Origin of the sequence: [Scytonema hofmanni] UTEX 2349 (assembly GCF_000582685.1) — a bacterium.
In the GTDB taxonomy this organism is placed as follows: domain Bacteria; phylum Cyanobacteriota; class Cyanobacteriia; order Cyanobacteriales; family Nostocaceae; genus Hassallia; species Hassallia hofmanni.
In genome coordinates this window covers 1,066,790-1,111,155 of sequence record NZ_KK073768.1, presented here as the reverse complement: position 1 = coordinate 1,111,155, position 44,366 = coordinate 1,066,790, and the positions used below count along the sequence as shown (strand labels likewise).

Sequence of the window (44,366 nt, the reverse complement as noted above, 5' to 3'; positions counted from 1 at the left end):
GTTCATTCACGAAAAGTCCAACGTGAGTGTAAGGTTTTTGCTGCCCCCGAACAACTTCAAAAAAATGGTCTGGACTCAAAACTTTTGTGGTTGTCGAGCGTCAGGGTGAGCGCAATGGTCAGCCATCCTACGAGCGTCAATTCTATATATGTAGTCAATATCTCGAAGCTCAACAGTTACTTTGTGACATTCAAGGGCATTGGGGCATCGAAAATCGACTGCATTGGGTTCGAGATGTGACCATTCCAAGAAGACTTTCCACCACGTCGTGGTGGCAATGCTCCTGTCAATTGGTCTATTTTACACAACTTTTTCATTACGATCGCCCGCAAACTCGGTTTCCGAACTATTCCTCAAGCACAACGCGCCCTCTCTAATCAACTACACAAAGTTTTTTCTTTCTTTGTATGAAACCACCCTGCCTAACCCCCCTTAAAAAGGGGGGAACCGGAATTAAAGTCCCCCTTAAAAAGGGGGATTTAGGGGGATCTAAAACGTTTTGCTACCAACAAGAGGACTTTTCAAACATCCTCTTATGTCTATTAGTCCACGAAGGTGGACTTCGTTTGTTTAGCCGCGACTTTAGTCGTTGGGTAATAAGTATTGAAATCTGTTCTCTAATCTTCGGCTGTTAAAACTTGCTCAACAGTTAACTTTAATTCTGGAAAGATTTGAGATTGAATTTGCTCGCTACCAAAAAATTCTGCTGGTTCGTATAATTCTTCAATTAATGTGAAAACGGTTAGTTTGTTAGTTAATAAATCGACAATCCAATATTCTGGAATATTTAAAATATTATACTCAACTCGCTTGGCTCGATAATCTACGGTTTTCGTAGACTCGCTCACAACTTCCACCACAAGTAAGGGAGGTGGTTCATTAAGTTCAATTACTGCTTCTCGGTTTCTCAATTCTCGCCACTGCGGTAACGAAAGCACAACTACATCGGGAATTCTCGATGTATCCCATCTGCCAGCGCGGGGAGAACGAACACCAACAACCATTTGTTTAGATGTCCAGTCTAACTTTAATCGGATAATTTCTTCACGAAAGCAAACATTGATAAATTCTGTTACCCCCCCATGTTGCCCACTTCCCAGACTCATGGGAATTAGTTCTCCATCAACCAATTCGTAGCGTGTATCAGTACCATCATCATAAGCTAGATACTCTTCAAAGGTAAGTCGTTTAGTGACTGCTGGAGTTGTAGTCATGGCATTATCACATTTGCCCTTAAACCTAATTTTAATTCGGCTTTACCACCAACACTGAGCAAGGCGACTCTTCCATGACTTGACTGCTAACTGAACCCTGAACAATTCGCTTCATCCCAGTTAACCCACGACTGCCAATAATAATCAAGTCAGCTTGGTAAATATTGGCAAGACGAATAATTTCTTCTGCCGGATCGCCGGTTACTAATTCTAATTCACTCTTGACTGGCAACTGTTCCTGGTAGGATTGCAGTTGTTTTTCGACATGAAAATAAGAAACTGTTGGTGACTCTCCTTGAGGACGATCTGCCGATAGTTCCATTTCCGACTCTGGGGTGGGAAACACATGACAGAGAATTATTTTGCTTTCTTTTAGCAGCACCAATTCCTGTAAAGTCTGAATTTCACGTTCTGCAATTTCTGAACCGTCCAGAGCTACCAAAATAGTATTTAGCACCGCTGTAGTTTCCTCAAGGTAGACATTTTGACATTATTACCTGCTTTACGTGTTGGCGGTTATACCAACACAGTAGCTAAGGACGTGCCTTTGTCGTGGAAGCTACGCCCCGCTTAACAGCATCTTTAAGCTGTACTTCGGAGGTTGCCCTCCGTTGTAACATCTGGCTTGCGACTGTCGTTTAAACTTTTAGTTTGTAGCCACTAGGTAACTTTTGCCAAAAGTTTAAGAAAAAATTAAGAATTTGTAATTATTCGTCTTGTTGAACTCGGCGTCTAACTGAATCAGCATGAGAAGGCAAGCCTTCTGCTGTGGCTAGTAAGTCAATTGCGCCAGCCACTTTTTTCAGGGCGGTTTCGGAGTATTGGATGATACTCGAATGTTTCAAGAAAGTTTCCACACCCAATGCCGAAGCATAATGAGCAGCGCCAGAAGTAGGCAAAGTGTGATTTGGTCCAGCTAAATAGTCTCCCACAGCTTCTGGTGTAAAATGCCCTAAGAAGATTGCCCCTGCATGGCGAATATGTTGAATTAATGCCCAAGGATCTTCGACTTGTAATTCTAAGTGTTCCGGGGCAAACTCATTCGAGAATTGGGCTGCGGCTTCCAGAGATTCGACAACGACGATTAAGCCATAGTGAGCGATCGCTTTTTCTGTGTCTATTCGTCGTGGGTGATCTATTAACTGTCTTTCCACAGCGACTTGCACATTCTTCGCTAAACTTGTATCCGTTGTTAACAATATTGCTGCTGCCATCGGGTCGTGTTCGGCTTGTGCCAACAAATCCGCCGCCACATGTACGGGATTTGCGGTTTCATCGGCAATAATTAGCACTTCACTCGGTCCTGCTAAAGAATCAATGCCCACAGTACCGTATACGAGTTTTTTTGCTAGGGTGACATAAATGTTACCTGGACCTGTAATCACATTTACTTTGGGAATCGTTTCTGTACCGTAGGCTAAAGCGGCGATCGCCTGGGCGCCTCCGACACGATAAATTTCTTGTACCCCAGCTTCTTGGGCAGCTACCAAAACTGCTGGGTTAATCGCTTTTTGCGCTCCCGGTGGCGTTACGATCACCACACGGGGGACATTAGCCACCTTCGCTGGGATAGCATTCATCAGTACCGTACTGGGATAAGCCGCTCGACCACCAGGAACATATAATCCCGCTCGGTCTACAGGAGTGTAGCGCTTACCCAGTACTACATCATCGTCGCCAAAGTGTACCCAGCTTTTCGGTACTCGCTGACGATGAAACGCTTCAATTTGTCGGCATGCGAGCCGAATTGCCTCTAGCAAGTCCTTTGACACCTGTTGGTAAGCTGTATCCAGTTCGGAACCGGAAACGCGCAGTTCTTCAGGCTTAAGGGTTTGGTGGTCAAATTCGGCAGTGTAATGCAATACAGCTTTGTCGCCTTGGCGCTTCACTGCTTGTAACACTTCCCGCACGGTTGCTTCTTTGTGATGCACCTGTTCATTATCGGTGCGATCGCAGATACGTTGCAGTTCTGCTCTGACGTCTGCCTGCTGAGTAATAATTCGCAGCATGGAGTAAGGAGGGTGCCAAAATTAACGAATATTCCCGCCGAGAATCAGTTTTGCCCTTTACCTAATTAGGCGCAAAGCTTAGTCTAATTCTCTTCTCTAGCTTAACCTGGATTTTTTTGATACTCCCAATGCGAAAAGCGCACTTGGGTTGTTAAGAATAGCGACTTATGCTTTCTAACCTCAAACGGTGGAGGTGTTTTGTTTGAACATCCTACCTTTTTTCGAGAATTTAGGTAAGCTTTGAGTATAATTTTTGTCTATTTTCTCTTTTATGAGCTAACATTGTGTAGATACGCGACATATCGTGTCTCTACATTTGGACTACTAAACTTTAACCGTTCATACATCCTTGTCAATAGCCACACATTTTCACTTCTTCGTCGTCCCGCTTGGTAACATGTAGCGAGAAGTCCCTATTTACTGTAGTACCTAATTTTAACTTATTTCTTTAGTTGTCGTCATATCCAAAAAAGGTGATTTAACGTATTTTTTTCTGTTTACCGTAAAAATGAAAATAGAAATGCAAAATTTAGTTATGATATTTTTTGTCCGAGTTATGACATTGGCAAGAAAGATGCTATATTAGTAAGCCTAGTAGTGTGTGTACATAAATAATAGTATTTTTGGGATTGACAGTGGCGAATACAAAGTCTGCTCTGAAACGCGCCAATATCGCAGAACGCAATCGCTTGCGTAACAAAGCTTACAAATCAGCCGTAAAAACGCTGATGAAGAAATACATTTTAGCTGTAGCAACCTATGCAGCTAATCCTAGCTCAGAATTAAAGAAAGAAGTAGATGATCGGATGTCGGAGGCGTACAGCAAAATCGACAAAGCTGTAAAGCGGGGTGTACTTCATCCCAACAACGGAGCGAGGAAAAAGTCAAAATTGGCGAAAAAACTACAAAGCTCTACCGTATCAGCATAACTCTTAACAGTCATGAGTTGACTCGTCATCAGGACTCATGCTTTGAAGAAGGACAAACGACAAACGATGCAGCTGATTGATTCCCATGTTCATCTCAATTTTGACCTTTTTCAACCGGATTTAGCGGCAGTGCGATCGCGATGGCAAGAAGCAGGTGTAGTACGTCTAGTACATTCGTGCGTCGATCCATCAGAGTTTTCCAGCATTCAAGCGATCGCTCACCAGTTCCCCGAAATCAGCTTTGCTGTAGGTTTACATCCTTTAGATGCTGATAAATGGAATAGCCAAACAGAAAAGGAAATATTATCTTTGGCTAGCTCTGATGCCAAAGTGGTAGCAATCGGAGAAATAGGGCTGGATTTTTATAAAGCAGATAACTACGATCAACAACTGATGGTGTTTGAAGCTCAACTAGCGATCGCTTCGTTACTTAACTTACCAGTGATTATCCACTGCCGGAATGCTGCATCAGAACTAAGAGAAATATTGCAAAAATGGAGGAATCTTAAAGGAGACAGTATCCGAGGCGTCATGCACTGCTGGGGTGGAAAACCGCAAGAAGTTCAATGGTTTCTCGACTTGGGCTTTTATATGAGCTTTAGTGGCACCGTCACCTTCAAAAACGCCATAGACATTCAACAATCAGCTGTTTTGGTGAAGTCAGATCGCCTGTTAATTGAGACGGACTGTCCTTTCCTAGCGCCGGTTCCGAAACGAGGCGAAAAGCGCAATGAGCCAGCTTACGTCCGTTATGTAGCAGAAGCTATAGCTCGGTTGCGTGGGGAAACTTTAGAAGCGATCGCTACTCAAACTACTGAGAATGCCTGTAAACTATTTGGGTTGGTACTCTAGACCAAGTGAGCCGGATACATCACAATAAATGAAGCCACAAGACACGGAAACGCCACATGCACGCTTGGCGGCGGCAGATTAATGTTCATTACTCTTCCCCCCCAAAACGCTCCGAAGCGGAAAATACCCAACGCAGTGGCTCACCTAAATCGCCAAAAAATAAAAATAGAGGAGCGCAAAAATATGCTAATATTATTGCCTCCAAAATATCTTTTTTGCGCCATAATGGTTAAGGAAGGAACTAAAAATTAGCGGAAGTGAAGTTTCACGCTTCATCAAAGATTGTACAGACGCGATGTTCCTCGCGTCTCTCCATCCTCCTCTCTCTACATGCGGATGCGAAAAATACATGACCGTCCGGCAAAAACAACTACCTTAAAGCTAAAATTTTGTCCAACAAAGCAGTTTTGTATTTAACCTATAAAAATTGTTAGCCGTTAATTGACTTGTGATTAATACCCAACAAGATAAAGCCATACTGATTAGATCTGATAAAAGCGGAGCGTTGCTTCAGTCTTTAAACATCACCCTGAGTTGAAAAAGGCTGTGCGCGTATAAAACACATAGCAGTGTACAGCGCATTCGTGCGCTAATTGACCCAGTTTAATGGAACTGGAAGTGAGGATGTGCAAATAAAAATCAACAACATATGTTTCATCTGCAATTCCAATCTTGGCGATAGGGGCACGATTTTTGCCGTAATTGACTTTAACCATTGGCGCTAGCCACAGGGGTAGTCAAAATCACTACGGCACTTATACCGTACTGCCTCACCGCATTGCCTCTGTTAAAGCTTTAATTGCCGGCATTTGTAGCTAGTCAAGTCATATAAAAATAAGTTTCCAATACGGACATCGGCGCTTCGATGATAACCTTCTTGTCTGTAAAAACGCAAGCGCGAACGCTGCGGAGTGTAGTGTACGAGCGATAATTCACAATTGATAAAGGTAGAGGCATGACTAAAGAAACATATATGGAACCCGCCTTTTTATTACCCGACTTAATTGAAATCCAGCGTTCAAGCTTTCGCTGGTTTCTAGAAGAAGGGTTAATAGAAGAACTGAACTCCTTTAGCCCAATTACAGACTACACCGGCAAATTAGAACTGCACTTTTTGGGTAACAACTACAGACTGAAGCAGCCTAAATATAGTGTAGAAGAAGCTAAACGGCGGGATAGTAGTTATGCGGTGCAAATGTATGTGCCGACAAGGTTAATTAACAAAGAAACTGGCGAAATTAAGGAGCAAGAGGTCTTCATCGGCGATTTGCCCCTGATGACCGATCGCGGAACTTTCATTATCAACGGCGCCGAACGGGTAATTGTCAATCAAATCGTCCGCTCTCCTGGGGTATACTACAAGTCGGAAATCGACAAAAACGGACGCCGCACTTACTCAGCTAGTTTAATCCCCAATCGGGGGGCGTGGCTGAAGTTTGAAACCGACCGTAATGACTTGGTTTGGGTACGCATTGACAAAACTCGCAAATTGTCGGCGCAGGTGCTGTTGAAGGCGCTCTCGTTGTCGGATAATGAAATATTTGATGCGTTGCGTCACCCGGAATATTTCCAGAAAACTATTGAAAAAGAAGGGCAGTTTTCCGAAGAAGACGCCTTGATGGAGTTGTATCGCAAGCTGCGTCCGGGTGAACCACCCACGGTGTTGGGCGGACAGCAGTTGCTGGATTCGCGCTTTTTTGATGCCAAGCGTTACGACTTGGGTCGGGTGGGACGCTACAAACTTAATAAAAAGTTACGTTTGCAAGTTCCGGATACCACTCGTGTGTTGACGAGTGTGGATATTCTCGCGGCGGTGGATTATTTAATCAATCTGGAATTTGATATTGGTAACACCGACGACATCGACCACTTGGGAAATCGCCGAGTCAGAAGTGTGGGCGAGTTGCTGCAAAACCAAGTGCGGGTGGGTTTAAATCGGTTGGAGCGGATTATTCGCGAACGGATGACGGTGAGTGATGCGGAGGTTTTGACACCAGCATCTTTGGTGAACCCGAAACCGTTGGTGGCGGCAATTAAGGAATTCTTTGGTTCTTCCCAGTTGTCGCAGTTTATGGATCAAACCAATCCTTTGGCGGAACTGACCCACAAACGGCGTTTGTCGGCACTTGGTCCTGGGGGGTTAACTAGGGAGCGTGCTGGTTTTGCGGTGCGAGATATTCACCCATCCCACTACGGACGGATTTGCCCAATTGAGACACCAGAAGGTCCCAATGCCGGTTTGATTGGTTCTTTGGCGACTCATGCGCGGGTGAATCAATATGGATTCTTAGAAACGCCATTTCGTCCGGTAGAAAACGGCAAGGTGCGGTTTGATGTGCAGCCTGTATATATGACGGCTGACGAAGAAGACGATTTGCGGACGGCGACGGGGGACATCCCGGTGGATGAAAATGGTTACATTATTGGTCCTTCGGTGCCGGTGCGTTATCGCCAAGATTGGGCAACGACGACACCTGAGCAAGTTGACTATGTAGCAGTTTCGCCAGTGCAGATTGTGTCGGTTGCCACATCCATGATTCCCTTTTTGGAGCATGACGACGCCAACCGAGCGCTGATGGGGTCGAACATGCAACGGCAAGCGGTGCCGTTGTTGAAACCAGAGCGTCCTTTGGTGGGGACTGGTTTGGAGGCACAAGCGGCTCGTGACTCTGGGATGGTGGTTGTGTCCCGCACTGATGGGGATGTGGTGTATGTGGATGCGACGGAAATTCGCGTCCGTACCAAAGGCACCCAAAACGAACTTAAATATAAGGTTTCTAAGTATCAACGTTCTAACCAAGACACTTGTTTGAACCAAAAGCCGTTGGTGCGGATGGGGGAGAAGGTGTTAGCTGGTCAAGTTTTGGCGGATGGTTCTTCTACTGAGGGGGGGGAATTGGCGCTGGGGCAGAATATTGTGGTTGCTTATATGCCTTGGGAGGGCTACAACTACGAGGATGCGATTTTGATATCCGAGCGGTTGGTGCAGGAGGATGTTTATACCTCGGTTCACATTGAGAAATATGAAATTGAGGCAAGACAGACGAAGCTAGGACCAGAGGAAATCACCAGAGAAATACCCAACGTGGGGGAAGATGCCCTGCGATCGCTCGATGAGCAAGGAATTATCCGCATTGGAGCCTGGGTAGATGCGGGGGATATATTAGTGGGGAAAGTGACGCCCAAGGGTGAATCTGACCAACCACCGGAAGAAAAGTTGCTGCGGGCAATTTTTGGAGAGAAGGCGCGGGATGTGCGGGATAATTCCTTGCGGGTGCCCAATGGTGAGAAGGGTCGCGTGGTTGACGTGCGGCTGTTTACGCGGGAACAGGGCGACGAATTGCCACCAGGGGCGAATATGGTGGTGCGGGTGTATGTGGCACAGAAGCGAAAAATTCAAGTCGGCGACAAGATGGCGGGGCGGCACGGGAATAAGGGAATTATTTCCCGCATCCTCCCATTGGAGGATATGCCTTATCTGCCCGATGGGTCTTGTGTAGATATTGTGTTGAATCCCTTGGGTGTGCCGAGCCGGATGAATGTGGGGCAGGTGTTTGAGTGTTTGTTAGGCTGGGCTGGTCACACCTTGGGGGTACGGTTTAAGATTACACCCTTTGATGAGATGTATGGTCCGGAGGAATCGCGGCGGATTGTGCATGGGAAGTTGCAAGAAGCGCGAGATGAGACGGGTAAGGACTGGGTGTATAACCCAGATAATCCCGGCAAGATTATGGTATATGACGGTCGGACTGGTGAACCATTTGATCGGGCGGTGACGATTGGTGTGGCTTATATGTTGAAACTGGTGCATTTGGTGGATGATAAAATTCACGCCCGTTCCACCGGTCCATACTCGTTGGTGACACAGCAGCCCTTGGGTGGTAAAGCACAACAAGGTGGTCAGCGGTTTGGAGAAATGGAAGTATGGGCACTGGAGGCATTTGGTGCTGCTTATACATTGCAAGAATTGCTGACCGTGAAATCCGACGATATGCAAGGCAGAAACGAGGCATTGAATGCGATCGTTAAAGGCAAGTCAATTCCGCGACCGGGTACTCCTGAATCGTTTAAGGTATTGATGCGAGAATTGCAATCATTGGGATTAGACATAGCGGTGCATAAAGTGGAAACCCAAGCAGATGGTAGTTCATTGGATGTAGAAGTTGATTTGATGGCAGACCAAGGAAACCGTCGCACTCCCCCGCGTCCGACTTACGAATCTCTATCGCGGGATTCGATGGAAGAGGAGGAATAAATAGTTGATGGTGGATAGTGGATAGTTGTTGGTGGTTGGTGGTTGGTTGTTGGTTATTCTACTATCAACTATCAACTTTTCCCCTATCAACTTTTCCCCTATCAACTATCAACTTTTCCCCCAACAACCAACCACTATCAACTAACAAATATCAACCAACAACCATCATTTTATAGATGAGAAACGCACAAACTAATCAGTTTGACTATGTAAAAATCGGCTTGGCTTCCCCGGAACGAATTCGGACTTGGGGAGAGCGGACTCTGCCCAATGGTCAGGTGGTGGGTGAAGTCACGAAGCCGGAGACGATTAATTATCGGACCTTGAAGCCGGAGATGGATGGGCTTTTTTGTGAGCGCATCTTTGGACCGGCGAAGGATTGGGAATGCCATTGTGGTAAATATAAGCGAGTGCGCCATCGCGGTATTGTTTGCGAACGCTGTGGGGTGGAGGTGACGGAATCGCGAGTGCGGCGGCACCGCATGGGTTTCATCAAACTGGCAGCACCGGTGGCACATGTTTGGTATCTCAAGGGTATCCCCAGTTACATTTCGATTTTGCTGGATATGCCTTTGCGGGATGTGGAGCAGATTGTTTATTTCAACTCTTATGTTGTTCTCAGCAAGGGTAACGCCGAAACATTGACTTATAAACAGTTGCTGAGTGAAGACCAGTGGCTGGAAATTGAAGACCAAATTTATGCCGAAGATTCCCAACTTCAAGGTGTGGAGGTGGGAATTGGGGCAGAAGCGCTGTTGCGGTTGCTGGCTGATATCAACTTGGAACAAGAAGCGGAAAATTTGCGGGAAGAAATTGGCACCGCTAAGGGACAAAAACGAGCGAAGCTGATTAAGCGGTTGCGGGTGATTGACAACTTTATTGCCACTGGTTCATTGCCTCAGTGGATGGTAATGGCAGTAATTCCGGTGATTCCGCCAGATTTGCGCCCAATGGTGCAGTTGGATGGGGGACGGTTTGCCACCAGCGATTTGAATGATTTGTATCGTCGGGTGATTAACCGCAACAACCGTTTGGCAAGGTTGCAAGAGATTTTAGCACCAGAGATTATTGTCCGCAACGAGAAGCGGATGCTGCAAGAAGCAGTGGATGCTTTGATTGACAATGGGCGTCGGGGACGGACAGTGGTGGGGGCAAATAACCGACCCCTGAAGTCCCTCTCGGACATTATTGAAGGTAAGCAGGGACGGTTTCGGCAGAATTTGTTGGGTAAGCGGGTTGATTATTCCGGTCGGAGTGTCATTGTCGTCGGACCAAAGTTGCAAATCCATCAATGTGGGTTGCCCAGAGAAATGGCAATTGAGCTATTTCAGCCCTTTGTGATTAATCGCTTGATTCGCAGTGGCATGGTGAATAACATCAAAGCCGCCAAAAAGTTGATTTCTCGCAACGACCCCAGTGTATGGGACGTGTTAGAAGAAGTGATTGAAGGGCATCCGGTGATGTTAAATCGGGCACCGACACTGCACCGCTTAGGCATTCAAGCATTTGAGCCGATTTTGGTAGACGGTAGAGCAATTCAGTTGCATCCATTGGTGTGTCCGGCATTTAACGCCGACTTCGACGGCGACCAAATGGCAGTACATGTGCCGTTGTCGTTGGAATCGCAAGCAGAAGCGCGGTTGTTGATGCTTGCCTCTAACAATATATTGTCGCCGGCAACTGGTAAGCCAATTATTACACCCAGCCAAGACATGGTATTGGGGGCGTATTATTTGACAGCGGAAAACCCCGATGCGACAAAGGGAGCAGGAAAATACTTTGCTTCCTTGGATGACGCGATTATGGCTTATGAGCAGAAGCAAATTGACCTGCACGCCTATGTATTTGTGCGATTTGATGGTGAAGTAGAAACCGATGTGCCGGATACCGAACCTGTGAAAGTAGAAGAAAACACTGATGGCAGTAAGACGTTGCTGTATAAATTCCGTCGTGTCAGACAAGACAAGGAAGGGAATTTGATTTCTCAATATCTACGCACAACTGCCGGTCGCGTTATTTATAACAAAGCGATCCAAGAAGCGCTGGCAAGTTAGAGGAGTTGTTAGTGGTTAGTGGTTAGTGGATAGTTGTTAGTGGTTAGTGGTTGGTGGTCAACTTTTCCCCTATCAACTTTTCCCTTATCAACTTTTCCCCTATCAACTATCAACCAACAATTATCAACCAACAACTATCAACCAACAACTAACTAATGACAGAAAAACTAATTTTTCGCAATCGCATTGTTGACAAGGGTCAACTGAGAAATTTAATTTCTTGGGCGTTCACCAATTGTGGCACGGCGCGGACGGCGGTGATGGCGGATAAGTTAAAAGATTTAGGCTTTCGCTATGCCACCAAAGCCGGGGTTTCCATTAGTGTAGATGACTTGATGGTGCCGCCTAGCAAGCGATCGCTCCTCGAAGCCGCAGAAGAAGAAATTCGCTCCACTGAAGAACGCTATCAACGGGGTGAAATTACGGAAGTTGAGCGTTTCCAAAAAGTAATTGATACTTGGAATAGTACATCAGAAGCGCTCAAAGATGAAGTGGTGAAGCACTTTAAGAGTACTAACCCGCTCAACTCAGTATATATGATGGCGTTTTCTGGTGCGCGGGGTAACATCTCCCAGGTGCGCCAATTGGTGGGGATGCGCGGATTGATGGCAGATCCCCAAGGGGAAATTATCGACTTGCCCATCAAAACCAACTTCCGCGAAGGATTGACTGTTACTGAATATATTATTTCTTCTTATGGCGCCCGCAAGGGGTTGGTAGATACCGCGCTACGTACTGCCGACTCTGGATATTTAACCAGACGTTTGGTGGATGTATCCCAAGATGTAATTATCCGCGAATTTGACTGCGGCACATCGCGGGGACTCACTCTAGGGTCAATGACAGAAGGTGGCAAAGTTCTGATTCCCATCGGCACCCGCTTGATGGGACGGGTAGTGGGGGAAGATGTAATTCATCCCACCACTAAAAAAGTTATTGCCCCCCGCAACACCCCAATTAGTAACGAATTAGCTCAGGAAATTCAAAAAAGCGGTGTGCAATCGGTGGTAGTGCGATCGCCTTTAACTTGTGAAGCAGCACGTTCGGTTTGCCAACACTGTTATGGCTGGAGTTTAGCACACGCCAAGATGGTAGATTTGGGTGAAGCAGTAGGTATTATTGCCGCTCAAAGTATCGGCGAACCCGGTACCCAGCTAACAATGCGGACTTTCCACACTGGTGGTGTATTCACCGGGGAAGTGGCAAAACAAGTCCGTGCCGAAAAAGATGGTATCATTCGTCTGCCCCGCAAGCTGAAAACCAGAGCATATCGCACTCGACACGGGGAAGATTCGCTGTTTGTGGAGGCAAACGGTGTCATAACCCTAGAAGGTGCCGATAAGGGAAAAAGTTCTTCACTAATTGAAATTGCCGTGACTCAAGGTTCCACACTATATATAGTGGATGGACAGCAAGTCAAGCAAGGTCAGTTGCTGGCAGAGGTAGCATTAGGTGGCAGGACAACTCGTGCAAATACCGAGAAAGCCGTCAAAGATGTCGCCTCAGATTTGGCAGGAGAAGTGCAGTTTGCCGAAGTGGTACCAGAACAAAAAACAGACCGTCAGGGCAACACAACCACCACAGCAGCCCGTGGTGGTTTGATTTGGATTTTGTCTGGGGAAGTATATAACTTGCCACCAGGAGCCGAATTGGTGGTGAATAATGGTGATGCCATTGAAACAAACGGCGTCTTGGCAGAAACCAAGTTAACTACCTTACATGGTGGTATAGTCCGCTTACCCGAAGCCCAAGTGGGTAAGAGTACTAGGGAAATTGAGATTATCACCGCTAGTGTGGTTTTAGACCAAGCAACCGTGACGGTGCAAAGTTCCCAAGGTCGCAATAATTACCTGATTTCCACTACTCACAACCAAGTCTTTAACTTGCGGGCAACTCCAGGCACAAAGGTGCAGAATGGTCAAGTGGTAGCCGAGTTAATTGACGATCGCTATCGCACCAACACAGGTGGCTTGCTGAAATACGCCGGTGTGGAAGTCCAGAAAAAAGGCAAAGCAAAGCTGGGTTATGAGGTAGTCCAGGGAGGCACATTATTGTGGATTCCCGAAGAAACCCATGAAGTAAATAAAGATATATCCCTGCTGATGGTGGAAGACGGTCAGTATGTGGAGGCTGGCACCGAAGTTGTTAAAGATATATTCTGTCAAAACAACGGCGTCGTTGAAGTCACCCAGAAAAACGACATCTTGAGAGAAGTCGTCATTAAGCCCGGAGAACTCCTAATGGTGGACGACCCAGAAACCGTCATCGGGCTAGATAATACCTTTGTTCAACCCGGTAATGAATTATTGGGGCAAGTCGTCAGCGAATTGCGCTACATCCAATATATAGAATCCCCAGAAGGTCCAGCCCTGTTGAGTCGTCCGGTGGATGAGTTCGCCGTGCCGAATACTCCAGATGTACCCTCAACAACATCAGTTAGTCAACAAACCGGACGCAGTATTGAGTTGCGTGCCGTGCAACGACTGCCTTATAAAGATTCTGAACGGGTTAAGTCGGTGGAAGGTGTCGAGTTGCTGCGGACGCAACTAGTCTTGGAAATTGAGACTGAAGGTGATGCCGACCACAACGCTTCCCCATTAGCAGCAGATATTGAGTTGTTGAGTGATGGTGAAGGTTCGGAAACTTCTCGTTTGCAATTGGTGATTTTGGAATCCTTGATCGTGCGTCGCGACATTACCGCCGATGCAACTCAAGGTAGCACAACTACCAGTTTAGAAGTAGAAGCATTGCAAACCATCGCTCCTGGTGCTGTAGTTGCCCGTACCCAAATTCTCTGTAAAGAGGGGGGTATTGTTCGGGGAGTGCAGAAAGGAAGCGAAACAGTCCGTCGCTGTTTGGTGTTGCGTCACACGGACGTGGTGACGGTGAACACTGCCACTGCGCCGAAGGTGAAAAAGGGCGACTTGTTGGTAGAGGGTTCAGAAATTGCCCCAGGTGTATTTGCTCCCTTGTCTGGGCAAGTCCTGGATGTGAAGAAGGGAGTGGGGGATGAGGCAGATAAGGGAGCAAACCTCCTCTCTTCCCCTGCCTCCCCTGCCTCCCCTGCCTCCCCTGCCTCCCCTGCCTCCTCCCTTGCCCCTTCCCCCTCTTACACTCTGTCCATTCGCATTGGTCGTCCTTATCGAGTCTCACCGGGTGCGGTATTACAAATAGAAGATGGGGATTTAGTGCAACGGGGTGATAATTTGGTGTTGTTGGTGTTTGAACGCGCCAAGACTGGAGACATTATTCAAGGTTTGCCAAGAATTGAGGAACTGCTAGAAGCGCGTAAGCCAAAAGAAGCTTGTATTTTGGCAAAACGAGCAGGGGAAGTAAAGGTGGTATATGGTGATGGTGATGAAGCGATCGCCGCTAAAGTCGTTGAACCAAATGGTGTTGTCACTGATTACCCCTTAGGACCTGGACAAAATTTGGTGCTGACAGATGGAGCGATGGTGGCAGCAGGGGAGCCGTTAAGTGATGGTCCTGCCAATCCGCACGAAATTTTGGAGGTATTCTTTAGTCTTGGTTCTGAGGACGGGATATATGCTTGTGCTTCTCTTGCCTTGCAGAAGGTACAGACTTTCTTGGTGAATGAAGTGCAGATGGTGTATCAATCTCAAGGTATTGATATTGCCGACAAGCACATTGAAGTGATTGTGCGCCAGATGACCGCCAAGGTGCGCGTAGATGATGGTGGTGACACAACCATGTTACCCGGAGAGTTGGTAGAACTGCGGCAAATTGAGCAGGTGAATGAAGCGATGTCAATCACCGGTGGTGCCAGGGCGCAATATACCCCAGTATTATTGGGGATTACCAAAGCATCATTAAATACCGACAGCTTCATCTCCGCTGCATCATTCCAAGAAACAACGCGGGTCTTGACAGAAGCGGCAATTGAAGGTAAGTCTGACTGGTTGCGCGGTTTGAAAGAAAACGTGATTATCGGTCGATTGATTCCTGCCGGTACTGGGTATAACGCCTATGAAGAGACGGGTATAGTTGAAGACTATGGAAGCGTAGAGAACACTAGTGTCTTGGATGAAGCCGATGACCCAATGGATATGGTGTTAGACGATCGCACAGCTCGCGCTTACAATTTGGATTCTCCTGGTCTTGCAGAATCCGGATTTGGCGCCAGACGTAAAGAGCCACCGTCAATCTTAGATGATGAGGATGAGTTGATGATTGCTGATGAAGTCAACGACCTTGTTGAGGAAGATGATTTCGAGGAAGACGAGGAAGACGAAGAAGAGGACGATTTCGACGAGGAAATCTAAAAGAAAGTTGGGCTAATGGGCATGGGGAATGGGGCAATGGGCAATGGGCAATGGGCATTGACAATTAAAGAAATTCAATAAAGCAAGTGCAAGCCCTAAATACGATTCTTTCCATGCCCCATGCCCTATGCCCCATGCCCCATGCCCATTGCCCCATTCCCCATGCCCAAAAACTTAATTTAATTGGGGGTGGAGTTTTTTATTTCTATTTGTGTTGGTTGATAATCGTTTCCTTGTTTGTTAGCACAAAAGCCGATATCTCTAACTTGATTAGGTTCAATTATCCTTCCCCAATCTAAAGGAGTCGCAGTAAACTCGAAATCTCGTTGTTTGAAATTAGCGTTCCAAGAATTATTGATGGCAGCTTGTTTCATCTGAAATTTCAACTGCCAATTATCAACCTTGCTACTACTAGAATTCTTAATTTTGAAGCTGACACAAAATCCCGTTTCCCAATTTGAGTAAATATCACTATGAGCTTTCAATTGGACGGATGGAGGTCGAGACGCGATCAGACGAGGTAGAGACGCGAAATTTCGCGTCTCTACATCAAGCAATTGGGATAGTAATTGCTGTTTTGGTATATCAACACTTTGCCAATCGTCTTTCAGGATACCGCCGGTATCAGCACTATTTGGATTCCAACTCCAGTAAGCAAAGCTCAACTTTTTCTCACGGATGTATTTTACAAACTTGGTTTGCCAAATTCCTTCAGGGGAAATTGTATCTGAAAGCCGACCACCAAATTCGCCAATTAGTATTGGGGCAATATTCTGCCTAGAAATATAGTAAAATCCTGTTTGCCAGCGTTCGCGTAATCGCCTGCCAAGGGTATCGCTCAAATTTTTGGGAAAGTTCTTTTGAGAAAAATAGGGCTGGTTATACACCCCAGGACCGTACTCGTGCGCTGAATAAACTAGCTTGTCACGACGAGATAACCTTACTGGGTAGTCTTTGACGCCTTCTAGGTTGCCTCCGTGCCAATAATTCTTGAGCTTTTGACCAGGAACATTATTTTCTACCCCTTGGACTACAATCAGCCAGTTGGGGTTAACATTGAGAATAGCATTGCCTACACGTTCTGCGGCAAGTCGCCAGTCAGTGAGTATTTTGTTAGTACCCCAGCTAGCTTTGCCGTGAGGTTCATTTTTTAGGTCTGCACCGATGACGTTAGCTTGATTTTTATATCTAATTGCTAACTTGATCCACGTATTAATCCAATCAGCTTCGCTAAAGCCATCCCCATACCACAATTCGGGAATACGTTCATCATTGAGGCGGTGGCTGTCAAGTAGAATTAATAATCCCTGGCGATCGCACTCTTGAATAATTAAGTCCATTACCTCCAAAGGCGTTTTGGCTTCGAGTTCTTTATTGCTGCCAATGTTAAAATCAATCCCACTTACATTACTACTTCGCAATGCTTGCACAGAATAAGGTAAGCGAATGAAGTTGTAACCGAGCTGTTTAATCTGCGCCAGCATTTCTTTATAATCTCGCTTCCACAACCCATGAGGAGCGTGTGTGTTTGTTTCTATACCAAACCAATTGACACCTTTAAGTAAAACCCTTTTACCTTTGGCATCAACGATTTTACCACCACGAGTGGAAAGTGGTAGTTGTATTGTTTTAGCACCGATGCCTTCTCCTGTCGGAGACGCTGCTAAAACGGCACGCGAGGACGCGATACCTGCGGCACGCGAGGACGCGATACCTGCGGCACGGGAGGACGCGATACCTTCGGCACGGGAGGACGCGATACCTTCGGCACGGGAGGACGCGATCGCCATATTTGACTCAATAGATAAGGGCAATTTTGTCAAAATCCCCCCCAGGAAAATTATTAAAGTTATTAAAAATATAAGTAATTGCTTGTAAAGCCTCAATTTACCGCGTTTATGAAAACGGGTGTAGCGCTTATACATATTTTTACATGAATAGGACTTACGCACTTTACTTTGAGACACTTACGTGCATCAGGGCACTAAACTCAGTCTTCTTGATTAAATTGACCACAATAGTGGCAATTTTTTCCATCTCTATTCTAAAACTGCATAATTTGATCGTGCTTACACCCATTCTAAATACAGAACGAAAGCTCATTCATAGTTAACTTCTGAGCAATGCAAATCAAGTAAGGGTTTATTCATACGATCAAATTTATGTCAATGCGTAAGCACAAGATGGTAGCACCAACGCTCAAACCTCCACCAGCGTTTATTCATACGATCAAATTTATGTCAATAGACATCTGGTAGAAAAGACGTAAAGACGTTCCGTCGGAACGTCTCTACAAGGATTTCGGGCAACGCATAATTAATTTTTACTCCTATGTCAATGCGTAAGTCCTAATGAATAAATAGCTAAAGAGTAATTTTTTGCTCACAAAAAAAAGACAGAATATTTTCGTAAGTAGTAATACTTTTGTAACATCAGGTCTTGATTTTTGGTACCTTTTAGTTGACAATCAAAAATGCTAACTAACTTAGCATTTTTGATACACAAGTTTCTTGTGCTGAGAAAATCAGGTGCATCTATATTAAATATCTAAATTATACCAGCGGCAATTAGCCTGGTTGGATTTTACGCATTGTCTTTTTTTTGACAACCGACTCATCTTTTAAATATGACTCTATCTGCACTGCAAAAATTTTTCCTCCCGTCGCTTGTCTCTGCTGTCACTGTTTTTTCAGCCATGTCATTTCCCCTTGCAACATTAGGTGACAAGCAAACAGCCATCAAATTTCAAGAAGAAGCTATTTTCGATGGCAAAATTCGAGATATTGCTGCCCCCTACGTAGTATTAGCAACAGCAATCAGCGTCGGAGTCGGTATTTTCACGATGGCAGTCTGTGGGTGGCAGTATTCTGCTCGAAAGTCAGCGAAATTTCAGCAGGAATTGTCTGGCTTAGAAAAGCGCTTAGAACAAAAGGAAGCACAACTTCAAGAATTTAAAGTGTCTGAGTCTCGATTACAAGTTTCTGGACTCACCACTTTTTTGGATGATGAAGTGCCTTTTGAGCAAACAGTAAATTCAAACTTATTGAGCGCAACCGTAATTAAACCTGTTGTAGCCCAAACTACAGCGTCATACCAACAGCCGATAAATACTGTGCCAAGAATTGCAACCACTAGAACTGTGACTGCGGCTTCTGGCTTTGCTTCTGCTCAAACTTTCCTGGGTTACACTCAAACAAACACAAACAGCACCGAAGAAATTCCTACCCCTGTTGTTGTAGATAAAAGCACACCAACAGCATCGGATTTTGAGATGTTGCAAAAACAACTTAGAGAAATGATGTTGCAGATGCAGGAAATGCAGAGCAGTCTGGGAATCATGTCTCAACAAACAAATGCCGAGGTAAAAACCTCAGATAAATTTAGAGTTTCTTATGATGCACCAGACACTGAAGAGGTAAAGTTTTTGTAAATAATGAAGCAAGCCACCTTGGGAGCAACTTGCTTCTTAATTGTATGTTTTTTGAGAATTATCCATATTTCGCACCCCCCACTGTCACAATCTGTTTTTTCGGACTTTTCCTCTTCAGGGCTGTATTTTAGACAAAATGGCAGGGGGATTATCCAGCGATCGCATTGCTCCCAAATTTTGAAATGTCCAAAATTCGTTGTGTAATAGTTTAGGATGCGGAATGTGGTTAATTAAGCTCTACTTTTCAACGTAGAAACTCTGAAGGTGATAGGGGAGCATTGGTCTGTCTAAATTTGACTGGTGGAAGTACAGTAGCTCCAGAAGTTAGCGGTTCTGGTTGAATTTGATATCGATTTCCCCAGCCACCATTAACGTCTTCCGCTTGCGGACGAGGTGGTATTGTTTTTCCCCCAGGCAAAGATACAGATAAAATTTGACTCGTTTGCACATATTTTTCACCTTCGTTAGTAAAGCGAAGCAACTTACCTTCGATCTTTCGAGGTTCTGGATCTCTTTGTTCCACCTTTGGCTTTTGTGACCTTTGCCACTGACTTGCAGGATCGAAAGTAGCAATAAACGTGACATCACTATCTGGGATCAGTTTCATTGACGCTTGATTTGCTTGCCAGACTTCCTGAAAATTTCCATTGGGTGCGACTTGCCAGAGATTCAGTTCTGCTTGCCATTTAGATTGCTTTACTTCAACAGTTTTGCGATCGAGAATTGAACGGTTAATATTTGCTTCAGTATTCAACGATCCTCCACCAAGTTCTTCTGGTGAATGCAAATAGCGAATTGCCGCTACTGTAATTCGACTAGACTCTGGTAAATTTGTGTTTCCAACTACGGTGTATACGCCATTACTTTCTGTAGGTTGTAGATTTTTGATTTCTAGCTGCACTTCGTCTTGTGCTTTTTGAATACAGCCAGAAGTGACAACTAATAGCATCAACGAGGTAGCCGTGAGAGAGATAGAAGCAGACAAATTTTTAATTTTTTGGGAATTTGCTGGCAAATGAAGACTGAGCATAGAAAAATCGGGTATTTGGTTGAAAGAAAAATAGATAATCTAGGTTTTTCTTTATTGCGCCCAAATTTGCGCTCAATAAAGAAAAAGGTTCACTTCTCTGCTAACCTAACTAATTAGGTATCAGAAAATCATATATTGATTTTCGTCTAATTTACGCACAATTACGCAGAGTTTTTGATAAAGTGGTGACATCGAAGAACGTCCATATTTAGTTGTTCATCGGCTAAGTTAATGAAGCCTACAGTATTCGATTGTGATAAATCAACTTTCCCAAAACAGTTAAACAAGGTTCATTTGTTGCTTTGCACTGCCTCAGTGTCTTTATTTTGGGTGGTAGCATTCAGTGATACTTGTTTAGCTCAAGTAAATCCATCTAACGATTTTCAACTGGGTTTAAGGGGACTCTTACCACTCCCTCAATCTTCTTCTATACCTAGTAATCAATCTCAGCCCAGGTTGCAACCACCTCCAGCATCAGCGCGTGCGACTTCCCCTAGAACGGTGTTCAAATCACAGCAAACTCCAATAGAGCAGATCAACCAATTGGAGAATGCTTTTATCCAGCAGCAAGGTTCTGAAAAAACCCCAAAAGCAAAACCTCGTTCTACTGCACTTACACCAGGTAAACAAAGACAAACAAATTTACCAGTGTTAGCGGCAGGTGAGGATAATAATTTCAATAACTCGCGCTCCAACTCACCGCTCCCATTACCAGATGCTCAAAATACCCAAGAATTCACGGCACCAGGGGCACCGACTTTCAATCAGGGACAAAATCCCCAAATCGCCCCACTACCACCACTTCCAGGCACTCCAAGTCCACAAGTTGCACCTGATGCCACACCAACTTTTAACCAACTACTCAGTCCGCAAACTCAAGGTACAACGGGAGCAACTTTCAGTCAGGGACAAAATCCCCAAATCGCCCCACTACCGCCACTTCCAGGCACTCCAAGTCCACAAGTTGCACCTGATGCCACATCAAATTTTAACCAACAACTCACTCCCCAAACTCAAAGTACAACGGGAGCAACTTTCAACCCAATACTCAACTCTCAAGCAGTTCCACCATTAGTACCTCCGACAACTCCCAGGCAAGAAATTCCTCCAAGTTTGCTTGCTCCGACACTACAAACTACACCACGATCGCTTAATGAGCGAGCAAATAATCGACCAAGCCCCCTGCTCAATAGTACGGCTTTAAGAGAACCGTCTTTATACCTAGAAGGTGTCTATGTAACTCAAGGAGGGGATAGCTCGGCACGGGCAAGAGTTTCGGGAATTTATCCACTGACACCGCAAGCTTTGTTTGGCGCAACCTTGGATTTAACAAGTCAAAACAATACATTTGATGACTCTCGGTCAGAGGGTTTGAGTGTGAATGAGTTGTATTTTGCAACTTCCCTAGGAGGATTGCCAAATCTGCGTTTTGTAGTCGGTCAGTTAGATTTAACATCTTATTTTGACCGCAACAGCTTTGCTAAAGATGGAGCAAGCCAATTTTTTAATCCGGTGTTTCAAACCAATCCGGCACTATCGGCTACAGGAATTGCTTCGCGTACTGGTTTGTTAGTTAACTGGAGTGTCAACGATTATATTGAAGCCAAAGGGGCAGTATTTTCATCGTCAGACAGACTGAGCGATTTTTCTTTAGATGGATTTGCCGGAGAAATCGGCATCCGTTACGGTAATGCAATTATTCGGGGTACTTATGCAACCGATCGCGATGCAGGGATTCGCGATACCTTCCCCGAAAGTTTTAGTCTTGCCAGAAATAGCGATCGCACAATTTTTGGCATCCAAGAAGGCGATCGCGAAGAAGCATATGGTATAAACGCTGAAGTCTTTATTCCCAACATCAAATTAGGTGTTTTTGGGCGCTATGGCAAATACGAAAATAGAGATTTGGGTAGAGGGGCAGATACTTATGTTTTCGGTGCTAGTTTACTGGATTTGTTTACTAGAGACGATCGCCTCGGTTTAGCTTATGGACGTGGGCTATCCAACGATAGCTTGCGACGAGGAGATGCCTTAGATGTATTGGAGGCATACTATGATTTTAAATTTCTACCCAATCTGCGGTTAGGTTTCACAGTTCAGGGACGAGACAATTTCGAGGAAACTGTTTTCGGTATCAGAGTAAAAACTTATTTTGATGTGACTCCCAGAGGGACTGCTCGATGAGTAAACATAAACACGGTAAAGGGACTCTTTACTGGGGACTAGGGACTGGGACGAAAATAAAATACGGATTTCTTCAAATCACTCTATATTTCTTACCCTTTACCCTTTACCCTTTACCCTTTACCCCAATAATCCCTATTGCTCCAGCGCAAGCGCAGAAAGCACCTGCGGCAGTTGGACGTGGTTATGCGTTGTTAAAAAAAGGATGGGTAAATGATGCGATCGCAGCCTTTCAACAAGCCCTAAAGCAAGAACCGCAATCATTGCAAGCAAGATTAGGATTAGCGATCGCCTATAACCGCGCTGGGAAAATTACTGATGCTTGGAATAGCTATCAACAAGTACTCGCACAAGATCCCAACAATCAAGGAGCGCTGAAAATTGTCGGTATCATGGCGACTTATCGCCCAGAATGGAATGTTAAAGGGATTCAAGCTTTAACAACTTTATTAAACCGAAATCCCAATGATTTCGATGCTCTTACTTACCGCGCTTTACTGTATGCTTATCAACAACGATTAACCGAGTCTATTGCCGACTATAAAATTGTCCTGGCAAACAACCCCTCATCAGAGGCAGTAATTGGTGCAGCTCAAGCTTATAGTTACAGCGAAAATTTTCCTCAAGCGTTGGAGTTGTTTAACCGCTACCGTTCATCCGGAAAAAGTATTAGCGGATATGCAGCAGTAGCTTACGGTCGCACCTTGCGAGAAACTGGTAATCCTGCTGGTGCAGTAAAGGTTTTAGAAGCACAGTTGCAGCGGTCAAAAAAGCTAGATGGATTAGCGATCGAAACTCGTAAAGAGTTAGCTGTAGCATATATTGCCAATGAACAGACAACTCAAGCATTGGCAATATTAGAGCCTTTGCAAGGTAGATCAGATGCGCTTTTGCCTTTAGGGCGATCGCTCAATGAAATTCGCAAGCGAACCAACAACCCTACCCTGACACAGCAAGTTATCAATCTCTACCGTCAAACACTGGCAAACAATCCCAACCCTTCCCCCGCATTACTGCGAGAAGTCGCTGATGTTTTTGCTGGCTTCCCGGAAGGACGGCAAACCGCATTGCAACTTTATCGACAAGTAGCTGTGCAGTATCCCAACGATAAAAGCCTAGTAGTTCGGCAGATAGCTTTAGAAAATCAGCTAGGAATTCTCGCCAAAAACGACCTCAAACAGCGTTTGGCTGAAGCATTACAACCTCTACCCGCAGACCGCGTACAACTGCAACAGCTAGCTAACGCCTTGGTAAATATTGATGCTCCCGACTCAGACTTTTTACCGATATACCAAAATATATTGCAGTCGGGAGTAAGCACACCCTTTTTGAATTTCCGAGTGGCGCAAATGTACGTGCAGCGCAATGACCTAAATAATGCAAGGCAAGCTTTAGCAGCTTACACCGCCACTTCCGAAGGTACTAAAAACCTCGCACCGCAGTTGTTAGCCGCAGAAATCGAGCGGCGGGAAGGCAGCTTAGATGCGAGTGCCAAACGTTACCAAGCTGTGCTGACTAGCAAACCAGACAACGATATTACTGATGCTGCTTTGCGCGGACTAGGGGGAGTGCGACTCCAACAAAAGCGTTTTGATGAGGCTTTGGCAGTTTATGACCAACTAATAACTCGGAATCCTCAAGATGTGACAACTCAGCTTGGGCGTACTAGTGTTGCTTATCAGGCTCGTAGGATTTCTCAAGGGGAGGCAGAAGCAGTTCTCGACAATTGGTTAGCAACACAAAGAGCAACCAACACTCCTCCAGAATTATACAGTTTGGTGGGAGTGTTACCGGCACAGGCGCGGCGTGAAGCTCTTTACAATTATCTGGCAGAAGTTGACCCCAATTATTTACCGGTGCAACTGCGTTTAGTACAAGTTCTTGCCGATCGCAATCCTACGCTTGCCCAAGCGCGAGTCAAGCAGTTAATTGCCAAGCTTCCTAACACTCCTAATTCTTACTTGATACAGGGAGAGTTAGCCCGAACTATAGGCGATTACAAGCAAGCAAGCACTGCTTACGAGAATATTTTGGCGCAGCAACCAGATAACATTGATGCCTTGTCAGCTTTGGGAGGAATTCGCTTTCAACAAGGGCGTTATGATTCCGCACAACAAATTTTTAATCAGGTGCTAGCACAAAAGCCCGACGACATACAGTCACGTCGCGCTCTTGCTGATTTAAATGCGATATTCGATCAACCTTTGACCGCGCTTGCAGAGTTAGAACAACTGCAAATCCAACAAGGTACCCAAGGAAGCACAGATGCTGATGTATCTCGGCGAATGCAGGAAATTCAAGAAGACTTTCTGCAACGGCGTGGTTTTCAACCCCCGTGGGAAGATCCTCAACGTCGAGGCAGATAGCGAGAGAGGGGGATGGGGAGAGGGGGGATGGGGAGATGAGGGAGATGAGGGAGCAAATTCTTTTTTGTCTCCTTGTCCCCCTTGTCCCCCTTGTCCCCTTGTCCCCTTGTCTCCCTGTCCCCTTGTCCCCCTGTCCCCCTCTTTTTCATTGGTATGAGTTTCTCCCGTATCGTGGCAGTTATTGTCAGCACATTCACTTTATATGGGTGTGTAAGTAGTTACTCAATAGTAGTTAACTCTAAAACACCAGATAGTAGGACTCAGACGGCAAAGACCTCAACGGTAGATAGTAGCAAAGATATGTCAGTATTTTTAGCAGCTCTACCTAAATCCACCCCTAACCGGGACTTATTAGCGCAAAGCTGGGACAGTTACCGGAAAAGATTTATTCAAGGGGATGGACGGGTGATTGACTATGAAGCGAGCGATCGCTCAACTAGTGAAGGTCAAGCATACGCCATGTTACGAGCAGTACTCATCGATGATCCTGCAACTTTTGCTTTAACCTTAAACTGGTCGCAAAATAACCTCCAACGCCAAAATGCAGGTAAAGCCACCGACAGTTTATGGGTTTGGAAGTGGGGACGCAAAGATGATGGTAGTTGGGGTAGCATCGACAACAACTTTGCCAGTGATGGTGATATTGATGCGATTACCGCATTGATTTTTGCCTCACGGCGTTGGAATCGTCCTGAATACCTGCAACTGGCAAAAATCAAACTCAAAGATTTGTGGAACCTTTCCACGGCTCCAGGTATGGTGGGCAAGCGCTATTTGCTACCCGGTCCTGTTGGGGCATTTGTCCCCAATGAATCAACCCTTTACCTTAATCCCTCTTATCTGACTCCCTATGCTTTCCGCATATTTGCCCAAATTGACCGCGAACATGACTGGTTGAGTTTGGTAGATACCAGCTACCAAGTGCTGGAATCTTCCACACGACTTTCTGCGGTGGGATTACCTAGTGACTGGGTAGCTCTAGACACTAAAACAGGTAAATTCCAAACCTTGCCATTATCTAGCCCGCTTCAAACCTTGTATAGCTTTGATGCTTATCGAGTTTGGTGGCGGGTGGCACTTGATGCGGCTTGGTTTAATTCGCCACAAGCACGGCGGTATCTACTGACATCCACGGTTCATCTACAAAAGCTGTGGCGGACACAATCACGTTTGCCGGCACGCATAGACTTGCAAGGGAAAGCATTAGTAAATTATGAAGCGACATCCCAATACGCGATGTTTTATGCTGCCATGCGGTTAGTCGAACCGAAACTAGCTCAAGACTTGCTAGTGAAAAAATTGATACCTCAATACAAAGATGGAGTTTGGGGCGATCGCACAGCTTATTATACTCAGAACTTGGCTTGGTTAGGATTGCTGTCTCCTGATTCTGTTCCCAAGCATCTTTTAAAGGCAAAATAGCGTTTTTGTTTTTGGTTGTAGAGACGCGAAATTTCGCGTCTCTACAAAAAAATAAAATAAAGCGCTTTCGAGTTATAAAAATAACAAATTTCCAAGTGGTATTTCTAACAAGAAATACTCAGACTAATTCAACCTACACACTGAAACAACCCAGAATAATCATACTGTCTTATGAAGCAGTTGTTTAACCTTTCCCAAATCAGTAAAAAAGCAATTTGTGTTACTTCTTGCTTTTTGGTGTTGCCTTGTTCATTAACATTAAGCGCCAAACCTAAGAACGAAAGTAACTTAAAACAAATTGTCTTAGCACAGGCAATTACACCTGAAGTTGACAACACAAACAATCTCGAAATCGCCCAAAATACGCAAAAGCCAAGACCTACAGATGACACAGAAACTGATGATGACAAGAAGCTGAAACCCTACAGCCTAGAATTTAATCGCAGTCCAATAGTAGGCAACCGCTTGCGCTTGCGAGGAGTTTATTCTGAATCTCGCCTTGCCTTTACCCGTCCTCGTGGCTGGAACCTGAATAAAGGTAAGGTACAAGCCTTAATTCGCTTTCAGCACTCGCCATCACTGTATGCAAATCGCTCTAATTTGACAGTGTTAGTCAATGGCACCAGTATTGGTAGCGTACCGCTGAACAAAAAACAGTCTCAGCTCGGTCAAGTCTTGATGAATATAAACCCAAAATTACTTCAAGACTATAACGAATTGACTGTGGCAGCGTTGCAGAGTAACACCCAAGGATGTACCGATCCTAATAGCCCTGACTTGTGGACGGAAATTCTGCCAGATTCTAAATTAATCTTCAACTACCAACAGGAGCCGATTCCCCTTAACTTTGACCGCTATCCTTATCCTTTATTTGACAAACTCGGCTTAGAGACTAACCAAATTGTCTACTTGCAACCAAGCCTTGTGAGTCAATCTTGGTTGAGTGCAGCCGCTCGCTTGCAAGCCGCATTGGGTAGACTAGCAGACTTTCGCCCAATTCAGACCAGGATGTCAGCTAATGTGGCGGATCTCAAGCTTGAGGAGCGATTAATCATCATTGGTACTCCTAGCGAACAACCAGTTTTGGCTTCCTTAAATTTGCCCGTGAAGGTGGTCGGCAATCAAGTTCTCGATCGCAATAACTCCCCGATAGCAAGTGACACAGGGGTGTTAATTTTAGCGATGAGTAAGAAAGATGGTGGTGCGCCAGTTTTAATCGCCACTGGCAATGGAGCCAAAGGAGTCGCCAAAGCAGTACAGTTTTTGGCACAGCCAGACTTGCGAAAAATGGGCACCGGTCAGGTAGTTTTAGTTTCTCAAGTCAAGGAAGTAGAAACCCCAGGCGATCGCGAATGGCCCCGTTATTTGCCGTCTGCAAATTCCTTTAAACTGAGCGACTTGAAAACCCCGGTAACAAGTGAGGGTTTTAATGATCTGACTGTCCGTGGTGCAAATGCGCCGGCAATTGAAATTGATTTGCGCGCTTTGCCTGACGAACGTTTTGTGCGTGGCAGTTCGATGAATTTAGTTTACAGCTATGGTCCGCAGATTAATCCACGAACCTCTGCTTTACAAGTATTCCTCGATGACAACTTCATCGGTGGGGCACGTCTTGAGTCAGATCGGGGAGAAACTCGCAAAACCCTGAAAGTAGATTTGCCGCCAAACTTAGTTCAGCCCAACTCTAAACTTCAGGTGTTTTTCCGGATGACTGCCAGGGAACCCTTTGATAGAGAAAAATGCATTCATCCACCAGATCAACAACTTACAGGCACTGTACATTCTGATACTAGCTTTGATTTAAAACGAGAAAATTCTGTACAATTACCAGATTTAAATTTGCTGCGATTTGGTTATCCGTTTGCAGCACCTCAAGATTTGTCTAAAACGGCAATTGTCGTCCCAACAAATCCCTCTAATACAGATATCTTGACTATGCTGGCGTTTAGCGAACGCTTAGGACGCTTGAGTCAAGCTAATTCTGTCAAATTAGATGTTTACACGCCGGATACATTACCCAAATCAGTCCGCGATAATCATAATTTGGTGGCAATTGGGACACGGGACAAGCTTCCTTTTCAGCCAGAGTTTAATAAATCTAGTGGCTTTAATTTGGCTCAGGCGTTTTCGCGAGCATCTGCTCAAGGTACGATTCAAACCCCCCAAGACGCACAAGGCATGATTAAACAAATCTTGTCTCCGTGGAATGGCGATCGCGTAATTTTGGGTTTGACCGCTCAGACACAAGTCGGCTTGGAACGTGTACGTCAAGTCCTCAATCAAGATCCGTGGTTCTCCCAATTGAAAAAGGATACGGTGCTAATTAGTAGCGATAAAAAAGACCCGCGTCCCTACGATCCAGATGCCTATGAATTGGAGTTTTTCCAAAGTGCCCCTGCGAATCGTCGTGTAGAAAATACAAATTTTCTCAGTAAGGCATCCCGCTTGATAGAAGATAACTGGCTGTTGTTACCTGTAGGTATCGTTGGGGTATCGCTTCTACTTTATGGCATTGTTCAGTTGTATCTCAAGCGGACGGCTGATGCTGAAAGAAGATAATCGGGGGACTGGGGACTGGGGACTGGGGACTGGGTAAGAAATATAGAGTTATTTGAATAAATCCGTATTTTGTTTCCATACCTTTCCCCTTTCCCCTTTGCCCTTTACCCCTCTTAAAAACCCCTTTACCCCTCTTAAAAACCCCTTTACCCCTCTTTTTCATTTATGTCTTCGTCCTCATTTAGACCACCTCGCTCACCAGGCGATCGCCCACGTCCTAAAATCACCACTTTCTTAGTTGACTCCATACCGGGATTTTTTGAACGTGTTTTAGCTCCTATTGGCATAAAAGGGTTGAAGTGGGTAGTTTTGCTGCTCTTGTTGCTCTCACTGCCACTAATTATTACTCCACTCGCAATTTGGCAGCAGGGGGTAGTAGCTGTGTTTTTATTACTACTCGGTCAGTTCATCGTCCGGGTAGAAGAGCAAGAAACTTCTGCCGAAATCAGCCAGTATTATCATTTATTCATGGTGTGGCTGAGTTTAGTAACAACACTGCGTTATTTATATTACCGCACAAGCTACACCCTCAATTTTGATGGTTGGATTAACAGTATCGCTTGCTTACTGTTGTATTTCGCAGAACTTTATGCGATCCTAACTTTGGTATTGGCATACGTTCAAACTCTCAAAATTAAAGAACGCCAGCCAATTAGTCTTGCTGCCCTTCCTGAAGAAGAATGGTTTCAAGTTGATATTTACATTCCCACCTTCAACGAAGACGTTGAAATTGTCCGTAAGACCGCATTAGCATCTATAAATTGCGATTACGCTCCTGGGAAAAAAAAGGTTTATGTTCTTGATGATGGTCGCCCAGAAAGATACAAACAAAGCGATCCCCGTCATGAAAGTTTGCGCGGAAGACGCGAGCAAATCCGCCAAATGTGCGAAGAACTCGGCTGCATACACATGACGCGGGACAATAACGACCACGCTAAAGCTGGAAATATCAACACCGCTTTTGGCAAAACTGACGGCGATTTAGTCATGATTTTGGATTGCGATCACATTCCATCGCGCCAGTTTCTTGTGCATACCGTAGGCTTTTTCTTCGATCCGAAAGTATCGTTTGTCCAAACTCCGCACTGGTTCTATAACCCTGACCCCTTCGAGCGTAATTTGCTCACAGGCGGTAAAATTCCGGTGGGTAATGAACTATTCTACAAGGTGCTGCAAAAGGGCAATGATTTTTGGAATGCTGCATTTTTTTGCGGTTCTGCTGCTGTGATCCGCAAAAAACACGCTTTAGAAGTTGGGGGAATTGCTGTAGAAACGGTTACTGAAGATTGTCACACTGCACTGCGGTTGCATTCGCGGGGTTACAAGTCGGTATATTACGACAAAATTATGGTGGCGGGTTTAGCACCAGATACATTTTCTTCCTATGTCGGTCAACAAGTGCGCTGGGCTAGGGGAATGGCGCAAATTTTGCGACTGGAAAATCCGTTATTTAACCTCAACTTAAAATTAACGATTCCCCAGCGGATTTGTTATTTTAGTGCGACATCCCACTTTTTGTATGGATATCCGCGATTAGTATATGCGATCGCTCCCACTCTGTTTTTATTATTTGGCATTAACTCTGTCCGGGGTTTAGGTTATGAAACTCTGGCTTATGCTATACCACATATTCTCCTCTCGCTTTTTACTAACCACATCATCTACAAATATGTCCGCTTTTCTTTCTGGAACGAAATTTTTGAATTTGCAATGGCTTTCCAGACTGGATGGGTAACGATGTTGGCGCTACTTAACCCTAAACTCGGTTCGTTTAACGTTACCGACAAAGGATCAAATATTAGCAAACGTACCTTTGATTGGCGATCGACGCGCAGTCTGTTTATAGTCACTGCATTTGTTGTCTCTTCTTTGCTTGCAGTTCCTTATTGGTTGTTGCTACGTCCAGAGGATTCTCAAGCTGTATTCGTGAATACTTTGTGGTCTGGCTTTAACTTAATTTTGCTATCAGCAGCTTTATTAGTTGGTCTTGAACAACCGCAAGTCCGTACAGCACACCGCTTAAACCGACACCTAAGGGTGGAGATTTATAGTAACGGCTTAACCATCAGGGGTGAAACGGTGAATATCTCAGAAACTGGGGCATTGATTTCTTTGGAATCTTGGCCCAATTTACCAGATGAAGTCCAAGTTGAAGTGATGGGAGATTTTGTTGCTCGCGCTAACCTGACAGGACGAGTTATTGGTTTGACTCCAGTTAATGATACAAAAACGCTTTTGGCAATTGATTTTATCGATCCCAATCGCGCCCAGCTAGATGCTTTAACTATAGTTTTGTATTCTGACGTGCGAGAATGGTATTCTCAAAAGCGCCAGGATATAGACCAGCCAGTCGCTTCCCTTGGCTTCCTCGCTACCAGTTTGACTCGCTCTTTGCGTGACCTCCAACCATCTAGACGCAGGAAGGTACGCAAGCAGGTACGCGAAGAAGGTCAACTTTACTGGGATGGTCAGTTATTTGAAGGAGTCGCAACGGAACTAGGGGTTACAGGTTTACGGCTAGAATTACAAAGCAAAAAAGCCTTATTTTCTAACAAAATCCTTGGACAACAAGACTTGCACACCATGCGGACTCTCAAGCCGCTTGTTGGTTTACTCTTGAGTCACGAACAGGGAAACCAAAGCAAACTTGTTGCCGAAATTTCCTCAGTAGAAGAACAGGCAAATGGCAAGATTGGTATTGAGTTGAATTTTCCAGAGAAATTGAAGCCGCGACAAGACAGCAAAATTAAACAACTTTTGCAAGTCATGTAGAATCTCGATTCTCATAGGCATTGAGCCGAGATATGTGTTTCTTTCTACAAGATGGTCTCTTAACAGGTCGCGCCAGGATTCTCCGACGGGGAGCGCAGCAAGTCGGTGAGGAATGGCGCTCGCCTTACTGGGGACTGGGGACTGGGGACTAGGAATAGTTTTCTTTAAAACAAGGGGGTCCCAATCCCCTTCCAAGTAAGGAAAGTGTCCCCAGTCCCTAATCCCCAGTCCCTTTTTCAATGCCAAAGAGGTTTTTCAGATTTTCTATTTACAAAATCAAAATAATGCTCTACTAAAAGTATGTGGGTGTTAGACAAGAGGAAGCAAATACACATTTACGGATTCAGGAGACCGACTTTTGAACAAGCTGCAACGATTAACCCTTAACGGATTCAAGTCTATTAAAACGATGGATCTTGAGTTGCGTCCCTTAAATATCTTGATTGGAGCAAACGGAGCAGGCAAAAGCAATCTCATCTCGTTCTTCAAGATGCTTAATGAGATGATGGCGGGACGCTTCCAACAATATATCGGTATGTCGGGGCGTGCTCAGTCTCTCTTGCACTTTGGACCCAAGATAACTCCTCAGATCGAAGCAAAATTGGAGTTTGAAGTCGAAAACGGGGTAGATATTTATAATCTGCGATTATTCCATGCCGCTGTTGATACGCTGATCTTCGCCGATGAAACATTGAGCTTTCTGGAAACGGGTAGGACATCCCCAAGGGTTGACCAGTTGGGTGCAGGGCATCAGGAAACAAAAATTAGTGAAGCAGTACAGGAAGGTAAACAAACAGCCAGGACGCTCAAGTACTTGCTCGATCGTTGCCGTGTATATCACTTTCACGATACATCTTCTACGGCGGCAGTGCGGCAATCCTGTTACATTGGCGATACCCGATGGCTCATGCCTGATGCCGGAAATTTAGCTGCATTACTTCTGAAATTCCGCAAAGACAGTATTTCAGCTTATCAACGTATCGTCGGAACAATCCGTTTGATTGCACCATTTTTCGATGACTTTGTTCTTGAGCCAGATGCATCTAATCGTGTCATTCTGAACTGGCAAGAAAAGGAGTCAGATAGTGTATTTGGACCCCATCAATTTTCAGATGGAACTTTACGCGCTATATGTCTTGTAACACTGCTTTTACAGCCAGAGGATGAACTACCAGAACTCATCGTTGTTGATGAGCCAGAATTAGGTCTTCACCCCTATGCTCTAAATGTTGTGGCTGCCTTGTTTAGCAAGGCTTCGCTCCATACGCAAATCCTCATCAGCACCCAATCTAGTTCTTTTTTGGATAATTTTGATCCTGAAGATGTGATTGCGGTAAAGCGAGAGGGTAAGGAGTCGCAATTTAAGCGGCTAAATCCCTTAGAATTGGAACCTTGGCTCGATGAGTACAGCTTGGGAGAAGTTTGGGAGAAAAATATCGCCGGGGGAGGACCACATTAATGATGCGCCTCTACCTATTTGCTGAAGGACAAACTGAGCAGACATTCGCCGATAACATCCTAAAACTATATCTTGCTCAATATAGTGTTTTTATGGACAAGATTATGCTGATTGCCCATGCCAGAAAAAAAGGTTATGTGCATCGCGGTGGCGGTCGAAAGTACGAGCCTATGAAGGATGACATTCTGCGCCTTCTCAAGCAGGAGAAAGGCTCTAAGGTGTTCTTTACTACGATGATTGATTTGTATGCTATTGCTCCTGATTTTCCGGGATTGGCTGAAGCTGAGAGTCTGCGCCAAAATCCTGTAGAACGGGTCGAATTTCTAGAGCAACGCTTTGCAGAAGATATCAACGATTACCGATTCATCCCGTACATTCAGTTACATGAATATGAGGCATATCTTTTTGCTGATCCAACGTGCTTTGAATATCTTGATGCTCGTCGCACAAAGGAGATTGAGGATCTCAGGGCGATCGCTAATCAATATGAAACACCTGAGTTGATCAACGACGGACAGGATACAGCTCCCAGTAAACGCATCATCGCTCAGTTTCCTGATTATGGAAGAGCAAAGTCTGCTTTTGGACCACAGTTGGCTGAACGGATTGGACTGCAAGTAATTCGGAGCCGATGTCCTCACTTCAACGCATGGCTGTCACGGCTCGAATCGTTAAATAATCACCGCGACAACTCAGACGGAACCATCTGAGTTGAATTGTGAATACGGGGCAAAACCTTGTGTCTTGAATAGCACTAAATACACATCACCAAATAGTGTAATTTATTACTAAATGTTGAAATTTTCGCAGCGTCAACTCATATTTTGACAATCAAGAGTATTGTCCATTCTCTGACGCGCGATCGCCTGTCTGTCAGAATGCCTTGAAGCGCAAATCCTCCACACTACCAAGAGCGCAAGTCATGTTCAGATGTATTTGTCCTTGTCTGCCCCCCCCGCGCTTTGTGCCAGTTGCGTAAGTCCTGAGTATTTTACGTTTAATTTCATCTACTTATTTAGTGGCTGACAGAAGTCACATAATCCAATACGCTATTTTAAAGAAGCGAAAAGTGGGTGCGTCACGGTTTCCGTGCGCCCAACTTTTAAAGAAGCGATCGCCATTAGCGCTAATATATATCTCTAAGAAAAATGCCTTTTAAAATTGTCCAAAACTTTGATAGCAGTTTCACTCTAGAACCACAAGCGAAAGAAAGCCTTTTCAACTTGTTGACTAATGATACTTTTCTCAACCAAGTTTGTCAACAACTCAACTGTGAAAAAGTCGAGTTTACAGAATTACTTTTTCAACCAGTTCCTTATAGCTTCACTACTCCCAAAGGAATGCCAGCCGAATTTGAAAAATATCATGATAATAGCGACTACATAATTATTAACGTCCCGCCAAACTTCATGTTTAATGCCAAAATATTCAAACCCAGTCGTCTTTGTGCAATTTACATGAAAAAATGTAATAGGGAATAGAATTTTGTAGAGACGTAGCACTGCTACGTCTTTACTAGTGACCACCTCACAATTAGCAATTTTTAATTTTCATTTATGACAACCCAAACAAATATTTCATCTTTAGCAACTCTCGAATATATTGCTTACATTGACGATAACGGTCAATTACCTGAACAATTTCAGACTAAGATAGGAGTCTATGCAATTTTTGATCGAGAAAAAGTGCTGCAATTTGTTGGCTATTCTCGCGATGTATATCTCAGTCTAAAACAGCATTTAGTACGTCAACCTCAAAATTGCTATTGGGTAAAAGTCCAAACCATTGAGCGACCTAGCCGCGCCATTTTAGAAAACATTGAAAATGCGTGGATTGCGGAAAATAACAGTGTTCCTTGGGGAAATGCCGAACAAAAAGAAAAATGGACGCAGCCTATTGATGCTAAAGCGGTAATGACACCTGAAGAACAGGCAAGTTATGAAAATCCATTAATAGATGAGATGGCGCAAGTTAAAATTATGAAAAATGTGGCGCGACGAGTAGAAGCTGAAATTTTAGAAGTGTTGCAAGCGCGTGGATTGCAACTTCAAATTCGCTTTAATCCTAAGTTAAAAGAAGAAGGATTACTCGATTTGAAGTGAATAAATATTAGACATCGACCAAAATTAATGATGTGTTACCTGATACCAAGAGACGTAGCAATGCTACGTCTCTACATTAATTTCAACCAACGCAAGAGACGTTCCACTCTTTACGTCTTTAAATTGTAAGTTATTTACCGGACATTATATGAGTTGCCTAAGTCTTAATTAATTTGTGACGACGACAAATAACTTATGATTCGACAGTAAAAATTAATACTAAATATTATTTTTATAAATTTCTACCTTTAGATAGATGCGGAAAGATTTAGTTATCATTGATATTTAATTGAGACAGATGACTTCTGATTTATCAAAATCTGCCGATAAAAACATGGTAAATCTAATTAGTCTACTGCATCACCAGGGATAACTTATCAAGTCCAGCTAATCACTTCATATACAGTTTGCAGTGGTAATTATTGGTTACTTCTAATTCATTGGTTTTGCCAAAACCGGAAAAGTTAAAGCCTAAATTCCACTTCTGGTTTAAGTTCATGCGATCGCGTTTTGTGGAAAATGGATAAAGTCAAGATTAGAAGATGCGAGCAAAAGTATTATTTTGTCATTCTGTATTGCCTCGCAGAACCTGAAGGTACGTAACAAAGCGGAGTTTAGAGTTTCACTACACCCCTAAACACGCAAGTTAATCAGCTCGCAATACGGTTCGGATAAGAAAATTCGATAAACCAAAAACCTTGTAGAGACGCGATATATCGCGTCTCTACATACCCTAAATCACCACGAAAAATCCTTACCCGAACCGTATTGAATCAGCTCGTTGCGAAACTTTTGCTGTGCGTATTTTCTCCTGTTGTAGCGACTGGAAAACTTGAAGGACAATGCCTTCGGGAACGCTCCACTCAGAATGACATTTGGGTATTAGTTTTGACTTTTAAAGCAGCACAATTGTGGATGCATTTGGGCAAAATTTTGATTTTTGATTTAGTAATCAATTCTATGTCAATAAATTCTTTTCAAGACAATGAAAGTAAGTTTTTAACACCTCTTCAGCACAAGGATTTATTAAAGAATTTGCAAGGTAATTTGCAACCAGAATACCGTCGGCGTCTAGAAATTATGTTGCTGGCAGATATGGGGAAATCGCAAACCGAAATCTGTCAAATTTTAGGTTGCTCTCAGGAAATGGCACGTTATTGGATTGCTATTACCAAAGCAGGTTTAGTGGAGCAATGGCAGCAACGATCAATAGGCAGACCGAAAATTGTAAATGAACAATATATCCAAAGATTAAAAGAATTGCTGAGTCATAGCCCACGAAAGTATGGCTATGCATTTAGTAGTTGGACATCTCAATGGTTGAGCAAACATTTGGCAACTGAATTTGGAATTGAAATTAGCGATCGCCACATTAATCGATTACTCAAAGAAATGGGTTTAGCTACACAAAAAAAACGCTTCTCAAAACAAGCAGTAACTCAAGATATAAAGGCAACTGGCGTTAGAATCTGTGATTTACAACCTCACAGTGAGCCGAGTTTATATCAGTCATTTAACCTAATTAAAATTAATAACTAAACTTGGGATAAAGGAGAGGGAATGTCATCAATATTGTCCCAAGAACAACTAGGTGAACTAGTAACCACCATTTTGGGTGAGAAGCTTTCAAATAAAGAATTACAGAATTGTTGGGCAAAAATTGAAATTGTTGAACCACCAGTAGCAAAATTGTTTTGGCAATCAAAAGATGCCAAAGCGGGAATTTATTTAGTTATTAGGGGTAAAGTTAGATTACTAGATAGTTCTGGCAACTTAATTTCCACCCTAGCAGCAGGGTCATCATTTGGTGAAATCACTTTATTTGCAGAAGAAGACTTTAATTGTTATGCTGCGAGGGCTTCATCTAACTTAAAACTCTGTTATCTTAATACAGATGTATTGCAGATTTTGATGGATAAATACCCCAAAATCCGCGATCGCTTATTGAAGCGTGCAGAATCTTGGGATTTGCAGATGGGGAATGGGGAAGACAATCATCAATCTTCAATTCCCAACGTCATCCCCTTTCCCACAAACGCAACCCCGAAAAAGAAGCAACGACGCGCTTATTTCCCAACTCCTCAAGTCAAAGCAGGACATATATGGGCACAGCTAACTAAACGCTATCCCTTCTTTGAACAACAAAGCGCTTCAGATTGTGGTGTCGCTTGCCTAGTTATGATTGGTCGGTATTGGGGTAAGCGCTTTAGCATCAACAGATTGCGGGATTTAGCCAACGTCAATCGCATCGGGGTTTCTCTGCGAGGATTAGCCACTGCGGCTGAAAGTATTGGTTTTGCTAGCCGTCCAGTTAAAGCCAGCCTGGATAAATTAGCACAGCAACCCCTACCTGCGATCGCACATTGGGAAGGGAATCATTACATCGTCGTCTATGAAATTACCAAAAAACAGGTGATTGTCGGCGATCCGGCGATCGGTCAACGTACCCTCACTCATCATCAATTTCAAGCTGGATGGACTGGTTATGCTTTATTATCGCAACCTACCGCCATTCTCAAAGAAAGTGAACAAGCAATTACACCATTTTGGCAGTTATTTGAATTAATCAAACCACATTGGCAAGTATTACTAGAAGTCTTCATCGCTTCGGTATTTATCCAGTTGTTTGGCTTGATTATGCCTCTATTCACTCAATTACTTTTAGATAGAGTAATTGTTCAGGGTAGTACTTTAACTTTAAACGCGGTTGGGTTTGGTTTGTTGATTTTTGGCTTATTCCGCGTCGCTCTTAACGGACTGCGACAATATCTACTAGATCACACAGCAAACCGAATCGGAGTAGCGCTGATGGTAGGTTTTATTAAACATACCTTCCTTCTACCCCTAGCCTTTTTTGAGTCGCGTTATGTCGGTGATATTATTTCTCGCGTTCAAGAAAATCAAAAAATTCAGCGCTTTCTCACAGGTGAAGCACTATCAATAATTCTGGATTTATTGACAGTATTTATTTATGTGGGATTGATGTTTTGGTATAGCTGGCAAATGGCAATGCTAGCCTTGACAATTGTACCGCCATTCTTTATTTTGGCATTGGTTGCTACACCATTCTTTCGCCGGGTTAGTCGTGAAGTTTTTAATGCTTTAGCTAAGGAGAATAGTTATTTAATTCAATCACTTTCAGGCATTCGCTCAATTCGTTCGATGGCAATTGAGCAGACAGTGCGCTGGCGTTGGGAAGAATTACTAAATAATTTGACTAAAAAAATGTTTGGTGGACAGGTAATTGGCAACCAAATGCAAATTTATAGTTCGATTATTGAATCTGTAGCAACTACAGCATTACTGTGGTATGGAGCATGGTTAGTAATTCAAAATCAACTAACAATTGGACAATTAGTTGCTTTTAATATGTTGTTAGGTAACATTATTGATCCTTTCAAACGGCTTACACTACTGTGGAATCAAGTACAAGAAGTAATTATTTCCACCGAACGGATTAATGATGTTCTTTTATCAGAACCAGAAGAAGACTTACAGCATCAACCACGTCAATCTTTAGCGAGAGTTAACGGTCATATTCGCTTTGAAAATCTAACCTTTCGCTATCATCCAGATAGTGATATTAACGTCCTAGAAAACCTGAATTTTGAAATTCACCCAGAGCAAACGGTAGCACTTGTAGGACGTAGTGGTTCGGGAAAAACTACCCTTGCCAAAATGATTTTAGGTTTATATACTCCAACAGATGGCAAAATTTTGATTGATGGTCATGATGTAACCAGTCTTTCTTTGCGATCGCTTCGTTCTCAAATTGGTGTTGTCGATCAAGATACTTTCTTATTTGGTGGCACAATTCGAGAAAACATTAGCATTGCTTTCCCAGAAGCTGCCTTAGAAGAGATTATCGAGGTAGCACGTTTAGCTGGTGCAGATGAATTTATTCGACAATTACCAATGGGTTATGAAACCCAAATTGGCGAAGGTGGGGGGATGCTTTCTGGTGGACAACGGCAACGTCTCGCAATTGCCCGTGCAATGCTTGGTAATCCTCGCTTATTGATTTTCGACGAAGCTACTAGTCACCTCGATGCAGAATCAGAGCGCATCATTCAAAACAATTTCAAAACAATTCTCGAAGGACGTACCAGCTTAATTATTGCCCATCGACTCTCTACAATCCGCAATGCTGACTTAATTTTGGTGTTAGATCGCGGTTTATTAATAGAAAGCGGTACTCATGAAGAATTAATTTCTAAAAAAGGTCATTACTACTACCTGAATCAACAACAACTCGCTCAAGCAAGTTGATTTGGGAGTTTTCACTCATAACTCTTCATTGATATAGCGATTCCCACATTCATGAGGTACAGAATATTGAATTAACCGCTTCGGAAGATAGATAAACGCTGATGGACGCAGATAAATTTGTACCTCAGCAGACTAGGAAACGCTATAATTCAATACCGTTCAGTTCAGCCCGAAATCCTCGTAAAGACGTAGCATTGCTACGTCTCTACATACCATTTTTTACGACCAATTCCTTAATTGAACAGGACTTACGCACGGACTACGTATTTCTGTCATTGCGACGCAAGGAAGCAATCTCAAAGTCTTGTTTTATCGTAACGAGTGCGTAAGTCCTATTGAACTGTATTGATTTATAATTTACAACTTATCACTTAACTATGCTTAATTTAACCCTAATTTATGATAAGCAAACAATCAACAACAGAAGTAACTAATCCAGTTGAAGAAAATCATGCTGTAGCAGCAAATTCTCACAATTGGTATTACGGAACAGAAGAACTACTAGATGCATTACCAAGACGTTGGACACGTTCTTTACTGTATTTTCTGGTAATTTTTAGTGCTATAGTTTTACCTTGGACGATGCTGTCGCAAGTCGATGAAACAGGAAACGCTAGAGGTCGTATTGAACCATTAGGAGAAACCCAAAGATTAGACACTCCAGTTGGTGGCAATATTATTGCTGTCAAGGTGAAAGAAGGTCAAACCGTTAAAGCTGGGCAGTTACTAGTAGAAATAGAGTCGAATGTACTACGAACCGATTTACAACAAGCACAGGCAAAGCTAGACGGACTAATAAATCGATTAGCACAACTAGAACTAGTTAAAAACCAATTAAAGTTAGCAATTACTGTTCAAGAACAACAAAACCAATCCCAAGAATTAGAAAAAGTTTCCCAAGTTAATCAGGCACAGCAAAATCTAGATGCGAAACAGAGTACTTATAACTTACAAAAATTAGAAAAATTGGCTTTAGTTGATCAAGCCAAACAAAATATGAGTTCTACTCAGACTGCCTATAAGTTAGCTAAAATCCGTTGGAATAGAGATTTAACAGAAACTAAGCGCTATCGTCTACTTTGGCAAAAAGGTGCTGTTCCTCAAATCAAAGTTGTGGAACTAGAAAAAATGGCAGAAGAAAGTCAAAGATTAAACGAAGAAACACAATCTGATATCAAACAGGCAAAGCTACGCTTTCAAGAAGAAGAAAACCGCTATCAATCAATTATACGTCAAGCCCAAGCAGATATTGAACAAGCAAAACTAAGATTGCAAGAACAGAAAAGTAGTTATAAAAGTGTAGTTCATGCTGGTGAAATATCTGTGTTAAAAAATCAGGAACAATTGAAAGATATGCAAACACAAATTACCAGCTTGCAATCAGAAATTGCTCAAACTAAAAGCCAGATAGCTGCTATAAAACTACAATTAACGCAACGATTAATGAAATCACCCATTGATGGGGTAATTTTCAACTTACCCATCAAAAAGCCTGGTGTAGTTGTCCAAATTGGTCAGACGATCGCTCAAATTGCTCCCAAGGGAATTCCATTTGTTCTTAAAGCCAATATTCCAAGTCAAGAAAGTGCCTTTTTGAAGGTAGGAATGGCAGCGAAAGTTAAGTTTGATGCTTATCCATTTCAAGATTATGGAGTAGTTACAGGGAAGGTGATTAGAATGTCACCAGACTCCAAAATACTGGAAACACCTCAAGGAAAAATAGAAGTTTTTGAGATGGAAATAGCTTTGAAACAATCTGCTAACAAACCAATTCCCTTAACTCCTGGTCAAACAGCAACGGCAGAAGTGATTGTTCGTCAGAGACGTGTGATTGATTTCATTTTAGATCCGTTTAAAAAGCTGCAAAAAGCTGGTTTAGACCTTTAGTAAATAGTCGATGTGTGAGGATTATAAACATGTTAAAAGTAATAAATGTGTCTCAAAAAGAGATAATTGACCAACTTAAACTCTCTTGCCAAATTCCTAGTTTATTGGAAGCGATCGCTACCCGGAAAATTCTGGCTGATGCTGCCAAAGAAGCAGGTATCAAAGTAGAATTAGAAGAACTTCAACAAGCGGCTGATGCTTTACGAGCAGCCAACAGACTCATCAAAGCTGAAGATACTTGGACATGGCTGCAAAAACATTATCTTTCTGTGGAAGATTTTGAGCAATTAGCAGAAATTAACTTGATATCTGTCAAGTTAGCGCAACATTTATTTGCAGACAAAATCGAGCCTACTTTTTATGAAAATCAACCAAATTATCTAGCAGTAGTCACCTATGAAGTTGTCTTAGAAGATGAAGATTTAGCTTGGGAACTGTTTTATGCAGTCACTGAAGGTGAAATCACTTTCCAAGATGTTACTCGTCAACATATTCAAAATCTAGAACTTCGTCGTGCTGGTGGATATCGTGGAATCAAACATCGTCACGAATTTAAACCAGATATTGCTGCTGCCGTCTTTGTTGCTCATCCTCCTGAGTTACTTAAACCGATTGTAATTTCACAAAAAGTTCATCTCATTTGGGTTGAGGAAATCATTCAACCAAAATTAGACCAGCAGTTGCGATTAAAGATTATGGGTGAGTTATTTTCTGATTGGTTAAAGCAACAAATCGCGCAAGTCGAAATTATTCCCCATTTTGAATCAGATTCCTATTCTCAACCAGTCCAGGAATTGCTGAAGATAGCTTCATAAATTTTTGATTTTATATATAGCTTAGATCCCCGACTTCTTTAAGAAGTCGGGGATCTGGGCAGAATTATCAATTACGAATTATTTGAATCCTGTATGGTGTCTTACGGTGCTTGTAATGCAGAATTTTTAGTCATAAATTACTTGATACACCCTAACTCATATCTTGCACCTACCGAATAAACCCGTAAAAAACAAATAAAGAGTACAAAAGGGTGATTTCCAACGATTTATTGCAGATTGGGTTAATAACTGCATATGTTACTATCACTTGCACCTATATATATAAATTTGACTATATAAAATGTTTATTTTTATTATCTATCTAAAGAGGTAAATCTTACTGTTTTTACTCTTTGGACGTAGATTTTGATAATCTGTTATGCAAGAATAATTTCTATTACTACATGAAGGTCATAGATATGTCATATCTAATGAAGCCAGTAATTTTAGTTTCTTCTCTATTTGCTGCTCAGATAGTGTTTGCACCAGCTTTTGCTGCTCCCAGAGGAAGCTACACTCAGACTTGCATAGGTATTCAAGAATCAAGATATCCGAATGGCAGCGGCGGATATACCGATAGGTTGTCCGCACAATGTCGAGATCGACAGGGTAGAGTAGTAAATGCATACTTAGACAACTATCGTGCTTGTCAACCAAATACAATTACTAATGATAATGGGAGGCTAATCTGTCGGTATCGGTAGTGATGTATGATACTTGGTGGTACAAAGGAAACGAATAGAATAATATTCTTAACAATCTCCGTTTAATACTTCAACCATTTGTACTATCGCCTCTACTTTGCCTGATTGGGGACAAGCCGCCGACATTGCATTCCAAACTCTATTTCCACACCTGGTTGTGTTGCTTCTTTTACAGAATATTGAGCGCCTGAAAGAACTAGCACTTAGTCAAGGAATTGACATTCAAATTTTCAGGTGCAAGATATGAGCTAACGCACCGCTATACAGAATGATGCGTTACGGCTAAAGCCGTAACGCACACTACGAGGGACACTGTATTTAAATTTTGCCCTTAAAGAAAAAAATACCATTTTTTTGTATAAATTTTATCAGAAATTATATGATGTAATTATAATTTTTCTGATAAAAAATTTATAAAATGGTATAAGTATTATTAAGATTGCTATTTAATTATTTCGCTAAATAGCTAATCAAGAAATCTACTACTTTATCAGATGTTTTGAGGAATGCTGTTGCGAATTTTTCATAGCTGCTTAGTATTCCAACTAAAAGTCCAAATGCAGCCTGTTTATCAAAACCACCGTTAACAAATGCAGCTTCAGTTTCAGCTACTTCATTGATGAAGGAATTAGAATCGATCGCCAAGTCGGAAATTGTGATTCTAGACATGATTGTTCTACCTGGTATAAGTAATTTTTCTGTGAATTAAGCTTTCGTTTGCTTAACTCTTGAATCTATCTTCGGCGATATCAAATCTAAATTCAATAGTTAAAAAGAGCAGATAAAACATAACTAAAGGAGTTTTGTCTCCTAATTTATAAGAGAAAAAAATATCAACCATCTAGGGAATCTGTTTATTTATAATCCATAGCGCTTTTGTAGAGAAAAATTACTTGAAGACATAATTCCAGGAGTTTTGTCTTTAAAACTTGGTTGTGGTGAAAAAACAGCAATAATAGTTTGTTGGTTCAAAACGTAAGTCCGTTGGTTCACAACGCAAGTCCGTTGGTTCACAGTAACCGTTCAGGGGGGTAACGAGAGAATAAGAGTTACAGGCGATTTAATTGGTTGATCTAGCTACGTCGTGGGCTCCTCAAATTTAGTAACAATTGTTGGGGTTGTCAGGCGATCGTCAATTAGGGAGACCAAAATCTGGTAATGTGAAATTTATGGAACAAAAGCACCTATCCTACATCGAGCAGATACCCCGTGTTGATTGGGAAAAAACTCCAGCCAGCGTCCAAAAACTGGTAGAGGGGATGGGGCAGCAAATCGAAAGCTTAGAAAAACAATTAGCAGAAGTCCTGACAATCCAGCAACAGCTATTAGAGAAAGCTAATCGTACATCTCAAAATTCATCATCACCTCCTAGTGCAGACCCGCCAGGATTTGGGAAAAAGCAGGAGAAAAAGAAAAGTAACAAAAAACGGGGAGGGCAACCAGGTCATGAAGGTAAAAATCGTGACTTATACCCACCAGAAGAATGCACAGAGGTGGTTGAGCATCATCCAACAATATGCTCTGGTTGTGGAGAAAGCCTAACTGGAGTTGATGAGAATCCATACAGACACCAGATAGTTGAGATTCCGCCCATTGAACCCATAGTTATAGAACATCGCTTACACCAATTGACTTGTTCTCAATGTGGAACACAGACTCGTGCAATATTGCCAGAACATAAACAAGACTGGATACGGCGTCAGAGTTGTTGCAACCGTTGTCTTTGTTGAGTGCGGTATACCACAACAGTCACCGTATGGTACAAAGCGCC

General features: G+C 43.3%; 28 protein-coding genes. 21 read left to right on the top strand and 7 right to left on the bottom strand.

Annotated features, from left to right (window positions below):
- Positions 1 to 176: 176 nt before the first annotated feature.
- The 4 genes from TOL9009_RS47110 to hisD all read right to left on the bottom strand — a co-directional run bounded on the left by TOL9009_RS47110 (position 177) and on the right by hisD (position 3,223).
- The gene (locus TOL9009_RS47110) at positions 177 to 317 is read right to left on the bottom strand and encodes a hypothetical protein (RefSeq protein WP_186227525.1); all 141 of its coding nucleotides are present in this window, start codon (positions 315 to 317) and stop codon (positions 177 to 179) included.
- A 300-nt stretch (positions 318 to 617) separates the two neighbouring features.
- Complete coding sequence (locus TOL9009_RS0109930) at positions 618 to 1,214, bottom strand: Uma2 family endonuclease (RefSeq protein ID WP_029632668.1); 597 nt, start codon at positions 1,212 to 1,214, stop codon at positions 618 to 620.
- 31 nt (positions 1,215 to 1,245) lie between these two features.
- Positions 1,246 to 1,671, bottom strand: a complete 426-nt coding sequence (locus TOL9009_RS0109925) for a universal stress protein (protein ID WP_029632667.1) — start codon at positions 1,669 to 1,671, stop codon at positions 1,246 to 1,248.
- A gap of 250 nt (positions 1,672 to 1,921) precedes the next feature.
- Positions 1,922 to 3,223 carry a histidinol dehydrogenase gene (hisD, locus tag TOL9009_RS0109920; RefSeq protein ID WP_029632666.1) on the bottom strand — a complete coding sequence of 434 codons (1,302 nt, stop codon included), beginning with the start codon at positions 3,221 to 3,223 and terminating at the stop codon, positions 1,922 to 1,924.
- A 635-nt stretch (positions 3,224 to 3,858) separates the two neighbouring features.
- Between hisD and rpsT the strand changes: the two genes are divergently transcribed.
- From rpsT to TOL9009_RS0109885, 5 genes are all read left to right on the top strand, one after another.
- The gene (gene rpsT / locus TOL9009_RS0109915) at positions 3,859 to 4,152 is read left to right on the top strand and encodes a 30S ribosomal protein S20 (protein WP_029632665.1); all 294 of its coding nucleotides are present in this window, start codon (positions 3,859 to 3,861) and stop codon (positions 4,150 to 4,152) included.
- 66 nt (positions 4,153 to 4,218) lie between these two features.
- Positions 4,219 to 5,004 (top strand): TatD family hydrolase, encoded by a 786-nt coding sequence (locus TOL9009_RS0109910; protein ID WP_029632664.1) that lies wholly within the window; start codon positions 4,219 to 4,221, stop codon positions 5,002 to 5,004.
- Between the two features lie 955 nt (positions 5,005 to 5,959).
- Complete coding sequence (rpoB, locus tag TOL9009_RS0109895; protein WP_029632662.1) at positions 5,960 to 9,259, top strand: DNA-directed RNA polymerase subunit beta; 3,300 nt, start codon at positions 5,960 to 5,962, stop codon at positions 9,257 to 9,259.
- Positions 9,260 to 9,435: 176 nt separating this feature from the next.
- Entirely contained in the window at positions 9,436 to 11,313 is a 1,878-nt protein-coding gene (locus tag TOL9009_RS0109890; protein WP_029632661.1) for a DNA-directed RNA polymerase subunit gamma, read from the top strand.
- 155 nt (positions 11,314 to 11,468) lie between these two features.
- Positions 11,469 to 15,596 carry a DNA-directed RNA polymerase subunit beta'' gene (locus TOL9009_RS0109885; protein ID WP_029632660.1) on the top strand — a complete coding sequence of 1,376 codons (4,128 nt, stop codon included), beginning with the start codon at positions 11,469 to 11,471 and terminating at the stop codon, positions 15,594 to 15,596.
- A 179-nt stretch (positions 15,597 to 15,775) separates the two neighbouring features.
- On the opposite strand, the gene TOL9009_RS38745 is transcribed toward TOL9009_RS0109885, so the two are convergent.
- Positions 15,776 to 17,419 carry a cellulase family glycosylhydrolase gene (locus tag TOL9009_RS38745; RefSeq protein ID WP_242055589.1) on the bottom strand — a complete coding sequence of 548 codons (1,644 nt, stop codon included), beginning with the start codon at positions 17,417 to 17,419 and terminating at the stop codon, positions 15,776 to 15,778.
- An 872-nt stretch (positions 17,420 to 18,291) separates the two neighbouring features.
- Between TOL9009_RS38745 and TOL9009_RS0109875 the strand changes: the two genes are divergently transcribed.
- The gene (locus TOL9009_RS0109875; RefSeq protein ID WP_242055591.1) at positions 18,292 to 19,026 is read left to right on the top strand and encodes a hypothetical protein; all 735 of its coding nucleotides are present in this window, start codon (positions 18,292 to 18,294) and stop codon (positions 19,024 to 19,026) included.
- A gap of 244 nt (positions 19,027 to 19,270) precedes the next feature.
- Here TOL9009_RS0109875 and TOL9009_RS0109870 read toward each other — a convergent pair whose 3' ends face one another.
- Entirely contained in the window at positions 19,271 to 20,056 is a 786-nt protein-coding gene (locus TOL9009_RS0109870) for a hypothetical protein (protein ID WP_029632658.1), read from the bottom strand.
- Between the two features lie 231 nt (positions 20,057 to 20,287).
- Here TOL9009_RS0109870 and TOL9009_RS0109865 point away from each other — a divergent pair, with 231 nt between their 5' ends.
- From TOL9009_RS0109865 to TOL9009_RS45420, 14 genes are all read left to right on the top strand, one after another.
- Entirely contained in the window at positions 20,288 to 22,240 is a 1,953-nt protein-coding gene (locus TOL9009_RS0109865; protein ID WP_029632657.1) for a hypothetical protein, read from the top strand.
- Entirely contained in the window at positions 22,237 to 24,606 is a 2,370-nt protein-coding gene (locus TOL9009_RS0109860) for a tetratricopeptide repeat protein (RefSeq protein WP_029632656.1), read from the top strand. The genes TOL9009_RS0109865 and TOL9009_RS0109860 overlap by 4 nt, the downstream gene beginning before the upstream one ends.
- A 153-nt stretch (positions 24,607 to 24,759) precedes the next feature.
- On the top strand, positions 24,760 to 26,028 hold the full coding sequence (locus tag TOL9009_RS0109850) for a glycosyl hydrolase family 8 (RefSeq protein ID WP_029632655.1): 1,269 nt from the start codon (positions 24,760 to 24,762) through the stop codon (positions 26,026 to 26,028).
- 171 nt (positions 26,029 to 26,199) lie between these two features.
- The gene (locus TOL9009_RS0109845; protein ID WP_029632654.1) at positions 26,200 to 28,587 is read left to right on the top strand and encodes a cellulose biosynthesis cyclic di-GMP-binding regulatory protein BcsB; all 2,388 of its coding nucleotides are present in this window, start codon (positions 26,200 to 26,202) and stop codon (positions 28,585 to 28,587) included.
- 165 nt (positions 28,588 to 28,752) lie between these two features.
- Entirely contained in the window at positions 28,753 to 31,359 is a 2,607-nt protein-coding gene (gene bcsA, locus TOL9009_RS0109835) for a UDP-forming cellulose synthase catalytic subunit (protein WP_029632652.1), read from the top strand.
- Between the two features lie 358 nt (positions 31,360 to 31,717).
- Positions 31,718 to 32,818, top strand: coding sequence for an AAA family ATPase (locus TOL9009_RS0109830; protein ID WP_029632651.1), 1,101 nt, complete (start codon positions 31,718 to 31,720; stop codon positions 32,816 to 32,818).
- Positions 32,818 to 33,528, top strand: a complete 711-nt coding sequence (locus tag TOL9009_RS0109825; protein WP_029632650.1) for a DUF4276 family protein — start codon at positions 32,818 to 32,820, stop codon at positions 33,526 to 33,528. The genes TOL9009_RS0109830 and TOL9009_RS0109825 overlap by 1 nt, the downstream gene beginning before the upstream one ends.
- Positions 33,529 to 33,966: 438 nt before the next feature.
- A complete protein-coding gene (locus tag TOL9009_RS0109820; RefSeq protein WP_029632649.1) occupies positions 33,967 to 34,299 on the top strand; it encodes a hypothetical protein in 333 nt (110 codons plus the stop codon).
- A 75-nt stretch (positions 34,300 to 34,374) separates the two neighbouring features.
- Positions 34,375 to 34,920, top strand: coding sequence for a GIY-YIG nuclease family protein (locus TOL9009_RS0109815; protein WP_029632648.1), 546 nt, complete (start codon positions 34,375 to 34,377; stop codon positions 34,918 to 34,920).
- 960 nt (positions 34,921 to 35,880) lie between these two features.
- Positions 35,881 to 36,459: a helix-turn-helix domain-containing protein gene (locus TOL9009_RS0109810; protein ID WP_029632647.1), complete on the top strand. Its 579-nt coding sequence runs from the start codon at positions 35,881 to 35,883 to the stop codon at positions 36,457 to 36,459.
- 21 nt (positions 36,460 to 36,480) lie between these two features.
- A complete protein-coding gene (locus TOL9009_RS0109805) occupies positions 36,481 to 39,189 on the top strand; it encodes a peptidase domain-containing ABC transporter (RefSeq protein WP_029632646.1) in 2,709 nt (902 codons plus the stop codon).
- 399 nt (positions 39,190 to 39,588) lie between these two features.
- The gene (locus tag TOL9009_RS0109800; protein ID WP_029632645.1) at positions 39,589 to 41,076 is read left to right on the top strand and encodes an HlyD family efflux transporter periplasmic adaptor subunit; all 1,488 of its coding nucleotides are present in this window, start codon (positions 39,589 to 39,591) and stop codon (positions 41,074 to 41,076) included.
- Between the two features lie 29 nt (positions 41,077 to 41,105).
- Positions 41,106 to 41,891: a peptidylprolyl isomerase gene (locus TOL9009_RS0109795; RefSeq protein WP_029632644.1), complete on the top strand. Its 786-nt coding sequence runs from the start codon at positions 41,106 to 41,108 to the stop codon at positions 41,889 to 41,891.
- A 419-nt stretch (positions 41,892 to 42,310) separates the two neighbouring features.
- On the top strand, positions 42,311 to 42,595 hold the full coding sequence (locus tag TOL9009_RS45420) for a hypothetical protein (RefSeq protein WP_144238196.1): 285 nt from the start codon (positions 42,311 to 42,313) through the stop codon (positions 42,593 to 42,595).
- Positions 42,596 to 43,045: 450 nt separating this feature from the next.
- Here TOL9009_RS45420 and TOL9009_RS0109790 read toward each other — a convergent pair whose 3' ends face one another.
- Complete coding sequence (locus TOL9009_RS0109790) at positions 43,046 to 43,264, bottom strand: hypothetical protein (protein WP_029632643.1); 219 nt, start codon at positions 43,262 to 43,264, stop codon at positions 43,046 to 43,048.
- Between the two features lie 500 nt (positions 43,265 to 43,764).
- Between TOL9009_RS0109790 and TOL9009_RS0109785 the strand changes: the two genes are divergently transcribed.
- Complete coding sequence (locus TOL9009_RS0109785) at positions 43,765 to 44,325, top strand: IS66 family transposase zinc-finger binding domain-containing protein (RefSeq protein ID WP_029632642.1); 561 nt, start codon at positions 43,765 to 43,767, stop codon at positions 44,323 to 44,325.
- Positions 44,326 to 44,366 lie beyond the last annotated feature (41 nt).

What these genes read in the sequence shown, in the direction of transcription:
- TOL9009_RS0109890 (WP_029632661.1), top strand. Translation starts at nt 9,436, where the DNA reads ATGAGAAACGCACAAACTAATCAGTTTGACTATGTAAAAATCGGCTTG.
- TOL9009_RS0109785 (WP_029632642.1), top strand. Translation starts at nt 43,765, where the DNA reads ATGGAACAAAAGCACCTATCCTACATCGAGCAGATACCCCGTGTTGAT.
- TOL9009_RS0109875 (WP_242055591.1), top strand. Translation starts at nt 18,292, where the DNA reads ATGTCATTTCCCCTTGCAACATTAGGTGACAAGCAAACAGCCATCAAA.
- TOL9009_RS0109810 (WP_029632647.1), top strand. Translation starts at nt 35,881, where the DNA reads ATGTCAATAAATTCTTTTCAAGACAATGAAAGTAAGTTTTTAACACCT.
- TOL9009_RS0109860 (WP_029632656.1), top strand. Translation starts at nt 22,237, where the DNA reads ATGAGTAAACATAAACACGGTAAAGGGACTCTTTACTGGGGACTAGGG.
- TOL9009_RS0109815 (WP_029632648.1), top strand. Translation starts at nt 34,375, where the DNA reads ATGACAACCCAAACAAATATTTCATCTTTAGCAACTCTCGAATATATT.
- TOL9009_RS0109825 (WP_029632650.1), top strand. Translation starts at nt 32,818, where the DNA reads ATGATGCGCCTCTACCTATTTGCTGAAGGACAAACTGAGCAGACATTC.
- TOL9009_RS0109845 (WP_029632654.1), top strand. Translation starts at nt 26,200, where the DNA reads ATGAAGCAGTTGTTTAACCTTTCCCAAATCAGTAAAAAAGCAATTTGT.
- TOL9009_RS47110 (WP_186227525.1), bottom strand. Translation starts at nt 317, where the DNA reads ATGAAAAAGTTGTGTAAAATAGACCAATTGACAGGAGCATTGCCACCA.
- TOL9009_RS0109865 (WP_029632657.1), top strand. Translation starts at nt 20,288, where the DNA reads ATGAAGCCTACAGTATTCGATTGTGATAAATCAACTTTCCCAAAACAG.
- TOL9009_RS0109910 (WP_029632664.1), top strand. Translation starts at nt 4,219, where the DNA reads ATGCAGCTGATTGATTCCCATGTTCATCTCAATTTTGACCTTTTTCAA.
- TOL9009_RS45420 (WP_144238196.1), top strand. Translation starts at nt 42,311, where the DNA reads ATGTCATATCTAATGAAGCCAGTAATTTTAGTTTCTTCTCTATTTGCT.
- bcsA (WP_029632652.1), top strand. Translation starts at nt 28,753, where the DNA reads ATGTCTTCGTCCTCATTTAGACCACCTCGCTCACCAGGCGATCGCCCA.
- hisD (WP_029632666.1), bottom strand. Translation starts at nt 3,223, where the DNA reads ATGCTGCGAATTATTACTCAGCAGGCAGACGTCAGAGCAGAACTGCAA.
- TOL9009_RS0109800 (WP_029632645.1), top strand. Translation starts at nt 39,589, where the DNA reads ATGATAAGCAAACAATCAACAACAGAAGTAACTAATCCAGTTGAAGAA.
- TOL9009_RS0109870 (WP_029632658.1), bottom strand. Translation starts at nt 20,056, where the DNA reads ATGCTCAGTCTTCATTTGCCAGCAAATTCCCAAAAAATTAAAAATTTG.
- TOL9009_RS0109850 (WP_029632655.1), top strand. Translation starts at nt 24,760, where the DNA reads ATGAGTTTCTCCCGTATCGTGGCAGTTATTGTCAGCACATTCACTTTA.
- TOL9009_RS0109805 (WP_029632646.1), top strand. Translation starts at nt 36,481, where the DNA reads ATGTCATCAATATTGTCCCAAGAACAACTAGGTGAACTAGTAACCACC.
- TOL9009_RS0109930 (WP_029632668.1), bottom strand. Translation starts at nt 1,214, where the DNA reads ATGACTACAACTCCAGCAGTCACTAAACGACTTACCTTTGAAGAGTAT.
- TOL9009_RS0109795 (WP_029632644.1), top strand. Translation starts at nt 41,106, where the DNA reads ATGTTAAAAGTAATAAATGTGTCTCAAAAAGAGATAATTGACCAACTT.
- TOL9009_RS0109790 (WP_029632643.1), bottom strand. Translation starts at nt 43,264, where the DNA reads ATGTCTAGAATCACAATTTCCGACTTGGCGATCGATTCTAATTCCTTC.
- rpoB (WP_029632662.1), top strand. Translation starts at nt 5,960, where the DNA reads ATGACTAAAGAAACATATATGGAACCCGCCTTTTTATTACCCGACTTA.
- TOL9009_RS0109820 (WP_029632649.1), top strand. Translation starts at nt 33,967, where the DNA reads ATGCCTTTTAAAATTGTCCAAAACTTTGATAGCAGTTTCACTCTAGAA.
- TOL9009_RS0109885 (WP_029632660.1), top strand. Translation starts at nt 11,469, where the DNA reads ATGACAGAAAAACTAATTTTTCGCAATCGCATTGTTGACAAGGGTCAA.